This is a genomic window from Mesorhizobium sp. M6A.T.Cr.TU.017.01.1.1, from assembly GCF_004023115.1.
GTDB lineage: Bacteria > Pseudomonadota > Alphaproteobacteria > Rhizobiales > Rhizobiaceae > Mesorhizobium > Mesorhizobium mediterraneum.
In genome coordinates, this window is sequence record NZ_RZTA01000048.1 from 1 (window position 1) to 40,884 (window position 40,884).

36 protein-coding genes are annotated in these 40,884 nt (G+C 62.0%); 21 read left to right on the plus strand and 15 right to left on the minus strand.

Going from position 1 to position 40,884, the window contains the following annotated elements; genetic code table 11:
- Nucleotides 1-93 precede the first annotated feature (93 nt).
- From EOB36_RS16915 to speB, 6 genes are read left to right on the plus strand one after another with little or no spacing between them, the layout of a single operon-like run.
- On the plus strand, nucleotides 94-834 hold the full coding sequence (locus EOB36_RS16915; protein ID WP_245457962.1) for an ABC transporter permease: 741 nt from the start codon (nucleotides 94-96) through the stop codon (nucleotides 832-834).
- Between the two features lie 10 nt (nucleotides 835-844).
- A complete protein-coding gene (locus EOB36_RS16920; protein WP_126105452.1) occupies nucleotides 845-1,618 on the plus strand; it encodes an ABC transporter ATP-binding protein in 774 nt (257 codons plus the stop codon).
- Complete coding sequence (locus EOB36_RS16925) at nucleotides 1,615-2,370, plus strand: SDR family oxidoreductase (protein WP_128285282.1); 756 nt, start codon at nucleotides 1,615-1,617, stop codon at nucleotides 2,368-2,370. Before EOB36_RS16920 ends, EOB36_RS16925 begins: the two co-directional genes overlap by 4 nt.
- Nucleotides 2,364-3,071 carry an SDR family oxidoreductase gene (locus EOB36_RS16930; protein WP_126105454.1) on the plus strand — a complete coding sequence of 236 codons (708 nt, stop codon included), beginning with the start codon at nucleotides 2,364-2,366 and terminating at the stop codon, nucleotides 3,069-3,071. Before EOB36_RS16925 ends, EOB36_RS16930 begins: the two co-directional genes overlap by 7 nt.
- Nucleotides 3,072-3,083: 12 nt before the next feature.
- On the plus strand, nucleotides 3,084-3,854 hold the full coding sequence (locus EOB36_RS16935; protein ID WP_126105455.1) for a creatininase: 771 nt from the start codon (nucleotides 3,084-3,086) through the stop codon (nucleotides 3,852-3,854).
- A 12-nt stretch (nucleotides 3,855-3,866) separates the two neighbouring features.
- A complete protein-coding gene (gene speB / locus EOB36_RS16940; RefSeq protein WP_126105456.1) occupies nucleotides 3,867-4,835 on the plus strand; it encodes an agmatinase in 969 nt (322 codons plus the stop codon).
- A 6-nt stretch (nucleotides 4,836-4,841) separates the two neighbouring features.
- Here the strand turns inward: speB and EOB36_RS16945 are convergent, their stop codons facing one another.
- The 3 genes from EOB36_RS16945 to EOB36_RS16955 form a co-directional block, all read right to left on the minus strand.
- Nucleotides 4,842-6,356 carry an FGGY family carbohydrate kinase gene (locus tag EOB36_RS16945; protein ID WP_128285283.1) on the minus strand — a complete coding sequence of 505 codons (1,515 nt, stop codon included), beginning with the start codon at nucleotides 6,354-6,356 and terminating at the stop codon, nucleotides 4,842-4,844.
- An 88-nt stretch (nucleotides 6,357-6,444) separates the two neighbouring features.
- Entirely contained in the window at nucleotides 6,445-7,392 is a 948-nt protein-coding gene (locus tag EOB36_RS16950) for a shikimate dehydrogenase (RefSeq protein WP_128285284.1), read from the minus strand.
- Nucleotides 7,393-7,450: 58 nt separating this feature from the next.
- Nucleotides 7,451-8,092, minus strand: coding sequence for a glucose-6-phosphate isomerase (locus EOB36_RS16955; protein ID WP_128285285.1), 642 nt, complete (start codon nucleotides 8,090-8,092; stop codon nucleotides 7,451-7,453).
- A 220-nt stretch (nucleotides 8,093-8,312) separates the two neighbouring features.
- On the opposite strand from EOB36_RS16955, the gene EOB36_RS16960 reads away from it, so the two are divergent.
- The 6 genes from EOB36_RS16960 to EOB36_RS16985 all read left to right on the plus strand — a co-directional run bounded on the left by EOB36_RS16960 (nucleotide 8,313) and on the right by EOB36_RS16985 (nucleotide 14,501).
- The gene (locus EOB36_RS16960) at nucleotides 8,313-8,972 is read left to right on the plus strand and encodes an orotidine 5'-phosphate decarboxylase / HUMPS family protein (protein ID WP_128285286.1); all 660 of its coding nucleotides are present in this window, start codon (nucleotides 8,313-8,315) and stop codon (nucleotides 8,970-8,972) included.
- Nucleotides 8,915-9,463: an SIS domain-containing protein gene (locus tag EOB36_RS16965; protein WP_128285287.1), complete on the plus strand. Its 549-nt coding sequence runs from the start codon at nucleotides 8,915-8,917 to the stop codon at nucleotides 9,461-9,463. The genes EOB36_RS16960 and EOB36_RS16965 overlap by 58 nt, the downstream gene beginning before the upstream one ends.
- 229 nt (nucleotides 9,464-9,692) lie before the next feature.
- The gene (locus EOB36_RS16970) at nucleotides 9,693-11,165 is read left to right on the plus strand and encodes an extracellular solute-binding protein (RefSeq protein WP_128285288.1); all 1,473 of its coding nucleotides are present in this window, start codon (nucleotides 9,693-9,695) and stop codon (nucleotides 11,163-11,165) included.
- 92 nt (nucleotides 11,166-11,257) lie between these two features.
- Nucleotides 11,258-12,376 (plus strand): sugar ABC transporter permease, encoded by a 1,119-nt coding sequence (locus EOB36_RS16975; RefSeq protein ID WP_164547147.1) that lies wholly within the window; start codon nucleotides 11,258-11,260, stop codon nucleotides 12,374-12,376.
- Complete coding sequence (locus EOB36_RS16980; protein WP_128285289.1) at nucleotides 12,373-13,419, plus strand: carbohydrate ABC transporter permease; 1,047 nt, start codon at nucleotides 12,373-12,375, stop codon at nucleotides 13,417-13,419. Before EOB36_RS16975 ends, EOB36_RS16980 begins: the two co-directional genes overlap by 4 nt.
- A 5-nt stretch (nucleotides 13,420-13,424) precedes the next feature.
- Nucleotides 13,425-14,501, plus strand: a complete 1,077-nt coding sequence (locus EOB36_RS16985) for an ABC transporter ATP-binding protein (protein WP_128285290.1) — start codon at nucleotides 13,425-13,427, stop codon at nucleotides 14,499-14,501.
- A 6-nt stretch (nucleotides 14,502-14,507) separates the two neighbouring features.
- Here EOB36_RS16985 and EOB36_RS16990 read toward each other — a convergent pair whose 3' ends face one another.
- The 6 genes from EOB36_RS16990 to EOB36_RS17015 all read right to left on the minus strand — a co-directional run bounded on the left by EOB36_RS16990 (nucleotide 14,508) and on the right by EOB36_RS17015 (nucleotide 21,861).
- Nucleotides 14,508-16,016, minus strand: coding sequence for a tripartite tricarboxylate transporter permease (locus EOB36_RS16990; RefSeq protein ID WP_128285305.1), 1,509 nt, complete (start codon nucleotides 16,014-16,016; stop codon nucleotides 14,508-14,510).
- Between the two features lie 10 nt (nucleotides 16,017-16,026).
- Complete coding sequence (locus EOB36_RS16995; RefSeq protein WP_128285291.1) at nucleotides 16,027-16,500, minus strand: tripartite tricarboxylate transporter TctB family protein; 474 nt, start codon at nucleotides 16,498-16,500, stop codon at nucleotides 16,027-16,029.
- A gap of 95 nt (nucleotides 16,501-16,595) precedes the next feature.
- Nucleotides 16,596-17,579 (minus strand): tripartite tricarboxylate transporter substrate-binding protein, encoded by a 984-nt coding sequence (locus tag EOB36_RS17000; protein ID WP_128285292.1) that lies wholly within the window; start codon nucleotides 17,577-17,579, stop codon nucleotides 16,596-16,598.
- A 257-nt stretch (nucleotides 17,580-17,836) separates the two neighbouring features.
- Nucleotides 17,837-19,072: a mannonate dehydratase gene (uxuA, locus tag EOB36_RS17005; protein ID WP_128285293.1), complete on the minus strand. Its 1,236-nt coding sequence runs from the start codon at nucleotides 19,070-19,072 to the stop codon at nucleotides 17,837-17,839.
- A 228-nt stretch (nucleotides 19,073-19,300) separates the two neighbouring features.
- Entirely contained in the window at nucleotides 19,301-20,407 is a 1,107-nt protein-coding gene (locus EOB36_RS17010) for a glycosyltransferase (protein WP_128285294.1), read from the minus strand.
- 8 nt (nucleotides 20,408-20,415) lie between these two features.
- Nucleotides 20,416-21,861, minus strand: coding sequence for a GumC family protein (locus EOB36_RS17015; protein WP_245467820.1), 1,446 nt, complete (start codon nucleotides 21,859-21,861; stop codon nucleotides 20,416-20,418).
- Between EOB36_RS17015 and EOB36_RS35190 the strand changes: the two genes are divergently transcribed.
- Nucleotides 21,860-22,156, plus strand: coding sequence for a hypothetical protein (locus EOB36_RS35190; RefSeq protein WP_245467821.1), 297 nt, complete (start codon nucleotides 21,860-21,862; stop codon nucleotides 22,154-22,156). The two genes, EOB36_RS17015 and EOB36_RS35190, sit on opposite strands and share 2 nt — an antisense overlap.
- A gap of 29 nt (nucleotides 22,157-22,185) precedes the next feature.
- Nucleotides 22,186-23,466, plus strand: a complete 1,281-nt coding sequence (locus EOB36_RS17020; protein WP_245330090.1) for a VpsF family polysaccharide biosynthesis protein — start codon at nucleotides 22,186-22,188, stop codon at nucleotides 23,464-23,466.
- 17 nt (nucleotides 23,467-23,483) lie between these two features.
- Here EOB36_RS17020 and EOB36_RS17025 read toward each other — a convergent pair whose 3' ends face one another.
- Nucleotides 23,484-24,863, minus strand: a complete 1,380-nt coding sequence (locus EOB36_RS17025) for a hypothetical protein (protein WP_128285296.1) — start codon at nucleotides 24,861-24,863, stop codon at nucleotides 23,484-23,486.
- Between the two features lie 263 nt (nucleotides 24,864-25,126).
- On the opposite strand from EOB36_RS17025, the gene wecB reads away from it, so the two are divergent.
- The 3 genes from wecB (at nucleotide 25,127) to EOB36_RS17040 (ending at nucleotide 28,411) form a co-directional block, all read left to right on the plus strand.
- Nucleotides 25,127-26,281 (plus strand): UDP-N-acetylglucosamine 2-epimerase (non-hydrolyzing), encoded by a 1,155-nt coding sequence (gene wecB, locus EOB36_RS17030; protein ID WP_127291858.1) that lies wholly within the window; start codon nucleotides 25,127-25,129, stop codon nucleotides 26,279-26,281.
- The gene (gene wecC / locus EOB36_RS17035; RefSeq protein WP_095489077.1) at nucleotides 26,274-27,611 is read left to right on the plus strand and encodes a UDP-N-acetyl-D-mannosamine dehydrogenase; all 1,338 of its coding nucleotides are present in this window, start codon (nucleotides 26,274-26,276) and stop codon (nucleotides 27,609-27,611) included. The genes wecB and wecC overlap by 8 nt, the downstream gene beginning before the upstream one ends.
- A gap of 86 nt (nucleotides 27,612-27,697) precedes the next feature.
- Nucleotides 27,698-28,411, plus strand: coding sequence for a WecB/TagA/CpsF family glycosyltransferase (locus EOB36_RS17040; RefSeq protein ID WP_245467822.1), 714 nt, complete (start codon nucleotides 27,698-27,700; stop codon nucleotides 28,409-28,411).
- Nucleotides 28,412-28,510: 99 nt separating this feature from the next.
- Here the strand turns inward: EOB36_RS17040 and EOB36_RS17045 are convergent, their stop codons facing one another.
- Nucleotides 28,511-29,950 carry a polysaccharide biosynthesis C-terminal domain-containing protein gene (locus EOB36_RS17045; protein ID WP_128285298.1) on the minus strand — a complete coding sequence of 480 codons (1,440 nt, stop codon included), beginning with the start codon at nucleotides 29,948-29,950 and terminating at the stop codon, nucleotides 28,511-28,513.
- Between the two features lie 152 nt (nucleotides 29,951-30,102).
- Between EOB36_RS17045 and EOB36_RS17050 the strand changes: the two genes are divergently transcribed.
- Nucleotides 30,103-31,221, plus strand: a complete 1,119-nt coding sequence (locus EOB36_RS17050) for a glycosyltransferase family 4 protein (RefSeq protein WP_128285299.1) — start codon at nucleotides 30,103-30,105, stop codon at nucleotides 31,219-31,221.
- A gap of 101 nt (nucleotides 31,222-31,322) precedes the next feature.
- On the opposite strand, the gene asnB is transcribed toward EOB36_RS17050, so the two are convergent.
- Both asnB and EOB36_RS17060 read right to left on the minus strand, forming a co-directional pair.
- Nucleotides 31,323-33,374 (minus strand): asparagine synthase (glutamine-hydrolyzing), encoded by a 2,052-nt coding sequence (asnB, locus tag EOB36_RS17055; RefSeq protein ID WP_245467823.1) that lies wholly within the window; start codon nucleotides 33,372-33,374, stop codon nucleotides 31,323-31,325.
- Nucleotides 33,375-33,494: 120 nt separating this feature from the next.
- Nucleotides 33,495-34,736 (minus strand): cellulase family glycosylhydrolase, encoded by a 1,242-nt coding sequence (locus tag EOB36_RS17060; protein WP_128285300.1) that lies wholly within the window; start codon nucleotides 34,734-34,736, stop codon nucleotides 33,495-33,497.
- Between the two features lie 117 nt (nucleotides 34,737-34,853).
- Between EOB36_RS17060 and EOB36_RS17065 the strand changes: the two genes are divergently transcribed.
- The 3 genes from EOB36_RS17065 (at nucleotide 34,854) to EOB36_RS17075 (ending at nucleotide 39,122) form a co-directional block, all read left to right on the plus strand.
- Nucleotides 34,854-36,761, plus strand: a complete 1,908-nt coding sequence (locus EOB36_RS17065; RefSeq protein WP_128285301.1) for a heparinase II/III-family protein — start codon at nucleotides 34,854-34,856, stop codon at nucleotides 36,759-36,761.
- Between the two features lie 238 nt (nucleotides 36,762-36,999).
- Nucleotides 37,000-37,995, plus strand: a complete 996-nt coding sequence (locus EOB36_RS17070; protein ID WP_128241432.1) for a sterol desaturase family protein — start codon at nucleotides 37,000-37,002, stop codon at nucleotides 37,993-37,995.
- Nucleotides 37,992-39,122, plus strand: coding sequence for a GNAT family N-acetyltransferase (locus EOB36_RS17075; protein WP_128285302.1), 1,131 nt, complete (start codon nucleotides 37,992-37,994; stop codon nucleotides 39,120-39,122). The genes EOB36_RS17070 and EOB36_RS17075 overlap by 4 nt, the downstream gene beginning before the upstream one ends.
- A 50-nt stretch (nucleotides 39,123-39,172) precedes the next feature.
- On the opposite strand, the gene EOB36_RS17080 is transcribed toward EOB36_RS17075, so the two are convergent.
- Both EOB36_RS17080 and EOB36_RS17085 read right to left on the minus strand, forming a co-directional pair.
- Nucleotides 39,173-40,492, minus strand: coding sequence for a sorbosone dehydrogenase family protein (locus EOB36_RS17080; RefSeq protein ID WP_245467824.1), 1,320 nt, complete (start codon nucleotides 40,490-40,492; stop codon nucleotides 39,173-39,175).
- A gap of 104 nt (nucleotides 40,493-40,596) precedes the next feature.
- The coding region (locus tag EOB36_RS17085; RefSeq protein ID WP_206637176.1) for a c-type cytochrome at nucleotides 40,597-40,884 on the minus strand (288 nt) is incomplete at its 5' end.

Below are 40,884 nucleotides of genomic sequence, written 5' to 3' on the forward strand. Positions count from 1 at the left end.
TTCCGGCGCCCGCCGGCGGCCATGCCATGCCGGCATCCGGGGATAGTGATCTTGTTCAGCAGTCTGTTTGTTTTTCGCGGCCGAGCTTCGCCGATGGCGGAATCCGCCGTCAGCGTTGCGGCGGCCGCCCTGGTCGTCGCGGGTTGGGAGCTGGCGGCACGCGCGGGCATTATTGCGCCGCAGTTCCTCCCCTCACCAAGCCGCGTCGTCATCGCCTTGTGGACGATGCTGACCGAGCAGAACCTCGTCTGGCATGTCGTGGTCTCGACCACACGTGTGTGGATCGCCTTCCTGCTCGCCGCGGCCATGGCCATCCCGATCGGCATCATGATGAGCAGCTACCGGATTGTCGGAGCCGCACTCGAGCCGATGATCGATTTCATCCGCTATCTTCCGGTTCCCGCACTTGTGCCACTGTCCATCATCTGGTTCGGCGTCGGCGAGGAGACCAAAATCTTCCTGCTCTGGCTGGGCACTTTCTTCCAGCTCGTGCTTCTCGTGGCCGATGACATGCGGCGGGTGCCGCAGGAGTTCGTCGAGGTCGCCCGCACCGTCGGCGCCAGCTCGAGGCAAGTGATGACCGATGTCGCCTTGCGCTGGATGGGGCCGACCCTGATTGACAATCTCAGGATCACGCTCGGCTGGTGCTGGACATATTTGATCATCGCCGAGATTGTCGCGGCCGATTCCGGCATCGGCTACGTGATCTGGACGGCGCGCCGCTTCGTCAAAACGCCCGAAGTAATGGCAGGCGTCGTCGTCATCGGGCTGATCGGCCTCATCACCGACCAGCTGCTTCGCCTGCTTCACCGCCGGCTCTTCCGGTATCTGTGAGGGATAGGTCATGGCGAGCGGCTACATTCAGTTCGTCGATACGGCCAAGTCCTTCGGCCCGGTCGATGTCGTGCGAAAAACCGATCTTGGTCTCGACCGCAATTCGCTGGTGGTCTTCCTAGGCCCATCGGGTTGCGGCAAGACAACCTTGATGCGGATGGTCGGCGGCCTCGACGAACCTAGCTCGGGCTCGATCGTGCTCGGCGGCGAAAAAGTTGTCGGACCGGATCGACGGCGCGGCATGGTGTTCCAGTCCTATTCGTCGTTTCCCTGGCTGACTGTCGAGAAGAACATTGCCTTCGGCATGCGCTACAGGAAGGACCTTGGCGCGAGCGAGAAAGCCGAGCGGATGCGCCATTATCTTGAACTGTTCGGGCTTGCCGACTTCGCCGGTTCCTATCCGAACCGGATTTCGGGCGGCATGCGCCAGCGCGTGGCCATAGCGCGCACGCTCGCCGCCGGTTCGGACGTGCTGTTGATGGACGAGCCTTTCGGTGCGCTCGACGCGCTGACGCGCGAGCGCCTTCAGGTCGAGTTGCGACAGATCCAGATTCGCGAGGAAAAGACCGTCATCTTCGTCACCCACGACGTGGAAGAAGCGGTGTTCCTCGCCGACCGGATCATCCTGTTTTCGCGCCGGCCGGCCTCGGTAGTGGCCGACATCGATGTGGCGGCCGAGCTGGGTCCGCAACGGCCACTGGAAATCCGGGAAACGCAGAAATTCTTCGAGTTGCGCAACAGGGTCCTGCATCTGATCCGCAACGAGACGGGAGTGGTCGCATGAGCCTCTCCTTCTCCGGAAAGTCGGTCGTGATCACCGGGGCCAGCCGTGGCATCGGGCTCGGCATCGCTGAGGGTTTTGCGCAAGCCGGCGCCAGCCTGCATCTCATCGCCAACGAAGCGGCTGTGCACGAACGGGCGCGTGAATTGGGCGCCACCAGCACGGAAGCCGATATTGCCGATCGTTCGGCCGTCGCGGCAGCTTTCGAACCTGTCGCTCGCATAGACGTGCTCATCAACAATGCCGGGCTCGAACTGATGACGCCGATCACCGACAGCGGCGACGATGTCGAAGCCGCCTTCCGGCGCATCATCGAGATCAATATCATCGGCACGGCGCTCGTCACGGCGCGTGCTCTGCCGCGCATGCAGGCCGGCGGTTCGATCGTCAACACGTCATCGATCTGGGGCCGCGTTGCCGAGGCGCAGTTCGGCGCCTATGTCGCCTCCAAGCACGCCATTATCGGCCTGACGAAGACCTGGGCCAAGGAACTCGGGGCCAGGGGCATCCGCGTCAATGCGGTCTGTCCCGGATGGGTTCGCACGGATGCGTCGATGCGCTCGCTCGGCCGCATGGCCGAGAGAGACGCCGTCAGCGAGGCAGCGCTGCTCGAAAGCATCGTCGGTGCGCAGGCCCTGCCGGGCCTGATGGAGCCGGCTGACATCGCGGGCACCTATCTCTTCCTGGCGTCGGAACTTGCAGCCAACATCACCGGGCAGTCGCTTGGTGTCGACAGGGGAGAAGTGCCTTGGTAAGCCCGCTTCACGGAAAACGCGCGCTGGTCACTGGCGCAGCCAGCGGTATCGGCCGCGCGACCGCGCACGCCTTGCGCGAGGCGGGGGCCACGGTTCTGGGGCTCGATCTCGAGGCGTCAGAGGGCGATTTCCCCATTCTTGCCTGCGACCTCGCCAGCGAAACCGACATCATTACCGCGGTCGGGCAGGGCAGGGACCGGATTGGCGGCTATGACATCCTCGTCAACAATGCCGGCATCCTGCAGGAAGCACCGCTTGGCGGGATTTCGCTCGATCATGTCGACCGAATGTTCGCCGTCAATGTGCGGGGCGCGATCATCGTGGCGCGGGAAGTCCTGCCGCATCTTCCCGATGGCGGACGCATCATCAATATCGCCTCCGAGCTCGCCTATCTCGGCCGGTCGGGCGCTTCAGTCTATTGTGCGACAAAGGCGGCGTTGCTCGGCCTTACCCGCTCCTGGGCACGCGAACTTGCGCCCCGCATCCTGGTCAACGCCGTGGCGCCCGGGCCGACCGACACGCCGCTTCTCGGCTTCGACGCGCTGACCGAGAGCCAGCGCGCGCTGGAAACAACACACCCGCTGAGGCGGATCGGACGGCCGGATGAAATCGCCGCCGCGGTGGTGTTCCTGGCCGGCCCCGGCGCAACCTTTTTCACCGGACAATGCCTGGGCGCCAATGGTGGCGCGGCGATGCTTTGAGAAGAGATGATCATGAAAGACCGCGTTTTCCTGGCTGAGCTGTCGTGGCCCGAGGCTAAGGAGCGGATCGCCGCCGGCGCTCCCGTCTTCCTGCCGCTCGGCGCGACCGAACAACACGGCCACCACATGGCGATGAATGTCGATGTGGTGATCCCGACCGCTATCGCCGAAAAGGTGGCGTCGCAGGTCGGAGGACTGGTGGCGCCGACGATCGCCTACGGCAACCGCTCGCAGCCCCGGTCAGGCGGCGGCCCAGCCTTTCCCGGCACGATCAACATCACGGCACAGACTTTCTCGCTTCTGGTCAAGGATGTGATCTGCGATCTGTATCGCCAGAAGGTCCGACGCATCGTTGTGCTCAACGGCCACTACGAGAACATTGGTCCGTCGATCGAAGGCATCGAACTGGCGCTCGACGCCATCGGCCGCGAACGTGCGACGGACCTGACGATCCTGCGCGTCGACCACTGGGAGATGGTGCGCGGCGAAACGCTGGCGAAAGTGTTCCCCGACGGCTACCCCGGCATCGAGCTGGAGCATGCGAGCGTGATCGAGACATCGATGATGCTGGCGCTGCGCCCGGAGCTCGTCGATCTCGGCAAGGCGCTGCATGACGGTCCCGCGCAATTCAAGCCTTATGACCGCTATCCCAGACCGTCCGAGGACGTGCCGCCGTCCGGCGTCCTTTCGTTGACCGAGGGCTCGTCGGCGGAAAAGGGCCGATGGCTGCTCGACGACTGCGAGACGCGGCTCGCCAACATCGTCAAACGTGAATTCTTCTGAGGTGACGAGAACATGAACAGCAATTTCTTCCAGCCGGTCGACGCCGCCGCAGTTCCCCGCTTCGCCGGGCTTTCGACCTTCATGAGACTGCCCGCCGTGGCAAGTGCCGAGGGGCTGGACATCGCACTCGTCGGCATACCGTGGGATGGCGGCACGACCAACCGCGCCGGCGCGCGGCACGGTCCGCGCGAGATCCGGAACCAGTCGAGCCTGATGCGGCGGGCCCATCACGTCTCGGGAACCGAGCCATTCAGCATCGCCAACATTGCCGATGTCGGCGACCTCTCGGTCAATCCGATCAATCTCCTGGACGGTCTGAAGCGCATCGAGGACGGCATCGCGGCAATTGTCGCAGCCGGTGCCATTCCACTTGCTGCCGGCGGCGATCATCTGACGACGCTGCCGGTGCTGCGTGCGGTCGCGCGCGATGCGCCAGTCGGCATGATCCATTTCGACGCGCATTCCGATACCAATGACCGCTATTTCGGCGACAATCCCTACACGCATGGCACACCCTTCCGGCGGGCCATCGAAGAGGGCCTGCTCGATCCCAAACGTGTCGTCCAGATCGGCATCCGCGGTTCCATCTACGAGCCCAACGAGCATGATTGGGCGATCGCTCAGGGCATCCGCATCATCTACATGGAGGAGTTTGTCCGGCGAGGCGCGGCCAGCGTCATGGAAGAGGCACGCGGCATTGTCGGCAGCGGTCCCACCTATGTGACCTTCGACATCGATTGCATCGACCCCTCGATGGCGCCCGGCACCGGCACCCCTGAGCTTGGCGGCTTCACCACCCGCGAAGCGCAGGAAATGGTCCGCCTTCTCGACACTGTGGCCATAGTCGGCGCTGATGTCGTGGAAGTGGCACCGCCGTTCGATCTTGGCGGGATGACGGCGCTGGCGGGGGCAACGATGATGTTCGAACTGCTGTGCGTGATTGCCAAGTCCGTCGCTGCAGGCAGGGTTCGGCTGGCCTGAGATGGGTCACGGCTGCGTGGCGGCCGCCAGCGCGTCGAGGTCGTCGTAGAGCGCCTGGCTGTGGTGGTAGAGCCGGTCGAAAACCGGTTGGGTGCGCCTGTAGGTCTCCGCCCATCTGGGGTCCGGCAGGATTTCGGCGCCGTAGCTCACGAAACGCTCGGCCGCCTGTTCGACGCGCGCGAAGCGGCCTGTCGCCGTCGCGGCCATCGCGGCACAGCCGACGATGCCGCATTCGGGCTCCCGCGGAACCAGGATCGGAATGTTGAAGGCACTCGCCTTGATCTTCAGCCAGAGTTCGGTGCGCGCCCCGCCGCCGGCGGCGATAACGCGCTCCAGCGGCTTGTTTGACGCGTGTTCCATGATGCGGATGTGACGCGTCATGGCCAAGGCGATGCCTTCCAGGATCGAGCGGTGCAGATGCTCCATGCCATGCGCGGCGCCCAATCCGAAGAACTGTGCGCGGGCATTGCGATGGCGCCCCAGGCGCTCGCCAGTGAGAAAGGGCATGAACAGCAATGCGTCGCAACCGGCAGGTGCCTCGGCGGCGCGGGCGACGATCTCGTCATAGGACAGCGCGTTGCCGTGGAAGGCGCGACGTGCCCAGCGCATGCCGTCGCCGCCAGTCTCCAGCAGCACGAACTGCGCCCAGTTGCCTTCGATCGTCGCAACGTTCGAGATCTCCGGGTCAAGCAGCGGCTTCTCCGCGATCGCCGTGATGATGGCGCCCGTGCCGGTGCTGTCGGAACCCATTCCCGGCCGACAAGCGCCTGAACCGAGCAGTGCCACCGGATAGTCGGCACCGCCGACCAGCACGGGGGTTCCAGACTTCAGGCCCGTGTCGCGCGCCGCCTGTTTGGTGACGTGGCCGACGACATCCAGCGGGTTGCGGATCGGCGGCAGCTTGGCGGCGTCCAGACCCATGCGCTCGATCATCACCGGCGACCAGTCGAGCCGCTCTGGGTTCATCAGGAAGCTGCACGACGCGTCGCCAGTATCCATGGCAATCTCGCCGGTCAGCCGGTAGTTGATGTAATCCTTCGGCATGATGGCGACGGCGCTGCGGGCGTATGCGGCGGGATCGTTGTCTCGGACCCATTGCAGTTTGAAGGCCGGCCATGCGGGGGTGGGCGTGTTGCCGCTTTCGGGCAGGTAGCTGTCCGGCTCATTTTCTTCTTCGAAGCGACGTACGAGATCAACGGAGCGCTTGTCGTTCCAGAGCGGTGCGGTCTCACGGGTCGGCGCTCCGTGCGCGTCGAGCAGGACCAGCCCGTGCATCTGCCCGCAGACGCAGATGGCGGAGATGTGTTCGCGGGCGCCATCGACGCGGTCCAGCACCGTCTTGACGCTCGTTCGCGCCCCCTCCCACCAGTCAACCGGCCGCTGTTCGGCCCAGCCGAACTCCGGCACGATCTGGTCGTGCTCTCGCGACGCAAGTTCGAGGATCTTGCCGCTGACATCGACCAGTGCGGCGCGGACGCTGCCCGTGCCGACATCGATGGCGAGGAAAAGCTCGCCGTTCATTTCGACACGGTCCTGAGATGGGCAAGCATGTGATCCTCTGTCTATCGGTCAGAGCGAGCGCGGCGTGGCGAGAATGCATTCCACGGCATTACCCTTTCGCCGCTTCGATGGCGATGCGCGAAATCTCGTCGAAATCCGGCCCCGACACCGGGATCGGGATATCGAAGACCTCGGCGATCACTTGCGTCCAGCCATGCAGGAAATATGTCCAACCGTCCTCGATCTGCAACTGCTGTCGGGCCTGCTGCCGCCTTGCCTGGTCGAGGAAGATCAGGTCGCCGCGATAATTGAGATCCCAGGCAATGCCGCGCTTGGGGAACACGCCGTCATCGGTGATCGGCGAGCCTGGCGCGTCCTTGCCAAGTCCCGTCGCGTTGATCACCAGCGAGCCGGGTTTCAGCGCCGCCAACGTCTCATCGTTGGTCTCGGGCCGGTCTGCCAGGACATATTCGATCTCGACCGTCGACATCATGTCTTTGTGGATGCGCTCGATTTCATCGAGACGCGGCTGCGAACGGTCGGTGACAATGATGCGCGAAGGCACGTCGGCGCGCTTGCGCATCAGGTGCCAGGTGATCGCAATCGTCGATCCGCCGGCGCCCATGGACAGGACTTCCGCACTGGTGTCCGCGAAGTATCCCGCCGGGATGAAACCATCTATCGCAAGGCCCGAAGAGATCGGATCCTTGGCATGGCAGATGAGTTTGCCGCCCCGCTTCGACAGGCAGCTGGTCTCGTGCATCAGGCGAGCATGCGGATCGATCACGTCGAACAGGCCGCGCGCCGCGTTGAAGAGATCGATCTTATGCGTGGTGACGAGCGCGCCGAGCGACAGCGGGTCGGATTTTATGAAGGAGACGACCTCACGGTAGGCCTCCGGATCGGCATGAAGTGGAAAGTCGATGCCCTTGAGAAGCGCATCCTTCAGCCGGAGGTGGCGCGCCCATGCAGGGAAAACCCGCATGATCGAACTGCTCGTCGTCGTGACGCCGATAAAATAGAACGTCGGCTGGGTAGCCGGCCGGTAGCGGCTCATTTGCCGACCTCCCGGATTTCAGCAGCGCGAAATGAAGCAGTGATCTCGAAGGAAGCCTTCATGCCGGCACCGTGCGGGATTGTTGCCCATAGAGGGCGGAGATCAGCTTCGCATCACGCGGTCGCCAATCCGGGTTGTCGACTTCCTTCCAGCCTCCATCGCCGGCGACCACGCGCGAGCGCATGCCGCCCGATCTTGCGATGATCTCGTAGTCCTGCCCTGAATCGGCGGGGTAGCAGAACAGCATCACCAGATCGTCTTCCCCAACATTGATCGAGCGGTGGATCCAGAAAGGGGGGGCGTAACAGACGGTCTGGGCTTCGACGGGCAGGATCCGGATCTCGCCTTCCGGCGATTCCATCAGCATGAGGCCATGGCCCTTCTGGCCATAGTAGATCTCGGGCCGGTCGGCCTGCTTGTGGATGTGACCGCGTGTCATGAAATACTCGTCGCCGACCTTGCCGGGCGCCATGCGCGTGACGCCGAAAATCAAGTCTCCCGACTGCTCGGTCGGCCGGAACTCGGAGACCTCGTAGACGATGCGTTCGCCCCATGTCGCGCACATGGCTTCGAAGGCCGCGGCGTCCGCGTAGAGCCCGTCCAGATCGCGGAAGCGTTTCTGGTAGCTGCCGGTTGCATTTCCCATCGCGCCGGTCGACAGATCGACCTTGCATCCGGTCGGCTCAAACAATCTGGTCAAGAGACTACCTCATATTGCTTTGCTGTGGTGTCGGCGCTGATCTGGCCCGCTCCTGCTTTCGACAAGAACCACACTTGCTTTGCAGGGTATGATTTGCTCTCCCTATGCGGACCAGCTCGGAGGTTGCTGGATTATGGCAGATTTCGACTACGAGGCACACGACAGTAGGTTGGGCGTTGTCTTCACGTCGCACCCGCTGCCTTAATCCGAGAGAACCGCCTTGCTCCTCCAAGTCGCCTTCGACAAGCCTGAACACCTGGCCCTGCTCCCGCAGATGAAGGCGTTCGCCGACATTATCGAGATCGGCACGCCGTTGCTGAAACGCCTTGGCCTCTCCGCCATCACCACGGCGCGCGAGCTCTGCCCTGGCGTCAAGGTGTTGGCTGATACCAAAACCGTCGACGGCGGCCAGTTCGAGGCCGATATGGTATTCGGCGCCGGTGCCGCGTTCATGACGGTGCTGTCGTGTGCTTCGTCCGCCACGCATGACGCGGTGGGAAGACGTGCCGCCGCCTTCGGCGCGACGGTCATCGTCGACACCATCACCGAGACGGGCAAGGCAGAATTGCTTCCTTTGAATGCTGTCTTCCCCGAAAGCTTCGGCTATGTCGCGGTCCATTCGCCAACCGACGCGCGGCTGGCGGGCAAGACCTCCACCTCACATATCGACGCCGTGAAAAAGATGCACGATCGCGGCTTTCTGGTTTCGCTCGCCGGCGGGATCGGCCCCGACACGCTGGAAGCGGTGATCGCAGTCGAGCCCGAAATCCTCGTGGTCGGCAGCGCCATCACAGAATCTGCAAGCCCGAAAGAGATAGCACGATGGATTCGCGACAGATTGCCCAATCCAGGCCGTGGCTGGCCGTGGGACAGGAGATAACCGACCTTCTTGGCCGGATCGACGTCGACGCCTTTGCAAGGCTGGTGCAGGCGTTCGATGACCCCGATCAGCGATGGTTCTTTTCCGGGCAGGGACGCTCCGGCCTTGTCGCGCAGATGGGCGCGATGCGGCTCATGCATCTTGGCCGAACGGTGCATTTTGTCGGTGAGGTATCGGCGCCCTCGATACGCAGGGGCGATGCGCTGCTGATCGTCTCCGGCTCTGGGGAGACGCCGGTCAGCACAGGCTTTGCCCGCATCGCCAAGGCGGAGGGTGCCAAGGTCGTTACGCTGACGCATGAGCCGGCAGGGACCCTGGCCGGCATTGCCGATGTCACGCTGCATGTCCCTGTCGGGGAATCGAAACAGTTTGGCGGCAGCCTGTTCGAGCAATCCTGCCTCGTCCTGCTCGACAGCGTTGTGCTCGGCCTGGCGCAGCAGATACCCGACGCGCACAAGCTGATGTTGTACCGCCACACCAACTTGCAATGACTGCGCACCCCGGGCACGCCCGAGGGCATGCTTTTGAGCGACATGCATCAGCTGGGAAGCCCGGCTGGGCACCTCATCTTCCGTTGCGGCAAGGCACTGGACTCGCTGCGTGATGCCGATATTGTACTTGAGGAGCGTTGGTGCCGTGCTCTGGCGACGGCAACCGACGGGGAGATGCCGTCGGCTTGGTCCGCAGGAACAGGTCCCGGTCAATATGGGAGGAAGTCTGATGAGAATTGGGGCCTTTCTGGCCGGCGTTTCGGCCTTTGCCGCGCTGGTTGGCGCACCTGCCTTCGCGCAGGACAAGCCGTTTGCGGGAGTTACCGTGAACGTCATTACGCAGACCGGGGCGATTCAGGAGCCGCTACAGAGGCGCGCGCCCGAGTTCGAAGCGCTCACCGGCGCCAAGATCAATGTCATCGCGGTGCCCTTCTCGGATCTCTATCAAAAGATTCTCACCGACTGGGCGAGCGGCACCAATTCGGTCGACGCCGGAGTGTTCGCCCCGCAATGGATGGTCGACTATATTGCCGGCGGCTACCTCGAGGACTTGACGCCGCGGGTCGAGGCCGACAAGGACATCCAGCAGGACGATGTGGGCGCGTTCTTCCGGGACTTCTCCGAGAAGTACAGCGGCAAGACCTACATGATCACGCTCGATGGCGACTTCCACATGATGTACTACCGCAAGGACGTGCTGGAAGCCGCCGGCCTGGCGGTGCCGAAGACCTGGGACGAGTATCTCGAGGTCGCCAAGGCCACGCACGGCAAGGACATGAGCGGCGATGGCACTCCGGATTTCGGCTCGTGCATCGCCAAGAAGCGCAACGCGCAGAGCTATTGGTTCGTCACCGATGTGGTCGGCTCGATGACCCAGTCCAAGGGAACCAGCCAGGGCACCTTCTTCAACACCAAGGACATGACGCCGCTCGTCAACAACGACGCCTTCCGCAAGGCGCTCGACTTCCTGTCTGAATCGACCAAATACGGCCCGCCGGACGAGCTGAACCTCGATGTCAGCGATACAAGGCCGCTCTTCGCTTCCGGCCGCTGCGCGCTAAACCTCGACTGGGGTGATGTAGGCACGATCTCGATCGATCCGGCCCAGTCCAAGGTGATGGGCAAATGGGGCGCGGCGATCATGCCCGGATCCAAGGAGGTCTTGAACTGGGACACTGGCAAGCTCGAGGCCTGCACGGCAGAAAACTGCCCGCACGCGATCGACGGCGTGAACCATGCACCCTTCGCAGCTTTTGGCGGCTGGGGCGGCGGCATCAACGCGGCGGCCGATCCGAAGGTAAAGGACGCCGCCTACGCCTACTTCTCGTTCATGACGCAGCCGGCACAGTCGAACGCCGACGTGACCGTCGGCGGCACCGGCTTCAACCCGTATCGCACCTCGCAGCTGAGCTACAGCGACCTTTGGAAGAAGGCCAACATGAGCGAGGAGGAGGCCAAAGTGTACCTGGGCGCGATCAACGACAGCATGAGCAGCCCGAACATGATCCTCGACCTGCGCATTCCACAAAATCAGAAATACCAGCAGGTCGTGCTCGACGAAGCGGTCTCGCGCTTCCTTGCCGGCGAAATCGACAAGGAAGCGACGGTTTCGGCGGTCGAGGAAGGCTGGAATGAGCTGAACGACGAGATTGGCAAAGACAAGCAGCTCGAACTTTACAAGGCGACTATCGGCGCCAAATAGGTGGCCAAGCAATCGACCCGGCGTGGCATCGGTCCGCGCCGGGTCTCATGCCTGCCCCACATTCCCGGGTTATGATGACCGCAACCGACACTATGCCAGAAGCTGCCGACCGCCGCAGCTGGGCCGAATGGCTGGACGGTCACTCGGGCCGGATCATGGTGCTGCCAGCCGTCGTCGTGCTTCTCTGCTTCGCGATTTTTCCGCTCATCATCTCGGCCTATCTCGCGCTTTCGCGCTTTGCGCTCGCGCCGGGCGGATTCACGCTGAAATTCATCGGACTTGTGAACTTCCGCAAGCTGCTGGTCGGCTCGCAGCAGTATCACTTGCTCGGCAAATTCGGCACGTTCGGTTTTGTCCAATCCGCTTTGCTGGCGTTGGTCGCGGCAGGGCTGCTTTTTCTTCTCGCCCGCTATCTCTGGCGTGGCAGGCCGACCATCGCCGGCGTGATTGGTCGCCTTCTCGCGACGGCAATGGCTATGGGCCTGGCGGTTCTCGCGCTGGCCACCATGGCACCGGGCGGCGTGCCGGGAACTGTCGTCAACACGCTTCTCTACGTGTTCGTCGGTGTGTCCGTGCAGTTCGCACTGGGGCTGGGCCTCGCGCTCCTCTGCGGCCAGCCAATTCGCGGCAGGAATTTCTTTCGCGTCCTCTTCTTCATCCCGCTGATGGTGACCCCGGTCGGCATCGCCTACACGTTTCGCATGCTCGCCGACATGCAGAAGGGCCCCTTCGCCCCGATCGTGCGCGCTTTCGGCATCAGCGAGTGGTCGTGGGCCACAGAGGCCTGGTCGGCGCGGCTGATGGTGTTGGTCGGCGATACCTGGCAGTGGACGCCGTTCATGTTCATCGTGCTGCTGGCGGCCGTTGAGAACCAGCCGCGCGACCAGGTCGAGGCGGCGCGGCTCGACGGAGCCAACGGCTTCCAGATCTTTCGCGACATTACCTGGCCAGCAATCGCGCCGATTGCCGCTACCGTGGTGCTGATCCGGCTCATCGAGGCTTTCAAGATCATCGACCTGCCGAACGTGCTCACCGGCGGTGGCCCCGGCCTGGCGACGGAATCGATGACGCTCCATTCCTTCATTTCCTGGCGCACCCAGGATCTCGGCGGCTCGGCCGCTGTCGGCTACATGCTTCTCTTCATCTCGACCATCGTATGCGTCTCGTTCTTCAATTTTGTGGTCCGGCCTGCGCGCCGGTTCGAAGCATGAGCGCCGAGCCGCGCTCACTGGCGCGCCGGCTGTTCGAGCCGGCCTCGATCGACAGCCAGGCGCCGGTCGCCAGGGTCGTGACCTATGCGCTGCTGTTCCTGTGGACGCTCGTTGTGGTGATTCCTCTCTACTGGGTGTTCATCACGTCCTTCAAGGGGCCGGGGGAGGTCGACAATGGGCCGTTCTATCTCCCGTTCGTCGACTTTGCCCCCTCGCTGCAGGCATGGGACTTCATGCTCGTGCAGAATTACACGCTGCGCCCTTACATGAATTCGGTCGTTGTCGCGGTGGCCAGCACGCTGCTCGCAGTCCTGATCGGCTCGCTGGCGGCCTACGCGCTCGTGCGTATCCGCTTCCAGGTGAAGCTCGCGGCCGTTGCGCTCTTCTTGATCCTCCTCACCGCAATCATCGTCGCGGTGGCCACTTTCGGCGTGCAGTGGGAGATCGCCGTTGCCGTGGCGGCCGCTCTCTTCATCATCGCGCTGTTCACGCTCGTTGGACGCACGAGGCTTGCCGTCGGCAACAACGACATTGAATTCTGGATCATCTCCAACCGCATCATGCCGCCGATCGTCGCTGTGTTGCCGATCTACGTTATGTTCCAGCAGATGCGCCTGCTTGACACACAGGTGGCGCTGATCGCCACCTACACCGCCATCAACCTGCCGATCGTCGTGTGGCTGACTCGCGATTTTTTCGCCGGCATCCCGCTCGACCTTGAGGAGAGCGCACAGATAGACGGGGCCTCCAAGTTCCGCGTTTTCTTCACCATCGCGCTGCCGCTGGTGCGATCCGGCTTGGTCGCGACCTTTCTGCTGGTGCTGATCCTTGCCTGGAACGAGTATCTGCTGGCCCTCTTCCTTTCCAATGCCGACGCGCAGACGATGCCGGTGCTGGTATCGGCACAGAACACGACGCGCGGGCCGCAATGGTGGAACATGTCGGTCTTGATCACCGTGATGATCGCCCCCGTGATCGTCATCTCGAGCATCCTGCAGAAGCACATTGCGCGCGGGCTGCTGGTCGGCGCAGTGAAGGGCTAGTCGATATGCGGGTCACACTGTCCGATATCTACAAGTCCTTCGGCGCGGTCGAGGTGGTCAAAGGGCTCGACCTGGAGATCCAGGACGGCGAGTTCCTGGTGCTGCTCGGCCCCTCGGGCTGCGGCAAGACGACGGCGCTGCGCATGGTCGCCGGGCTTGAATCGGTGAGTTCCGGCCGCGTCCTCATCGGCGACCGCGACGTCACCCATGTGCTGCCCAAGTATCGCGACGTGGCGATGGTGTTCCAGTCCTACGCGCTCTATCCGCATATGACGGTTGCGGAGAACATCGCATATCCGCTGAAGCTGCGGGGCGTGCCGCGTACAGAGCGCGACGCCTCCGTCCGCGGCGCCGCCGTCAAGGTCCACCTTGAGGAGTTCCTCGACCGCTATCCACGGCAGCTTTCCGGCGGTCAGCGGCAGCGCATCGCGCTTGCCCGCGCCATGGTGCGGCGGCCGAGCGTCTTCCTGATGGACGAGCCGCTCTCCAATCTCGACGCCAAGCTGCGCGGCCACATGCGCTCGGAGCTGAAGCGCCTGCAGGCCGATCTGGGCGTGACGACGATCTACGTCACCCACGATCAGATCGAGGCCATGACCTTGGCTCACCGTGTTGCCATCATGAACCGTGGCGTCGTGCAGCAGATCGCGACACCTCGACAGATCTACGACGATCCGGCGAACCTGTTCGTCGCTGGCTTCATCGGCTCACCGCCGATGAATTTTCTCCATGGCGAGCTGGTCGAGGGTACCTTCGTGTGTGCGGAAGGACGATTTGCGACCAGCGTTGCCGAGAGCCGGAAAAAGGTCACTGCCGGCCTTCGGCCCGAGGATTGCCGGGTCACGGGCCCATCGGAGGGCAAGATTGCGGCACGGGTCTACGCTGTGGAACTGATCGGCGATTATACCTTGATCACCTGCCAATTCGGTGGGGCCACCGTAACCGTCAAGGCCGATAAATCGGCGCACTACGACATGGATGAGCCGATCGGCATCACCTTCCAGGACACCGCCGTCTTTCTGTTCGATTCGGAAACCGGGGGCCGCATCGGCGGCCGCGTCCGTGGACAGGCAGCCGCGTGACGTTCGCTAATTCTCCTCCACGAACACCTCTTCGCGCTTCTTCTTGACCGCCGGCAGGAAGACGATGACGAGCACGGCGAGCGCGATGAAGAGCAGGCCGGCGCTGATCGGCCTGGTGAGGAAGGTGCTCGGGTCGCCGCGCGCGAGAATCATGGCGCGGCGCAGGTTTTCCTCGAGCAGCGGGCCAAGCACGAAGCCGAGCAGCAGCGGCGCGGGCTCGCAGCGTAGCTTGGTCAGGAGGTAGCCAAGGAAGCCGAAGAAGGCGACGGCGTAGAGGTCGTAGATGTTGGTGTTGACGCTGTAAACACCGATCGAGCAGAACGCCATGATGATCGGGAAGAGCACGTAATAGGGAATCGTCAGGAGTTTTACCCAAAGCCCGATCAGTGGCAGGTTCAAAACGATCAGCATCAGATTGCCGATCCACATCGAGGCGATGATGCCCCAAAATAGCGCCGGCTGTTCGATCGCGACATTGGGACCGGGCACGATGCCCTGGATGATCATCGCGCCGATCATCAGCGCCATGACCGGGTTGGCCGGAATGCCGAGCGTCAGCATTGGGATGAAGGAGGTCTGCGCGCCGGCATTGTTGGCCGATTCCGGTCCGGCGACGCCTTCGATGGCGCCCTTGCCGAATTCCCCGGGGTTTTTCGATACGCGCTTTTCGACCGTGTAGGAGGCAAACGCTGCAAGGATCGCGCCGCCTCCCGGCAAGATGCCGAGCGCCGAACCGATGATCGTGCCGCGCACGATGGGCGCCGCCATACGCCGAAAGTCCTCGCGGGTCGGCATAAGGCCGGAGACGCTTCGGATCATCACGGAGCGCTCGTGCTCGTTTTCGAGGTTGCGCAGTATCTCGGCGACGCCGAAGACGCCGACCGCCACCGCAACGAAATTCAGCCCGTCGGCATATTCGCGGATGCCAAGCGTGAAGCGCGGTGTGCCGGTGTAGATGTCGGTGCCGACAATGCCGAGCAGCAGGCCGAGCACGACCATCGCCAGCGCCTTGACAATCGAGCCGTGGGCGAGCGCGACGGACGAGACGAGACCGACGATCATCAGCGAAAAATACTCGGCCGCGCCGAATTGCAGCGCGATCGCCGTCAGCGGCGGAGCGAAGATGGCAACGAGGAACGTCGACACCGTGCCGGCAAAGAACGAGCCTATCGCCGCGATCGCGAGTGCCGCCCCGGCGCGGCCGTTCTTGGCCATCTGGTAGCCGTCGATCGCGGTGACGGCTGACGAGGATTCGCCGGGCATGTTGATGAGGATGGCGGTGGTCGATCCGCCATATTGCGCGCCGTAGTAGATGCCGGCGAGCATGATCAGGGAGGAAACCGGGTCGCCGATCTGGAAGGTGATCGGCAACAGCATGGCGATGGTCGCGGTGGCGCCGATACCGGGCAGGACGCCGATCAGCGTGCCGAGAAGGACGCCGATCAGGCAGAAACCGAGGTTTGCCAGCGACGTGGCCGTCGAAAAGCCGAGCGCGAGGTTGTCGAGGAGTTCCATGTTCATCCTCTCACCATACCAGCCATGGGGGCAGCCACGGGCCGAAGCGCCGGAACGGCAGGCCGAGCGCATAGCTGAAGACGAGGAACGCAAACAGCGTCAGGCAAGCGGAGAGCACGAGCGCGGTCAGCGGCCTCATGCGGCCGCTGGCAAAGGATGCGATCAGCGCCGTCAGGAAGATCGAGGGGATGAAGCCGATGCCGCGCACGGTCAGGCCGAAGAAGATCGGGGCAGGGAGGATGAACAGCATGCCGCGCCAGGCTATATGCCCGATCGGCTCGCTCTCGAAGCGCACCGCTTCGACGAGTATGACGGCGCCAAGCAGGATCAGCACGATCGCCAGGACCAGAGGGAAATAGCCCGGTCCCATGCGGAAGGCGGTGCCGATTTCGAGGCCGAGCGACTGCAGAGCGAAAAATCCGCCAAGAAAGATGAACAGCGCGGCGCATATGCCGTTGGTCGTGTCGATCGTGAAAGGTTTCATGACGTCCTCCCAGGCCCGCGCCGCGGGCGCGCCGATGCAGTGCGAAAACGCGGCCGAAGCGAAAACGGGGCGCTAGTGGCGCCCCGTTCAAAACCTTAGTCGGCGTACTGGCCGGCGGCTTCGATGATCGGCTTCCAGCGCGCGATCTCGCTTTCCAGCTTGGCCTTCAGCGCCGCCGGCGTCGCATCTGCGTCGGACGACGGCTTGGTGCCGAGCTCGGCGAAGCGGGCGGCGACATTCGGGTCCTTCAGCGCGACCTGAAGCGACTTCGACAGGCGCTCGGTGACGTCGGCCGGCGTGCCCTTGGGCGCGTAGAGGCCGTGCCAGATGCCGACCTGCACTTCCGGGAGACCGGCTTCCGTCGTCGTCGGCAGATCGGGCAACACATCGAGGCGTTGCGGCGAGGTGACGGCGTAGGCCTTGATCGTGCCGCCCTGGATCTGCTTGGTGGTGTTGGTCGTCTGGTCGCACATGATGTCGACCTGGCCACCGAGAAGATCGGTCATGGCCGGGCCGGTGCCCTTGTAGGGTACGGTGACCAGCGGCGTGCCGATCGCGCTCATGAACAGCATGCCGCACAGATGCGAGGCCGCACCTATGCCGGCATTGGCGACGGTGACGGTATCCTTGTTGGCCTTGGCGTAGTCGACCAGCCCTTTCAGATCCGTCGGCTCGAGGTCCTTGCGGCCGACGATGGTCATCGGCACCTCGGTGACGAGGCCGACATACTCGAAGCCGTTTAACGTGTCGTATGCGAGCTTTCTGTATAGCGTCGCGCTTGTCGCCATGCCGATGTGATGGAGGAGCAGCGTATAGCCGTCGGGATCGGCTTGCGCGACGCGACCGGCGCCCAGTGTGCCGCCGGCGCCGCCTACATTCTCGACGATGATCTGCTGACCGAGATCCTTCGACATGGCTTCCGCGACGAGGCGCGTGACCGTGTCGGTCGGGCCGCCGGCCGAAAACGGCACCACAACGGTGATGGTGCGTTCGGGATAGGTTTGCGCGCCCGCGACGAACGAATAGAGCGTGACGGCTGCGGCTGCGGCTGCGGCCAGAGCGGCGGCGAACTTTCTCATCGTGATTTCCTCCCAGGGTATGAATTCCCAACCGCTGCCTAGAGTTCCTTTCAACACCGGCTGGATGGAGCAATAACTAGCGCACGCTAGCCGATTGCAATCGGACTCAAACCGCAAACTGCGATTATGCACAATCGGAGGCCCGTTGCGGGATGTCCAATGGTCGAAGTCTGATGGCTCCGCGCTTAGCGAATACCGGGCGCGGACCTCTCTGGGCCCTTTCCTCCTGGTCTATTCTAGTGCTCTCTCCGCACTCATCAGGCGGGGGTGGAAGTGGATATCCGCTCGCCCGATGTCGACTTGCGAATGGCATGTTCGACGCCGCGGAGTTCGGCCAATCCTTTTAGCCGACCGATGGCCGGATAGCCGGGCTGGGCCCCACGCGTCAGGTCGTCGAGGATATCCTGGCCATGGTCGGGGCGCATTGGGATGACGGCGTCCGGGCGCCCTTCCTTCTTGCGCCGCGCTTCCTCGTGGAGTAGCGCGGCCACCACCGCCACCATGTCGGTGTCGCCGGCAAGATGCTCATCCTCGTGGAACGAGCAGGGGATGCCGGGCGCTTCCTTGCGCACATTGCGCAGATGCGCGAAGTGGATTTTTGGCCCAATCCGCTCGATCATGCCGGGCAGATCATTATCCGGTCTTGCACCGAGTGATCCCGTGCACAGTGTCGCCCCGTTGGCCGGGCTGTCGACTGCGTCCAGAATGTACCGATAGTCGGCCTCGGTCGACATGACGCGCGGCAGGCCCAGCAGCGGAAACGGCGGATCATCAGGGTGGCAGCAGAGACGCAGGCCGAGGCGTTCGGCCATAGGCACGACCTCCGACAGGAAATCGACGAAATGCCGGCGCAGGGTTGTTGCGTCGATGCGGTCATAATTTGACAGTTGAGCCGCGAGACCGTCGAGAGACGTGCCTTCGGTCGAGCCGGGCAGACCGGAATTGACGCTTCTTGCCAGAACCTTGCGTGCAAAATCATCCATCTGCGCGTGTCGCCGCTCCGCCTCGGAGGCGATCTCCGGCGTGTAATCGCCGAGCGCCCCTTGGCGTTTCAGGATATGGATGTCGAATGCGGCGAAGTCGACCAGATTGAAGCGCATGGTGGTGCCGCCATGCGGCAGGCGCCAGGTGAGGTCGGTGCGGGTCCAGTCGAGCACGGGCATGAAATTGTAGCAGATGACCGAAATGCCGGCCTGCGCCAAGTTTTCCAGCGATGTCCTGTAGTTGGCTATATGGCTGCGCCACTCGCCGACCTGCGTCTTGATCGCTTCGGAAACCGGCAGGCTCTCGACGATCTCCCAGTTCAGATCGCTTGCGCTTCCATCCGGCAAAGATGCGACTTCGCGCTGGCGGTTTTGGATTTCGGCGGGCAGCCAGACGGCGCCGTAAGGAACGTGGTGAAGGGCTGAGACGATGCCTTGCGCACCAGCCTGACGCGCGTCCGCGATCGTCACCTTGTCGACTGGGCCGAACCAACGCCACACATGTCTCATTCAAATACTCCGTTAGAAAGAATCGCCATGCGGCTAGCGACCGCGTTTCCCGTCGCGGTGACCGATCCGCTGCTCCTCTTTCATCGGCTGTTATCAGATTCCGATGCGTCTGACACCCTTCCTGCTCGGGCCTGTGCCGGCCAACGGCGATGCACCGATGCTGACCGGTCGACACGAATGGCGATGCCGGCATTGACCTGCATCAAAGAGCGTCAGCGAAATTCCTGGCTAGAGCAGCGCTTCGTATAGATCGCCGATCTTTTCAACTTCGAAATCCGCTGCCCTGCTCTTCAGGAGGGCAGCAGAAGTGGGGTGGTCCAGCATTTCGGCCATCGCCTTAGCCAGCGCCGCGGCATCGCCGACCGGCACCAAGGCGCCGAAACGCCCGTCATCCAGAATCTCGCGCGGGCCATGCGGCGCATCCGTGGAGACTACGGGGACACCTGCAGCCATGGCCTCGACCAGCACATTGCCAAAGCCCTCGCTCGTCGAGGAAAGAACGAACAGATCGGCTGCGGCATAACAGGCCGCGGGATCATTGACGTAGCCAGCAAAGAGCACATCCGCGCCTATGCCGAGTTCTTGGGCATAAGCGCGCAACTCGTCGGCCAGTGGACCTTCACCGAAGATGGCAAGTCGAACGCGGCGGCCGGCGCGCAGGATAGCGAAGGCCTGCAGCAAAGTCCGATGATCCTTGACCGGCACCAGGCGCCCAGCGGTGGCGATGACCGGGCCATCGCCCATCGCCGCCAGCTTTGCCTGCCAGGCATAGGAATCTTCCTGGGGCGCCGCAGCCGGCGGCAGCGGGTTGTTGATGACGACAACCTTGGATTTGGGGAAGCCGCGGGCCGCAATATCGCGGCCGACGCCCACTGAGACGGCGATGGCTTTGGTTGCGCGCGCTGCAACCAGCGCGGAAAGCCAGACCGCTATTCTCGCGCCGAGGCTGCCGGAAGGCAGTGAGGCTGCCGCGTGGAAGCTCGGAAAGAACCTCGCTCGGCTTCGCGCCAGGAGAAGCGCCAGCGTCACGACCAGATTGGCAAATTCCGGGGCGCTATAGACCGCATGGGGACCAAGGCGGTTGAACAAACGTGCGCTTCGCACGATACCTTTCAGCGTCTCCCACTTGCCGTAGCCCTCGCCCCGGATAGGAAGGTCGAAATCGACCAGGTGCACGGCGGGGGAGCACAGCGCGGCGTTAGGTCCTTCCGCGTTCCAGGTAAAGAGTGTGACATCGTGCCCACGCGACGCCAATTCGTTTGCCATGAGGACGAAGACACGCTCGGCGCCGCCGCCCCTGAGGCTGGCAATATGAAAAACAATGCGCTTCGCCATGCCTGGATTCAGGCTTGGCTGACGCCAATGCCTGGTCGGTTCGGCGGCTGGCGCATGTCGCGCACGATGCCCATGGCTAAGGCGAGCAGCATGCCTAGAGCAAAGCCAGCGAAAGCTCCCAGGCCTGCCATCAGGGGGGTGCGGGGCGGCCACGAGCGCCCGTTTGGCGGCACTGCGGTGGAAATCACCTGCACGTTCGTGGTGTCGATCTGCTCGCGCTCGGTGATTTGGCGCGCGCGAGACAGGAAGCTTTCATAGATAGTCCTCCTTGAGGCGGCGTCCCGTTCAAGCTCACGTAGGGCGACCTGGGACTCGCTGTCCGTGAAAACATTGCTCTTCAGATCGTTCATCTTGGCGCTGAGGGAAGCCAATGAGGCGTTGGCCTTATCCAGGTTGGCTTTTGCCGTGCCGACCGTGCGGGCGAACTCTGCCCTAAGTTGAGAACTGACGGTTTCGAATTCTGTCCTGAGCCTGACAATCGTCGGGTGGCGCGGACCAAAGGTCATGGATTGTGAATCGATTTGCTGCCGCAGGCCGTTTGCCTTGTCGCGCAGCGCTGCGAGTGCTGCCGAATCCGCGGGGTCAGGATTGGCTCCATTGACACCAGAGGCAATCAAGGCGTCGTAACTTGCCTGCGCAGCGATGACGCGCGATTGCGCCTCTCCAATTTCGCTATTGAGCTGCGTCATCGTCTGCGAACTGACGAGCTGGCCATTGCTGGAGGACAGGTTGTGGCTGCGCCTGTAGCTCTCGACCTTCTCTTCGGCCGCTTGCACGTCGCGCTTGAGTTGGCCGAGCCGGCCGTCAAGAGCAGCTGCGGCACGGCTGGCACCAGCAGCTTCGGCCTTGGCCAGTTCTTCCTGGAAAGCCTTCACTATGGCTTGCGAGATCAGGATCGCCTTGCTGGTGGTTTCCGCCGATACCGAGAGGGTCGTGACGAACGACGTTTCATCTGCAGTCACATCGACCCGCTCAGCCAGGCTCTTCTGGGCGACAAGCTTCGGATCGGACTTGCCGCCACTCGCTCCAACACCAGACGTGGAGGCACTCTGGTCCGGGTCGAAAAACTCCGGATCGTTGGCTAGACCGAGTTCGTCCACCACACGTGCAAGCACGTTGCCCGAGGTCAAGATGCGCTGCTTGCTGCGCGCGTTGAGAATTTGGCTATCGACCTGGCCCGGTTGCGAGTAGAGGTCGTTTTCCACAACCTGCAAATTGGCAGGATTGATGAGGATTTCCGTTGCAACGGTATAACGCTGTTTGCTCAGCAGCCCATAGGCGGCGCCGATAACGCCGCCGGCCACTGCCAGCATGCAGGCCACGGCGAGCCCGGCACGCAGCCAGACAAACAGGCGTCGAAAATCGAGCTCAAGGAAATCGCCGATCTTATCAAGCGTCACCGTCGGGACAGGCTCGGGCGTGTGCGGAGTGACAGGGGCGGAGGTGCGTGCCATGACTGGGGCATCCTGTTGCAGCCTTGCCCTGCTGGCGCGCCGCGCATTGGCGATCCGCTCGAGTGCGCTGATGTCGGAATCCGCCACAGAGGGAAGGGGTGTGTCGGAAGCGGCGGACATGGTGCTAACTCTGGTTATTCGCTATGCGGGCCAGCACTACAGAAAGATCGTTAACATCTCATTTTCCAAGTTGGCATATTTTGCCTATTCACGCGCCGCGGCCGTTCGGCGATCCCTTGAATGGATCTCGTTGGTCAGAATGCCGTTTGAATACCGCCACTTGGATCGGACATGAGCTATCCCGCTGCCGCTTCGGAACGATTGATGTCCAGCCAGGCGCGCCGTCAGAACGCGCTGTCGGTTCTGTTCTTCCTATGCGCGGCGTTTGCGTTCCTACTCCGCCTCACGGTGTCACCGCAGATTATGAACATGGTCGTCGACTATACGGCCGACGGTGGCTCATTCTACGAGAAACTGCATTTCGGCACCTATGCTATCTTTCTGCTGCTTCCTATCGTTCTTTTCAGCCGACCGTTCCTGCTGCAGGGCGACGAAATTGGAATATTCAAGGCTTTAATGCTCTATTCTGCGCTGATGTTCGCGCTGGTGCCGTATCTGTTCATCACCGGCCGTGCGGGCTCCTCCGGGTTCATCATCGATACTTATCTGGTGGCGGGCGCCGCAGGCCTTTTGATGCTGGCCTTGAACGCGGAAGTGCGGCGGGCGTTGGGCGACGTAGTGCTTGGAATGGTGATCCTCAGCGCTGTGCTCGGCACGATCGAAGCGGTGACTCAACATCGATTTATGCCTTACGGTCTCAACGAACTGCAATTCAGGCCAATCGGCCTATCGGCGCACCCGCTGGCACTAGGCGCGCTCTGCGCCACAGCCATCGGATTCGTACCGCTGACGCGCTGGCGCATATGGGTGCGGGTGGCATCGATTCTCGTGTTGCTCGTCGGTTGTGCTGCGTCAGGCGCCCGCGCCGCCCTGATGCTCGCTGCCGGAGAAACCCTCATTCTGCTGATGTTCGTGCCTTGGCCGCGCCTGACGCTAAAGCACCAGCGGCAGGCCAAGTCCGTCGTGCTGCTGTTCGCCCTGGCGGGCGGCGCAGCGCTGGTGGCCATACTGTTTTCGGGCGGGCTGCTGAATCGATTCGGCAACACGATCTTTGACGAGAATTTCATGGCGCGGGTGACGATCTACCAGATATTCGGACTTGTTAGCTGGAAAGACATCCTGTTTGGCATGAACGTCGACGCCCTCCTGGCGATCGTCAACGAGAAGCTGCATCTGCCCTATATCGAGAGCGCGCCGGTGGTCATCATCATGCTCTTCGGCTTGCCGATAGCCGTGCTCTTTATCGTGCTGGTATTCTGGTTCATTTTTCGGCTGCTGCGCGCGGCGCCGCTGCCGGCATGGATCGGCACCATGACGTTCCTGCTTGCTGCGCTGTCGAACAACGCGCTCTCGTCAAAAGCGCCGGATATCACGACTATCGTGGTGTTGCTGCTCGCCTATAGAAACGTGCCGTATAGAAATCAGCCGAAGAGCACATCTTCGACCGCTGTTGCATCCGAGCCGAAACTGGATCGGCTTGGATAAGGCAGGCTCCAGACGCGTCAGCCGGCGCTATCCACAACCTCGACATTGCCGGCGCGGTTAAGCGTGTGAATGCCGGCGCGGGCCCATGCCGGCCCCGGGCCGATCGGGTGGGGCGGCGCAAAACGGACATCGAAATCGCCAAGCCGATCCAGCCGCATCAACCCCAGGCCGCCGCCATAGGCTCTCGACCCGTTTTGTACCGGCAGCACCGGGGCGTCACCCCAGCGGATAAAGGCGCCACCGGGTCGAGCGGCCGAGTGATCGACGGCGACGGGGTTGAGCGCATGTCCAATCCACGGCCCGCGCAGCGAGCGCGCGGAATAGACCGTCATCGTATCCGACGCGCTGCCATAACCGAACCGCTCCGTCCCGAACAGCCAGAAGCGCCCATCCGATTCGAGCAGCGTGGCGTCATTGAAATCCTTGTCCGTCATCAGCACGGTGTCGCGTACCCAGCGATCTGGAAACTGCGCGGCACGGTAGAGCACGAGTTCGCGCGCCGCTCCACTTTCAGGGATCATGAAAATCTCGCCGGCGTGAGCGAACACCTGCGGATACGACAGATGGTGCGCTTCCTCCAACACAACCCTCGGCACACCGAAGGTGCCGTCGTCACCCAGCTCGGCGACAGAAATCACGCCGCGACCGGTGGCATAGGGAAATTCCTCGACAAACAGATAGTGGCGGCCATCGCGCTCGATGACGAATGGATCGGCGTAGAATCGCTGGCCATCGTCCGGGAGGACGGTGAATGGCGTGCCGTCGAGTTGCCCGGTTTCGGCGACGCCTGGCCCTTCGATCAGCCGATAGGCAACCTGCCAATAGAAGGGACGCCGTCCCAGTCTGAGTTTTTGCACGGCGCGATCGACCAACCCCTTGGAGAAAAAGGGCAGATAGTGCCTGATAAAACCGCTGTTCTTCAGGATCGGCGCCGGGCTATCGGCGATTGGCACAAGTTCGCCCGCGGAAAAACGGGCGGCGCTTTGCGCAACCAACGAGATGGCCCCAGCCAGCAGATCGTTGCAGCTGCGAGACAGCCAGAGACGGTCGCTGAGCATCGGTCGCCCGCGGGCGATCGTGACGCCATCGAGGCGAACGGCAAGTTCGGGCAATCGCCCGCTTGCCAGCATTTCGGTCATACCAGCGGGGAAGGTGCTGTGGCCGCAAAATTCGAGCGTCAGAACCGGCGTGCCGAGTCGTGCGGCAGTGCCGGTGAGATCGATCACGAGGTCGGCTGGACCGGAACCGCCAGACGGCAACGGGTCGGAGGGGCTTGCCAACGAGGGTCCGAAGCGCCGGCTCTCGATCGCCAGCACACTATCTAGTCCGCGAGCGATCGGCGCAGGCGTCGGCGCGCGGCAGCTCGAAACCACGTGGCCAGCTGCGTTCAACCGCACCAGAAGCTCATTTTCCCAGCGCCGAGATCCAACGATGTGGTCGATAATTAAAATATTAGTCAATCGAATATGTTCTTTTTCAAGACTACTCTGCCAGGATACCTATCGAGTTAGGCTTTCATAAGAGTTACCGGGGAGAACGCAGGCTTGGCTGTTAATCATATATTAAGATTTAAGGTCACGAAGGCGGCTTCTGCCGCTATTATAGCTCTTGTGGCGAATAATCAGCAGGTCGCGACGCCTTCCGGCGACCAGGATCAGCAATGAACGTCCTTTCACATCCAAAACTGCCGTCCAGGCAAAAACTGCTGATCGTGTTCGGCACGAGGCCGGAGGCGCTCAAATGCTTTCCGGTGGTGCGTGCCGCGCTTGCCCATCCAGGTTTTATTACCGAGACGTGCATCACCGGCCAGCATCGCGAGATGGTCGACCAGGTCATCGAACTGACTGGCCTGCCGGTGCATCACGATCTCAACATCATGCAGCCCGGCCAGACATTGTTCGACGTGACCTCGCGCGTGCTGCTGGGCATGGCCGAAGTGCTGGAGAAGGCGAAGCCCGATATCGTCCTGGTGCAAGGCGACACGACCACGGCGATGACTGCGGCTCTGGCTGCCTTCTACAAGCGCATCCCGGTCGCCCATATCGAGGCAGGATTGCGCAGCCACGATATCAACTCTCCCTTTCCGGAGGAGCTGAACCGCAAGATTGCCGGCGATATCGCGACATGGCATTTCGCGCCGACCATTCAGGCGCGCGACAATCTCATCGCCGAAGGAAAGGCTGCGAACACCATCTTCGTGACCGGTAATACGGTGATCGACACGCTGTTGCATTTTTCCGGCGCGATCGATGGCGACAAGTTGATGAGCGCGAAGCTCGCCACTCGTTTCCCTTTCCTCGATCCCACCAAGAAAATGATCCTCGTCACCGGTCATCGCCGTGAGAATTTCGACGGCGGCATCCACCGTATCTGTGCGGCGCTGAAGCGATTGGCGGTGCGCGAGGACGTGCAGATCGTCTATCCTGTCCATCCCAATCCCAATGTGCGCTCGGTGGTCAACACAGAGCTAGGGGATGTGCCGAACATCCATCTGGTCGACCCGCAGGATTATCTGCCATTCCTGTTCCTGCAGAAGCAGAGCTATCTGGTGCTGACCGACAGCGGCGGCGTGCAGGAAGAAGCGCCTTCGCTCGGCAAGCCGGTGCTGGTGATGCGTGAGAATACCGAGCGACCCGAGGGGATCGCGGCAGGTACCGCCCGTCTCGTCGGCACCGATATCGAAAAAATCCTGTCCAATGCCAACAGCCTGCTCGACGATCAGGCCGCCTATCGCGGCATGGCGGAACGACACAACCCATATGGCGATGGCCGGGCCAGCAACCGGATCGTTGAGGAACTGCTGCATCATGGCTGAGATCAAGACCGTTTCCGTTATCGGCATGGGCTATATCGGCCTGCCGACCTGTGCCATCTTCGCCAGTCGTGGGCTCGACGTCATTGGCGTCGACGTCAACGAGGCCGTGGTCGAGAAGGTCAATCGCGGCGAAATCCACATCGTCGAGCCGGACCTTGATGGTTTGATCCAGAAGGTTGTGGCCAACGGCAAGCTCAGGGCTTTTAGCACGCCGCAGCCGGCGGACGCCTTTATCATCGCCGTGCCGACCCCGATGACCGAGGACCACAAGCCGGATGTGAGCTATGTGCTCGCGGCAGCACGAAGCATCGCCTCCGTGCTGAAGCGGGGAGACCTTGTGGTGCTAGAATCGACATCGCCGGTCGGCACGACGCGCATCATGACGGCACTGCTTTCCGAGCTGCGGCCCGATCTCAAATTTCCTCTCGTGCATGGCGAAGAGGCCGATGTCCTGGTCGCCTATTCGCCTGAGCGCGTGTTGCCGGGAAAGGTCCTTACCGAGCTGATCAACAACGATCGCTCGATCGGAGGACTGTCGCGCAAGTCGTCGGAACGGACTGCGGCACTCTATTCAACCTTTGTTGCCGGCGACCTGTTCACGACCAAGGCCGAAAGCGCGGAACTGGTGAAGCTGACCGAGAACGCGTTCCGCGACGTCAATATCGCCTTTGCCAACGAGCTTGCGGCGGTGTGCCAGGATCTGTCGCTCAACGTCTGGGAGGTGATCGATCTCGCTAACCGGCACCCCCGCGTCAACATCCTCCAGCCGAGCCCGGGCGTTGGCGGCCACTGCATTGCGGTCGATCCGTATTTCATCATCGACGCCGCGCCTAACAGCACGCGGCTGATGGCCTCGGCACGCCGGATCAATTCCGAGCGTCCTTTGTCGGTGGTCAGGGATATAGAAGCCCTGCTCGACCCGTCCCGCAAGCAGACGATCGCCTGTCTTGGCCTCAGCTTCAAAGCCAATATCGACGACATGCGCGAGAGCCCGGCTGTCGAGGTGGTGAAGCTTTTGTCAGATATTCCCAACCTGAAGATCATCGCGGCTGAGCCCAACACACATAGGCTGCCGCATGAGCTCGAGGGCAAGGGCATCGTCTTCACCGATGCGCTTTCCGCCATCGACCAGTGCGATATCGTCGTCCTGCTGGTCGACCATCGGCAGTTCAATCTGGTTGATCCCGAAGCGCTCAAGGACAAGAAGCTCATCGACACGCGGGGTCTGTGGACCTGGCGCAAGGCACGCAAGCCTGACGCCCGCATCGAAGGCAAGAAATCTGCGATCGAGCACCTGGCACTTCCTGCAGGTGCAGAGGAGGCCGCATGAACGCGCACGATCCAGTATGGGCGCAGCATCGCCTATTGGCGTCACGGCGCCGGGAGTTCCTCGGCGCGCCGATCCATGCGCTGACCATGGCCGAGACGCTGGCCATCGCCGATGAGGCGATGACCCTGCGGCGGCCGCTGCACCACGTGGTCGTGAATGTCGCCAAGCTCGTGAACATGCGCAACAATACCGAGCTGCGCGAGGATGTTGCGACGGCGGATGTGATTAATGTCGACGGCATCGGCGTGCTTTGGGGCGCGCGTCTTTGCGGCGTCGCGCTGCCGGAGCGGGTAGCCGGCGTCGACATCATGACCAATCTGTTGAGCCTCTGCGCGAAGCGCGGCTTCAGGCCCTTCCTCCTGGGTGCCGAGCAGTCCGTTCTCGATGCGGTCGGAAGGCGACTTGCCAAGGATCATCCGAGCCTCGTCGTCGCCGGCATTCGCAATGGCTATTTCAAGCCGGAAGACGAGGCCGGCATCGTCGAGGCGATCAACGCCTCGGGCGCCGACTGCCTGTTGGTGGCCATGCCGACGCCGCGCAAGGAGCGCTTTCTCAAACGCCATCGAGACGAACTCACTCCGAGTTTCGTCATGGGCGTGGGCGGCAGTTTCGACGTCTATGGCGGCAAGGTCGCCCGGGCGCCAAAACTGATTCAAGCGGCCGGTCTCGAGTGGTTGTTTCGCGTGGCACAGGAGCCGCGACGCTTGTGGCGCCGCTACTACGACACCAACACTGCCTACGCAGGGCTGCTGTGCCGGGAGTTCTGGGACCGTCGGGGGCGCCGAAAGGTCGATCTATAAGCACCCCAAAAAAATAGGGCACCGGCCCTGGGCTACAGCACCGGTCCGAAATCGGAACCACTTTTCCAGGACTACGATACGACGCGCGCCGTCGCAGGTTTATGCGAGTCGTAGCCGCGCCCGCAACTTAGCTGCGAATAGCATTGCGGCGGCGGGATAAAACAGCCACGTCAGCCCGAAGAAAACCACTGCGCCAGCGGTACCGCCCGCGGCGAGCGAGAAGATGGCCGGCGCATCGCCGAGTACAGCGCTGGCAAGGCTGGCGGCCAGCCCGGTGCTGAGCGAGATGACGATCGACATGCCGATGTCGCGCCATGGCACCGGCACCGGCGTCAGCCGTTCGCTGATGATGATGCAGGCAACAAGACCGACCAGCGATCCGCCCGCCAGCGCCAAAGCAGCACCGACCTCCGCCATCGGCGGGATCAACAGCACAGACAGTGCGATTGTCGCCACCGAGCCGAAGGAATTGGCGATGATCAGCAGCCACGGCCGCTTGTGCGCGTGCACCACTGTGCCATAGACGAAGCTCGCGAGGTTGGCACACAGCACGCTGAAGGCGATGATCGGAAAGAGCAGGCCGAAGCGGCCGTGATATTGCGAGGGCAGCAGGAGCTGCGTGATGTCGCTGCTGAGTGCGACCAGCATAGCAGCAACCGGCAGGCAAAGGCGGATCATCAAGGCCATCAATTGCGACAGCAGCCGGCCCGATGCCGCAGGCCCGTCGTCGTCGAACCGGCTGACCACCTCGGGAAAGGCGCCCATGTTGATGGAGTTGGCGACCATATCGATCGGCTGGCGGGCCAGTGCATAGGCTGCGGCGAAGATCGCCACTGCGCCGGCATCGTAATAGATCTTGAGGAACACACGCTCTGCGCTGTGCAGGCCGAAGCCAACCAGCGCCATGATGACCAGGGGCACACCGAGGACGAAGAACTCCCTCTGGGTGAAGCGTGGCGGGCCGGCAACGACACGTCGCGATGCCATAATGCCCGCCACGATGCCGGCGATTAAAACGCCGAGGCTCGAGCCGAGCGATACCGTCAGAAAGGAATCCTGAAACAGGACGACGGCGCCTATCGGCAGCGCGAGTTGCAGCACGGCGCGCAGGAACTCAAGCATCGAATAGACCGAATGACGCTGCTGCATCTGCAGCACCGTCAACGCGAAGCGGCCGATGGAACCGGCAATCAGGTAGCTGCAGACGGCGATCGCGAACTCGACCCAGCGCTCCGGCACGACCACTGCCGAGGCGACCACGGATATAATCAGCGCCAGCGCCGTGCTGGCAAGCAACACCCGCCCGGCCAGCATCAGGCTGCCGCGGCTGATGTCGCCTTTGCCGCCAAGCCTGAGTAACGCTATGCGCAGCCAGTTGGTAACGGCAACGTCGGTCATTTCGCCGACGGTCACCACCAGGGTCAGCAGGCCATACTCGGTCTGGTCGATCAACCGCGTCACGATGACCAGCAGGAGCAGCGCGGAGATCCTCGTCAGCAGGATCGCCGGGGCATAGATGAGCGTGGAGCGGAGCAGCAAAGGGTTTTCCCCGGAAATTCACCCTCGATTAACCGTCGACCGGCGGAAAATCCAGCGCGATGACGGCAAAGGGTGAACAGATTCAGTTTGAACTAACGGATTTGTCGTAAACCTAGTTTGAAACCTTTGCTTTGTAGTTCCGAAATGGAGTCATGTTGCAGCGTCTGGTTCACAATCGAAAAGTGCATGTCCTTGTCGCAACGCCCTCGGGCGTTTCGGGGCAGGGAGGCATCGACCGCATCATGGGGGCGCTGAAGCACGAGTTCGAGCGGCAGGAGATCGCCGACATCGATGTACGCTTCCTTGCCAGCCGCGGCCCGGGGCATGTCGGGCTTTCGATCTTCTATATGTTTGACTTTTGCTTGCGGATGCTCGCGGCGCGTTTGGCCAAGCGTGCCGATGTCATCCACATCAATATATCAGTCTCCGGCAGCACCTATCGCAAGATGGTGATCGCCGCCTGCGCACGGCTGCTGTCGATACCTTATGTCCTGCATTTGCACGGGGCGCAGTACGAGACATTCTGGAAAGACGATCGGAGTTTCATGAGCCGCCGCATCGAAGCTCTGTTCGAGCATGCCGGTCGGGTGATCGTCTTGGGCGGGCTTTGGCGCGACTTCGTCGCCAGTCGGGCACCGGGGGCGGCCGGCAATATTGTCATCGTTCCCAATGCCACCGCGGTTCCCACCTTGGCGCATGTCGGCGGCGGCGGCGATGCGCATATCCTGTTCCTTGGTCGCATCGGCGACCGCAAGGGCGTGCCGCAATTGATCGATGCGCTGCACCGCATGAAACCGATCGAGGGTTGGCGCGCCACGATCGCCGGCGATGGCGACGTCGAGGCGGCGCGGATGAGAACGGCCGAACTGGGCCTTGCCGAGCGCGTTACCTTTCCTGGCTGGGTCGGGCCTGACGAGGTCGCATCGCTGATCGCTTCGGCGGACATTCTGGTGCTGCCCTCCTTTGCCGAAAACCTGCCGGTCTCGGTCATCGAAGGCATGGCCGCAGGCCTCGCAGTGGTGACGACGCCTGTCGGCGCCGTGGAGGATATCATCACCAACGAGCAATCCGGATTGCTGGTGCCGCCCGGCGATGTTGCGGCGTTGACCGATGCGCTGACACGGCTGGTCGAAAATCCGGCATTGAGAGCCAGGCTTGGCGCTGCCGCGATGGCCGTGCATCGGGAACGGCTTGATCTCGCACCGTTTGTCGGCGCGATTTGCGACGTCTGGAGGTCGGTGGCGTTAAAGGCTCAATCGGTCAAGCGCTGACGCTGTCGTATGCATGGACGCTTAGCGTGCGCGCCATGCTTGCGGAAGGTGACCTTATGACGAGCTGCTGAGGGTTGAGCGCGACATCGATCCCATTGGCGTCACTGCGGCGCTCCAAGCGCGAACTCGCGGTGGAATATCTCCAAATTCAACAGCGCCCATATCAGCTTTTCGTGGTCTGCCGCCCCCTTGGTGTGCTCCGAGACAATTTGATCAAGGTGTTTTGCGTTCAAATAGCTGCGAATGACGGACTGAGAGGAGCAAAGATGGTCGTGCACGTAGTTCCTCATCGAGCCGCGAAACCATTCGGCGACGGGCACCTTGAACCCGATCTTGCGGCGGTTGAGAATTTCCTCAGGAAGCATGTTGGCCATACTGTTGCGCAAGATCAGCTTACCCTTCCGCCAACCCACCTTGTAGCGATCGGGCAATGTGCTGACGAACGCAACCAGATTGCGATCGAGGAATGGCATTCTTCCTTCGATTGAACCGGCCATCATCATCCGGTCGCCTCGTTCCAAGAGATTGTCGGGCAACCACGATGTCTGATCGAAAAACAGCGCGCGGCGAAGGTGGGACGCCGTCGCGCTTGAGGAGAACGGGAAGTTGTTGCGTCCACTGCGGCAACTGGCCGGCGCACCAATGAGGCGATGGTGTTCCCGTGCTGTCATGGCCCCAAACCAGGAGATCATCCGGGTGGCAAAGTCCCTTTCACCCGCGCTTCGGGCAAATGTATCGAATTTGGCCGTTGCGCCAGGCATCGCGCGTATCAAAGGGGCGAGGAGGTTGTCGTGGAGCAAGGCTGGAACGAGCGACCGGTAGATTCCAGCCAGTGATTCTGCGCGATGTTTGGGATACCCGCCGAGAATCTCGTCTGCCCCTTCGCCTGTGAGCACCATCTTGACGTCCTGCGAGGCCCGCTCCGACATCAGGTAAATTGGAATGTCCGAACTTTGTGAAACAGGCGCCCCCAAATGGCGAATCAACTTGGGCAGGTGGTCGATCAGGTCGTCCGCTTCAATGACCAGCTCGCAATGATCAGTCTTGAAATGATTGGCGACGCGTCGGGCGAATGGGAGCTCACTGTAAGCCGGCTCGCTGAAACCGACCGAAAATGTACGAATGGGCTTGTCGCTGTGCTTGGTCATCAGGGCGACGATCGCCGACGAGTCGAGCCCTCCGGAGAGAAAGGCGCCAAAGGGTGCATCGCTGCGCATTCTGATCTCGACGGAATGGTCGAGCAGTTCCAGAAATCGTCGCTTGGCGGTTTCTTCGTCGATATCCTCGGTCAGATCGGTTTGATCTGGAGGCGTATAATAGCGCGTTTCCGTCACTGTCCCTTGCGACCAAACAGCATAGCTTCCGGGGTTGAGTTTGCGGATTTGTTTGAAAAGCGTGCGCGGTCCAGGCACATAACGCCAGCGCAGATACTCGTGCACAGCGTCCAAATCGAGCTGTTGCGCATCTGGCTGCGACGACAACAACGCATTGATCTCTGAGGCAAACGACAGCAATTTTCCACTTTGCATGAGGTAAAGGGGCTTTTTGCCGAAGAGATCCCGGCCGAGGATCAATTCCTGCCTCTGAGCATCCCAGAGCGCGAAAGCGAACATGCCGCTCAATCGGTCAAACATGGACAAGTGCCACTGATCATAAGCTCTGAGCAGCACCTCAGTATCGGAGCGTGTTCGAAAATGATGACCGAGGCCGATCAGTTCCTGGCGCAGCTCGATATAGTTGTATATTTCGCCGTTGAAAATAATTCTGAGGCGGCCGTCGTCGACATGCATCGGCTGGTTAGAATCAGCATTTAGGTCAATAATCGCCAGGCGGCGATGCACCAATGCCAATTGGTTCTCGCCGGTGTTCAAGTCCAAGAACTCGGTACCTTCGGCATCGGGACCACGATGCCGCAATGCGTTGGACATTCTGGCGGCCCGATCTTGTGGATTCTCAACCCTCGGCCCTACCCAGCCGCCAATTCCACACATTTTCTTTCCCTTGGGTGAGCGCGTATTTGCGGCGCTATTTACGACGAATGTATTAAACACTTGGTTGCTGACAAACCGGATCGCGCGGAAAAAGGCCGCAAGGTGGTGAAGCTGAGCTTGATCGGTTCGATGAAGCTCTGCCCGTTCCGGATGAAGTGCCACCGGCGGTTGCGGCCGAAGGCGGCAAGACGGTTTAACGAAGCCAGGCCGATCCCGGCCCAAAGTGGCAGGGAGAGGATTGGCGTTTGCTGCCCGGCTGGTTCACCGCGGAGGTGACAGCAGCTATGGCAGGCCCAGTGCCCGCAACATCTCGGAGTCCGGGACCGCAGGCCCTTCTTGCCGGATGACGGTCATTCCATAGGGATTGGAGAATTCCCAGACAGACCATGGTATCGCAAAGCGTTCCGCCTGCTGGCGCACCGCCTTGAGATAGCGCAGACGGTCAGCGTCGAACGCGCCCATGCGGCCGTCCGCAGACATGAGGATGACGCCGAATTCGCCCATGAAGAGCCGTCGGCTAGGAATGCCATGGGCCTCGGCCCAGTCGACCGCCTGACGGAAGCTCGCCTCGAGTTGGCTTGGGCCCCAATTCTGCTCGAAATATCGGGCGATTGCTTCACGCGCCGCTACCATGTTCATCACCTGCTCGACCGGGCTCAAGCCGGCAGCGTCCATCTGCGCCTTAAGGGTTTCGGTCACCACTTCAGGCGTGCTGCTGTCGGCCGGCCAGGGAAGGCCCGAGGCGAAGGCGTCTGTCCCGTCGGACCGCTGATGCGTGAAACTGTGGGGCTCATACATGTGGAAGCTGTAGTAGAGGTTCGGGTCGTCAAAGCCCGGGGTGAGATTGACCAGTCCGGCAATGCTGCCGCCACAGGCGCCCGTCGCGACGATGGTGAGCTCGCTGCTGACTGCGCGAATGTCGCGGACCGTGCCCGCCATGATCCGCTGCCAGTCATCGCTCCCGCTCGAATCGCAGGGGTAGTATGCCGGCTCGTTATAAGGCTCGAGCGCTACCTTGTCGGTGCCAAGCTTGACCAGCATGGTGGCGACCGACACGACCATTTCGCGGTAGCTGGCAACGCCCCCGCTGTCGGCACCGTCATAGATCATCTCCATGCTGTAGGCCGGAACCTGGGTGACGCCGTGCAGGTCGAAAACCACCTTGAGGCCGGCCGACGTGACCCGCTCGACCGCGGCGGCAAGTATGTCCAGCGCCTGCTGCCGCTTGGCGCCCTCGCTGGCAAGCAGAGGGCCGGGGTCGACACTCAGCCGGACGAAGTCGAAGCCCATCGATCGAATGCTTGCAAACGCCTCGCCATCACGCCAGTTGGCGAGCGGCCTATCTCCGGCGCGCCACTCCTTCTCGCTGCGATAGGGCGGCCAACGGTAGGATCCATCATCCTCTATCGGCGACCAGTTGAGCCATCCATGCACGCCAACGCCGCGCTGAAGTGGGATCGGCGCAGCGTCGGCGGCTATCGCCATGCCGAGCACCCACGCTGCAACACATGCAATCCTTATCATCGCCACTCTCCGCATCATGGTCTGAGATATTAACCGCACGATCGGAAAAGGAGGATTGCCGTCGCGCGGCTTTTCGACAGCATGGTATATAAGAATCGAAACCTTGGCGGAGCGCGTATGAGAATCGGCTGGTACATCAACCGGTTGCGCAGCATGGAGCCGGCCGAGGTGTTGCACCGGCTGGGCGAGCAGCGTCGAAGGATCGCTTCGCGCCGCCGCGACGACGGCTGGGAGCGTTATGCTTCGCCCCAATTGCACGCGGTGCTGCCTGGGTGGCGCGATGCTGCGCTGGCTGCGACGCCGGCACAACGGCAAGCCATAGCGGCGGCGGCGCAAAAAACGCTTGGGGGCCAGTTTTCCGCACTCGGGCGGACATGGCCGCCGCGCGACCGCGATCGGCTGTTTCCTCCCGAGCTTTGGCGCCTTGATCCGGTAACCGGCAGGCTTTGGCCGGGTCCCGAGAGCCATACTTTCGATATCGATTTTCGCGATGGTGGCGACCGTGGCGATGTAAAATATGTTTGGGAGATCAATCGGCTGCAGCAGTTGCCGCCACTTGCCGCCCACCTGCTTCTCGCCGGCGACGATGAGTCCCGAATGGCCATCGAGGCGGCGATCGACAGTTGGCATTCAGCCAACCCCCCGTTTCGGGGGGGTGGCTGGGCTTCCGGCATCGAAGTCGCGCTGCGAGCCATCAGCCTGATTGTCACCCTGGACCTCGTCGGCGACCGACTGGGCGCGGCGACACGGCAGCAAGTGGGTGAAATCCTGGCGGCAAGCGCCTATTGGCTGCCGCGGTTTCCCTCCCGGTTTTCCTCCGCCAACAACCATCTCGTCGCAGAACTGGCTGGCGAGTATCTGATCGGCCTGGCGTTGGGGACCGAGGCCGACGCTGCACGCGGAGCCCTCCTGGCCGAGACGCGCAAGCAGATTCTCGCCGATGGCGCCGGTGCCGAGCAGACCCCGACCTACGCCGCCTTCACGGCCGAACTCATCTTGCTGTGCGCCGCTGCGGCACGCCAGGGCGGGGCGCCGTTTCCCTCGCCCGTCGAAGCGCGTCTGGCCGCATTTGCCAATTTCGTCGGCTGGCTCCCGCCAGCCGCCGGCTTTGGCGACAACGACGAAGGTCGCGTGCTGACGCTCGGGGACGAGCCGGGCTATGTCCAATCCGTCGCCGCCGCCATCCATGGTTTTCTGCGGATGCCGGGCGACGCGTCGAAGCCAGACGATTTTCGTGCGCTTTTCTTTGGCACGCCGTCCGAACCGGCACCGGTTCCACACGGGCTGCAAACGTTCACGCAAGGCGGGCTCTCCGTCTGGCGCGGCGAGATGAATGGCCGCAGCATCGATCTGACATTCGACCACGGCCCGCTCGGCTATCTCTCGATCGCGGCTCACGGCCATGCCGACGCGCTGTCGCTCACTTTGTGCATCGATGGCGAGCCGGTGCTGGTCGACCCCGGCACCTGGCTCTATGGCTCGGGGGGCGTCTGGCGCGACTGGTTCCGCTCGACACCGGCGCACAACACACTGAATATCGAGGGCAAAAGCCAAAGCATTATCGCCGGGGAGTTTAACTGGTCGCACAAGGCGGTTGCGACATTGATGGACAGCGAGCCGGGAACCCACTGGAAGCTGCGCGCCCGGCATGACGGGTATAGAAGCCGCTTCGGCGTCGTCCACCAGCGCACCGTGACGCAACAGGCCGACGGCATTCTCGTGGCCGACCAACTGCTCGGCGGCAGGCGCGTGGCCGAGGTCGTCTTCCAACTTGCAGCCGGCCTCAGTGCCAACCAACAAGCAAGCACGGTCACGGTATTGCGTGGCGATGAGCCGCTGATGGCCATCCGGTTTCCTGACGCTGCGGTCGAAATCCGCGCCGGCGGCGACGCACCGGGGCAGGGCGGCTGGGTTTCACCGCGTTTTGGCGCCAGGCAGCCAGCCGAACGCATCGCCTGGCGTGGCGAAGTGGGCGAAGATGGAATCAAGATCCACCTCGCGCCAATCTCCCCGTCGCAAAGATAGCGACCGGCGCCGCAGCAGAACGGCCTATCCGTTGTTCCGGCCGTATTCGAGATTAATTACGTTCGGACATTTAGCGTTTTGTTACGGTTGATCTGCTAGTTTGGCGCAAATCCGGCATGCTTTGCTCGTTGCAGCCGCAATAGCCGCCTGGTTGCAGGCAACATGCAGTGGGTTTGGCAAGCTTTTTGCTTCGCAATTCGCCGGATCGCCATCTCACGGCCCAGGAGCCACTGCACCGATGTTTTCTGAATTCGCCAGAGTGGTTGTGGAAAAGCTTTCGAACCTCAATCTGCTGACGCTCGGCCTGCTTTTTCTCACGGCACTGGGGAGCGCGGTGGTCGCTTACTGGCGAACTGTCGAGCATAAATCCTTCAGGGACTTTTTCGATTTCGCGTTCCCGGCGGAAGTCATTCTACACCCGTCGGCGCGCGCCGATGTCCTATTTTGGGTCACGAAACGGCTGATGATGCCTTTTCTGCTCATCCCTGCCGGCGTCACCTTCGTTGCTGCAGTTGGCTATGGGACACACCAGGCAATCGGCTGGCTGTTCGACATCCAGGCGCCGCTCATCGGCGGCCCGGCCGGACCGGTGACGATCGTCATCTTCACCGCAACCATGCTGATCGCCTACGATATCTCATATTATCTCTACCATGTCGCCCAGCACCACTTCCCGTTCCTGTGGGAATTGCACAAGGTGCATCATTCGGCCGAAGTGATGGTGGGAATCACCAAGGATCGGGTTCATCCGCTGGACGATCTGATGAATCGTATGTGGGATGGCGTCATCCCGGGGATCTGCTTCGGCATCTGGAGCCTGATCGCGCTCGATCCGGTGGAGATCGCTATCTTCGGCATCAACGTCTATGTCATCCGCAACATCCTGATGATGGACTTTGTTCGCCATACACACTTCAAGATTTCCTTCGGCCCGTTGAACAACATCATCTTGTGCCCGCACTGGCATCAGGTGCACCACAGCATCGACCCTCGCCACTATGACAAGAATTTTGGCCTGCTTTTTTCGTTCTGGGACCGCCTCTTCGGAACGCAGTTTGTCCCGGATCCGGAGGAAGACCTCAAATTTGGCCTGATAGATCGCGATGTGCGCGACTATCAATCGCTCTTTGGGCTTTACATCCTGCCGCTCAAGAAGATGGGAGGGCATGTTATCAGACTGTTCCACAGGCGTCCCGATGTCATCGCACAGCCACAGGATCGTTCCCCTTCATGAACACCATTGTTTCGATTGACGCTTCGAGCGCAGAGCGCCTGGAAGTTGTCCGTTCGGCGGAACGCCTGGCTGCGGTCGAAGCCGATTGGATGCATCTTTGGCATCGCACCGATGCGCTGATCTTTCAGAGTCATGCCTGGGTTTCGGCATGGTGGAATACTGTAGCGGACCGTGACCAACGCGCGCTGCGGATCGGCCTGGTCTGGAACGGTGACAGGCTCGTTGCCATCGTTCCCCTGGCGATCGGCAAGCGCAAAGGCCTGCGGTTTCTTGAATGGGCGGCCAACAGCTATACCGATTACGGGGATATTCTCATTGCTCCGGAATGCTCATTATCGGCCCTGCAGGGCGTATGGGCCCAGATATGTGACGCCGGCGGCTTCGATCTTGCCTTTCTCAATCGTCTTTTGCCGGGTGCGGCGGCGCGCAAAATTTTCACTCCGGATGTCTCACGCGGCATCAGGCTTCGCCCCAATCACAGGGAGGAAGTCAGTTATCGCGTCGCCGGACCGTGGAAGAGCGGAGCGGCATGGTTCGAGGACCAGTCCAAAAAGACACGCCAGAACTATCGGCGAGGCATCAAGGCATTGGAAGAAACCGGGAAAGTGAAATTTCGCTTGCTTGCGCCCGATGAGCCGCTGCAGCCGGTATTGGAGCGGCTCGCTGCCCTGAAGCGCAGATGGCTGGTGCAGCACACGCGTGAATCCCAACTTTTCGAGGAGGGAACGCCAGTGCTCGCCGCACTCGTCGACGCGCTGGCGCGCGCCGGCTTGCTGCACATTTTCGTGCTTGAATGCGATGGCGTGATGGTCGCAGTCTCGATCAACTTCGTCCAGCACCAGGTCATGATGGCGTTTGTGACCACCTTCGATCCGGATTTCAGCCGAGCGTCGCCGGGCATAATCCTGATCATGGACTACATACAGTGGTCGATCGATCATGGCTTGGGCATGGTCGATTTCCTCTGTGGCGCAGAGTCCTTCAAGAACAAGTTCGCAACGCAGGGTGTTATCCTACAATCCGTTCTTGGGACGCGCACGGCGCAAGGCCAGCTCGCTTTTCTTGCCGATCGTATGCGTCAGACGGTCCGGCATGTACGCGGGCGCGGGGTGGTACCGACACCTTGATTTCGGCTTGATTGCGCCAGCCTCATCAGGTCGCCGGCAGCACGAACCGCTCAAAGTGCCGATTGTGCCTGCGATGGAACGACCCGCCAGACCTTATTGCCGACATCATCCGCCACAAGCAGGGCGCCGCGCCGGTCTATCGCCACCCCCACAGGACGGCCGAAAGCCTTGTCGTCCTGGCTCAGGAAGCCGGTGAGGATGTCTTGAGGCGGGCCAGAGGGCTTGCCACCGGTAAACGGCACGAAAATCACCGTGTAGCCGCTGTGCGGCTTGCGATTCCACGAGCCGTGTTGCCCGACGAAGGCGCCATTCCTGTATTGAGGACCGAACAGGTCGCCCGTGTTGAAGGTCAGTCCCAATGAAGCCGTGTGCGCCCCGAGCGCATAGTCCGGCTTGATCGCCTTGGCGACGAGGTCGGGCCGCTGCGGCTCGACGCGATCATCGACATGCTGGCCGTAGTAGCTGTAAGGCCAGCCGTAGAAGCCGCCATCCTTCACCGAGGTCATGTAGTCCGGCACGAGGTCGCTACCGATCTCGTCGCGCTCGTTGACGACGGCCCAAAGCTCGCCGCTTTCCGGATTCCAGGACAGGCCGTTGGGATTGCGCAGCCCGGAGGCGAAGAGACGCGTCTGTTTCGAGGCGAGATCGATCTCCAGCACGGCGGCGCGGCTCTCCTCTTCCTCCAAGCCGTTCTCGCCGACATTGGAATTGGATCCGACCGTTGCATAGAGCTTCGTCCCGTCCTGCGAGGCGGTCACGTCCTTGGTCCAGTGGTGGTTCCTCCCCGCAGGCAGGTCGACGATCTTCTCCGCCGGTGCGGTGATCTCGGTCGCGCCCTCCTGGTAGGGAAAAGCCACAATTGCATTGGCATTGGCGACGTAGAGCTTGCCATTGAGCAGGGTCATGCCGAATGGCGAGAACAGACCAGTGAGGAAGGCCGTTTTGGTTTCTGCCACGCCGTCGCCATCCTGATCGCGCAGCAGCGAGATGCGATTGGCGCTAGACGTTTCCGCGCCAGCCTGGCTCTGGAAGAGGTCTATGAAAAAGTGGCGTATGCTGCGTATGCTATCAATGAGGAAGCCGCGTATGCTGCGTGTGTTAAAGCCCTCGTCCGGCTTGGGCGGCGCATTGCTCTCCGCCACCAGCACATCGCCGTTCGGCAGCACGTGCAGCCAGCGCGGATGGTCGAGCCCACCGGCAAACTCGTTGACTGCAAATCCCTGGGCCGCGGTCGGCTTCGTGCCTTGCGGCCACGGCGCGGCCTTGGCGACATGGACGGTCGGCAGCCAGGTCTGATTGGGCTCCGGCAGGGTCGGGTTGGGGCCATAGCCCTCCGCGATCGGAACTGTCGCCTCTTCGCGGGACAGCAAGAAGACCGCTCCGCCGGCGACGACGAAAAGAACGATCAGCACGAGAACGGCGGTAAGCAACTTTTTCACCAGAACCTCGGAATGTCGAAAGAACGCAAACGCGCTTATCGCGTTCCGGTTGCGGACGGAGCGGCCGATAGCGAGAAATAGGCCGCAAGCGCGCGGATGTCGTCATCCGTCAGACCCTTCGCGGCATTGGCCATGAGATGGCCGAAGCGCGTTCCGCCACGCTTTCCGGCCCTGAACAGCCCAAGCTGCGCCGTGATGTAGCGCTCAGGCTGGCCGGCGAGGGAGGGATAGAACCGACTGCGGTCCTGTCTTCCATGGCAGCCGAGACAGGCGGGCACGCCGGCGGGCCTCATGCCTCTCTCGGCGGTTTCCTTTCCCCGCCC

What these genes read in the sequence shown, in the direction of transcription:
- EOB36_RS16915 (WP_245457962.1), top strand. Translation starts at nt 94, where the DNA reads ATGGCGGAATCCGCCGTCAGCGTTGCGGCGGCCGCCCTGGTCGTCGCG.
- EOB36_RS16920 (WP_126105452.1), top strand. Translation starts at nt 845, where the DNA reads ATGGCGAGCGGCTACATTCAGTTCGTCGATACGGCCAAGTCCTTCGGC.
- EOB36_RS16925 (WP_128285282.1), top strand. Translation starts at nt 1,615, where the DNA reads ATGAGCCTCTCCTTCTCCGGAAAGTCGGTCGTGATCACCGGGGCCAGC.
- EOB36_RS16935 (WP_126105455.1), top strand. Translation starts at nt 3,084, where the DNA reads ATGAAAGACCGCGTTTTCCTGGCTGAGCTGTCGTGGCCCGAGGCTAAG.
- speB (WP_126105456.1), top strand. Translation starts at nt 3,867, where the DNA reads ATGAACAGCAATTTCTTCCAGCCGGTCGACGCCGCCGCAGTTCCCCGC.
- EOB36_RS16945 (WP_128285283.1), bottom strand. Translation starts at nt 6,356, where the DNA reads ATGAACGGCGAGCTTTTCCTCGCCATCGATGTCGGCACGGGCAGCGTC.
- EOB36_RS16950 (WP_128285284.1), bottom strand. Translation starts at nt 7,392, where the DNA reads ATGAGCCGCTACCGGCCGGCTACCCAGCCGACGTTCTATTTTATCGGC.
- EOB36_RS16965 (WP_128285287.1), top strand. Translation starts at nt 8,915, where the DNA reads ATGGATTCGCGACAGATTGCCCAATCCAGGCCGTGGCTGGCCGTGGGA.
- EOB36_RS16970 (WP_128285288.1), top strand. Translation starts at nt 9,693, where the DNA reads ATGAGAATTGGGGCCTTTCTGGCCGGCGTTTCGGCCTTTGCCGCGCTG.
- EOB36_RS16975 (WP_164547147.1), top strand. Translation starts at nt 11,258, where the DNA reads ATGCCAGAAGCTGCCGACCGCCGCAGCTGGGCCGAATGGCTGGACGGT.
- EOB36_RS16980 (WP_128285289.1), top strand. Translation starts at nt 12,373, where the DNA reads ATGAGCGCCGAGCCGCGCTCACTGGCGCGCCGGCTGTTCGAGCCGGCC.
- EOB36_RS16985 (WP_128285290.1), top strand. Translation starts at nt 13,425, where the DNA reads ATGCGGGTCACACTGTCCGATATCTACAAGTCCTTCGGCGCGGTCGAG.
- EOB36_RS16990 (WP_128285305.1), bottom strand. Translation starts at nt 16,016, where the DNA reads ATGGAACTCCTCGACAACCTCGCGCTCGGCTTTTCGACGGCCACGTCG.
- EOB36_RS16995 (WP_128285291.1), bottom strand. Translation starts at nt 16,500, where the DNA reads ATGAAACCTTTCACGATCGACACGACCAACGGCATATGCGCCGCGCTG.
- EOB36_RS17000 (WP_128285292.1), bottom strand. Translation starts at nt 17,579, where the DNA reads ATGAGAAAGTTCGCCGCCGCTCTGGCCGCAGCCGCAGCCGCAGCCGTC.
- uxuA (WP_128285293.1), bottom strand. Translation starts at nt 19,072, where the DNA reads ATGAGACATGTGTGGCGTTGGTTCGGCCCAGTCGACAAGGTGACGATC.
- EOB36_RS17010 (WP_128285294.1), bottom strand. Translation starts at nt 20,407, where the DNA reads ATGGCGAAGCGCATTGTTTTTCATATTGCCAGCCTCAGGGGCGGCGGC.
- EOB36_RS35190 (WP_245467821.1), top strand. Translation starts at nt 21,860, where the DNA reads ATGACTGGGGCATCCTGTTGCAGCCTTGCCCTGCTGGCGCGCCGCGCA.
- EOB36_RS17015 (WP_245467820.1), bottom strand. Translation starts at nt 21,861, where the DNA reads ATGGCACGCACCTCCGCCCCTGTCACTCCGCACACGCCCGAGCCTGTC.
- EOB36_RS17020 (WP_245330090.1), top strand. Translation starts at nt 22,186, where the DNA reads ATGTCCAGCCAGGCGCGCCGTCAGAACGCGCTGTCGGTTCTGTTCTTC.
- wecB (WP_127291858.1), top strand. Translation starts at nt 25,127, where the DNA reads ATGAACGTCCTTTCACATCCAAAACTGCCGTCCAGGCAAAAACTGCTG.
- wecC (WP_095489077.1), top strand. Translation starts at nt 26,274, where the DNA reads ATGGCTGAGATCAAGACCGTTTCCGTTATCGGCATGGGCTATATCGGC.
- EOB36_RS17040 (WP_245467822.1), top strand. Translation starts at nt 27,698, where the DNA reads ATGGCCGAGACGCTGGCCATCGCCGATGAGGCGATGACCCTGCGGCGG.
- EOB36_RS17050 (WP_128285299.1), top strand. Translation starts at nt 30,103, where the DNA reads ATGTTGCAGCGTCTGGTTCACAATCGAAAAGTGCATGTCCTTGTCGCA.
- EOB36_RS17060 (WP_128285300.1), bottom strand. Translation starts at nt 34,736, where the DNA reads ATGATAAGGATTGCATGTGTTGCAGCGTGGGTGCTCGGCATGGCGATA.
- EOB36_RS17065 (WP_128285301.1), top strand. Translation starts at nt 34,854, where the DNA reads ATGAGAATCGGCTGGTACATCAACCGGTTGCGCAGCATGGAGCCGGCC.
- EOB36_RS17070 (WP_128241432.1), top strand. Translation starts at nt 37,000, where the DNA reads ATGTTTTCTGAATTCGCCAGAGTGGTTGTGGAAAAGCTTTCGAACCTC.
- EOB36_RS17075 (WP_128285302.1), top strand. Translation starts at nt 37,992, where the DNA reads ATGAACACCATTGTTTCGATTGACGCTTCGAGCGCAGAGCGCCTGGAA.